Raw genomic sequence first — 57,671 nt, forward strand, 5'->3', positions numbered from 1 at the left:
GTTTGGCAAGTTTAGCGGCCATCAATTGCTTCGCTGCTTCGCCTACTTTTTTAACGGCACTTTGTTCTTTAGCATTAATAGCCAGAGTTTTAATTCCCTGATTTTCAAAATAATCTTGCCATTCTTTGGTACGGCTGCCATCTGCCAAATCTGCCTTGTTCAGAATCATGAGCTTAGGCTTATCCCCTACAATTTTAGTCAGCATAGGATTTTGACTGGAAAAAGGCAAACGGGCATCTACTAGAATCGTAACAAAATCAACATGTTTGATATTTTCCTGCACTTGCCGGCGGGCTTTAGACATGTGACCCGGAAACCATTGAATAGTAGCCATAGTGTGTTTTCTCCTTGTTTTATAAGCTTTTTGCAGCCTAGTTCATTATTTTTTTGATGTGTCGAGCAGTTATTGGGTAATATTGGAAGAGTGAAAGTATTTCTCGATGCTGTGTTCTATTTTACCATTTTTCTTGCGATTGTGCTTGCGGCTCACAGTATTCTTTGCACCCTTCCAGCAGAAAAACGATAGTTAATATATTTTAAAATACAAAGCAGTCACGCTATTGCGACTGCTTCCTTCTTGCTTATAAAATGCTGCACCAGAGAGGTCAAGAAACTCATTTTTCTTCTCTGATACTGTATTGGTAAGGAATTTCAAGATTTTCTCGCAGAGTTTCTCCTTCATAGTCTTTATGGAAGATACCTCGTTCTTGAAGAATCGGCACAACCTGTTCGACAAAGGCACGTACGCCATCGTGGGCAAGGTCTGGTACGATAGAGAAGCCATCTGTTGCACCAGCTTCAAACCACTCCTGTAAGAAGTCTGCTACATCTCTTGCCGTTCCAACGACTACAGGGTGATAATTGATGACACCGTGTGCCAGAGTATCAACTGGTGAGTAACCTTCTTTCAAAACCTCTAAGGCACGGAGCGAACGTGGATCATGCCTATTGGCACGCGCCATTTTCAGCCAGCTTTCCGGCAGTGGCTGATAAGGATCAATTTCTTGAAAGTTAAGACCAACCATAGCTCCAAGATAAGCAAGGCGCTGCGTCAATTCTTCCTTATCAAATTCCAGCACTGCCCGGCGGCGGGCAAGTGCCTCCTCCTTGCTGCCTGCAATGGTAAACATAAAGCCTGTAAAAACAGTGATATCATCAGCCGAGCGACCGTGAGCAACGGCACTTTCTCTCAAAATATCTCGATACTCTCGTGCTTCTTCAATAGTGAAAGGATTCGCATAGACACCAGAAGCAAACCGGCCGGCTAAACGCACCCCTTCAGGACTTGGACCAGCTTGGAAAATCGGCGGCTGGCCTTGCTCAGAGGGCGGAATAGGGAGAGGTCCTGCTGTTTGAACGTAGTCCCCCTTGTAGCGGAGAGGTTTGATTTGATTAACGTCTGCAAACTGGCCGGATTTCTTATCATGAAGATAAGCCTTTTCTCCCCAAGATCCCCAGAGTCCCTGGACAGCTTCAATCATCTCATGTGCCCGTCCATAACGCTCACGGATTGATTTCAAATGTGTCCCAAAATTTGCTGCTGTCGCTGGTGTTGATGTTGTAACGGCATTCCATCCCACACGGCCATGACTGATGACATCCAGTGCCTTTAAATGGCGGGCAAGATTGTAAAGCTCATTAAAAGTCGTTGAAAAGGTGCCGACAAGACCAATGTTTTTAGTAGCTCTTGCAACCGACGTCATTGCAACCAAGGAATCCATGGAATGCATAGGCGTGTCGCGGCTGATGTCGTTGGCAAGAGCAGGAGTATCTGCCATAAACAGGGCATGGATTTTACCTGCTTCAGCTAGCTGCGCCATCTCAACATAGAGATCCATATCCGTGTAAGCATCTGCTCTTGCTTCCGGCAAACGCCAGGTTTTAAATTCACCGCCGTAGCCTGACACCATCTGCAAGACAATTTTCATTTGTTTTTGCTTTGTCATACCTATACCAAATCCTCAATCCCAGACATGAGTTTATCCATGATTACCGCTACAGGTTCAATCTTGTCAATCATGGAAATGCCCAAACCAAAGGATGCAAAGCCCTTGCTGAGGTCTCCAAAGAGCATGCCGTCACGCATACCGTTATAGCCGCGCTGTACTTCAAAAATCTCTTCTTCACTGGCTCCTGCTTGGCTCATTTTCAAAAGTTTATCAGGAATTTCTCCCGGCAACGAGCGGTAATAAGCTGGGACTGTACGATAAAGCAAGAGAGCTGCAGCATCCGCTTTTAGCGCCATATCTTTGATATTTTGTGCCAAAATAGATTCTTCTGACATCATGAAAGCTGTACCGACATAGAGACCTTCTGCACCGAGAGCAAAGGCTGCGCGGGCAGTGCGCGCGTCAGCAATCCCACCAGCTGCCATCACCGGCACACGGCTTTTCGCAGCATCTACAATCATTGGAACGATTGAGAAAGTTCCGATAACCTTGGCGGGAACTGTACCGCCTTCGTCAAAGCCGGTCGCTACAATAATGTCTGCGCCGCCTTGAATGGCTTCTTCTGTATTTTCGGCAGTTGGTGTTTCCGCACGGAAAACAACCTTAATGCCTTTTTCTTTAAATTTAGCAGTCCAGTAAGCCGAAAACTCTCCCACCATAATAGCGACTTGGACATTCTCTTCAGTCATGAGGTCAAGCATCGGACCTGTAAACATATCGGTCAGCTCACTGCCCGGTGCTACATTAATGCCTAGCGGTTTGTCAGTAATCTGACGCGCAATGTGGATCTCACGGCGCATGTTTTCAATCGTTTCTTCGACAGTTGTCGCTGCCACTTTCTGACCGGCGCTGATGCCCAGTACCCCAAGGCCTCCTGCTGCACTGACTACACCGGCATAACTACCATTGGTCAGCCAAGCCAACGGTCCTTGAATGATTGGCTTTTCAATCCCCAGAATTTCTGTAATACGATTTGCCATTTGTTTTCTCGCTTTCTTTGTGGTATATTATTTATATTACAATTGTCATTTAAAATCGTCAATAAACAGCTTTAAACATTCTGTCACTTACATGACAGAAAAGAAAGGACTGTCACTTTGAAACAAGACCTACGCTTTGAAAAAACAGAAAAAGCCCTTCAAGAGGCCTTCCTGATCTTATTGCAAAGCAAAGATATCTCTAAGATATCTGTCAAGGAGCTGTGTGAGCTGGCACAGGTCTCTCGCAATGCTTTTTACCAACATTATGAGACAAAGGAGCATCTCTATGAAAGTATGCTTAAAGAGATTCTTCTTTCTATCGAAGAGGCCTGCCGGCCTCTCGTCAAAGACTTGACGACGATCACAGAAGCTGAAAGCCGGTTGTTTTTAGACAACATTCTCCTTGCTGTTGAACAGCACCGTTTTATTATTTACCGATTACTGACCAGCCAGCCTGCCGTTTTTTCAGCGGCTTTTCACGAGATGCTGGTCTCTGCCAATCTGCAGTCCGGTAATAGTATCGGAAGTGTACCTGACAGTTCCTATATACACATTTTCTCTGGAGGAATTGTTGCCTTTGTCAGCTATTGGCTGCTGCAAACCAGCCTCAGCCTTGAAGAAGCTCAGGAAAAGCTCTACGACGTTTTGGGGCAGCTTAAGACTGTTTAACTCTGGCTCACTGCTATATTACAAAAACGACCGCTCAATGACAAGCGGCCGTTTTTAGCAATAGTTAAAGACATCAGCTTTTTTGGCAAGTATTTAGCTGATTAGAAAATACAGCCAAAAACGATTTATCTGCTTTCTTTGACTGCTGCTGTTCGAATAACTTTGACGCCGTTTTGCAAGTTGTCACTTACCGGACAGCGCTGGTCCATAAAGTCAGAAAAAGCATCAATTTTGTCCTGAGGCTCTTCTGTCACAAAATGTGTTGAGTAACGAATTTCCTGAAAACCGTTGCGAGCATCAGACAGTCCCATAAAACCTTCCGGATCAAGATCGCCTTCAACTTCTATCCAAAATTCATCATAGCTGAAATTTTGGGATTCAGCAAACGACGCACAAACAATTGATTGGCAAGCACCAAAAGCACACAATAAAGCTTCGACAGGATTCATTCCTGTATTTGTTCCTCCAAGTTCTTCCGGTTCATCTAAGACAAATTTGAAACCACGTGCATCGGCTTCTACCTGCAAGCCGGATGCTGTTTTTTTAGCTGTAACTTTAAATGTTTCTAACATAGTTTTTGCCCTCCAGACAATTTTATAATTGATGTGCTTACCTAGCTTAATTATAGCGCTTTCAGCAATAATTAGCAATTATTCAGAAGCCGTGTTTTTGCACTATAAAAATCAGCTGTAAGCTCAGGCTTACAGCTGATTAATGATAAAACAAAGTCCTAAAACCAGATATAAGACAAAGCCCTTATTTCGTTTTTCTTTTATCATAAAGCAAAACCTCCTAAAGCCGCTTCACTTTTTTATTATAGCATGGAGCTTCTTTCCATTAGATTTTCTAACCGCATTTTAAATCTAACTTAAATAATATTTTTGTAAAAAAAAAGGACAAAATCAATTTCTTAGAGAATACTGATTTTGTCCTGAACTCTTCTTGTATTATTTGAGCTGTTCAAAATGCAAATGCACATTGATATGGTCGCCATAGCCGTTTCGTTCCAAATCGCGCTGAAGGCGGTAAGAAATATAATGTTCGGCAATATTGATATAACCGGCATCCAGCAAACGATGCTCCACCAAAGACTGAATCATACTGATTGTCGGACGCTCTATGTGAGCTTCTTCCAAATCAACGATAACCTTTTTTGTCACCTGTGCCAAGTCCTGACGCAAAGCATCATCTAATGCGTAAACCGTCTGAGCCGCTTTAAGGATAGCTTGATAAATTTTATCAGGATCAAAGTCAACAACCTGTCCGCTTCGTTTGGTAACTTGCATAGAAACCTCTTTCTAAAATTCGTTCAGCGCTTTTAACGTTTATATTATTATCTAAATTGTTTGACTAATTGTCAAGTCTTTTAACCTGAACAATCCCTTCTTCGGGTCAAAAGACAAAGCATGAAAAAGTTCTGATTCTTACAGCAAATCTATTAAACACTACTCTATCAAAGAACAAAGGGAAAGCAGAACGCTCCCCCTTAACTTTCTAATTTTCAACAATTTCAATAATACGTTTGGCTTCTTCTTCTGTACAAGCTACAAGCGGCAAACGCAGAGGCCCTGTTTCGAAGCCTTGATGATTAAGCACAGCTTTCACAGGAGCCGGACTGGCAACCGAGAAAAGTGCCTTCACTTTTGGCAGGAACCGGCGCTGAATCTGTGCAGCTTTTTTAATGTCACTGTTTCCAATCGCCTCAACCATATCAAACAGCTCATCGCCATTAGTATGCGCAGCCACACTGATAACACCGTCTGCTCCCAGATTAAGGGCATGGAAGGCTTCACCGTCTTCACCGGTATAAATCAAGAAATCATCTGGTTTGTTCTCAACTAAATATGCGATAGTATCAAGATCAGTACATTCTTTCACCCCGATGATATTGGGATGCTGAGCTAAGCGCAGCATGGTATCTGCTTCAAGCTTTGTAACCACACGTCCCGGAATATTATAAATAATAATGGGGAGATCACTGGCATCGGCAAGAGCTGTAAAATGCTGATACAGCCCCTCCTGAGTCGGCTTATTATAATACGGAACAATAGCGAGTCCGGCTGAGAACCCGCCGAATGCCGCAACTTCTTTAGCGAAATTAACAGAATCACGCGTATCGTTTGTTCCGACACCGGCAATCAAAGGCACCCGTCCTTTAACAATCTTTTGGACAGCATCAAACAACTCTAATTCTTCATCATGGGTAAGGGTCGGACTTTCAGCTGTCGTTCCAGCCAGAAGAAGCCCTTGGGTATGATGCGTAAGCAAGTGCTCAATAAGTTTTGGAAGAGCTGCAAAATTGATAGACCCATCTTCGTTAAACGGTGTCACAAGTGCTGTGATAATTTTGGCATCTTTAAAATCGGTAATTGACATAACCTCTCCCTTTCATTTGTGTAGCGATTAGCTTGCGGCTTTATTTGAGTTCAAACTTTAATTCGGCAGTAGGATGTACCACACCGCGGTCATGAAGACTTTCAGCAATCTGAACTGAATTCCAGGCCGCTCCTTTGAGCAGGTTATCCGAAACAACCCACATGTGAATGCCCTTTTCGACATCCAAATCTTTGCGAATACGGCCGACAAAAGTTTCACGCTTGCCGACAGCATTAACTGCCTGAGGATAAACCTGATGGTCAATGTCGTCTTCAAGAACTGCACCAGGAAACGCTGCAATGGCTGCTTTAACTTCTTCAATAGGCGCTGTTTCCTTTGTTTCAATATAGACAGACTCAGAATGCGAGAAAAGAACAGGAATACGAACACAGGTCGCTGAAACAGCAATAGAATCATCTTCCATGATTTTCTTGGTTTCGTTGGTCATCTTCATTTCTTCGTAAGTATAGTCATTGTCGGTAAACACATCGATTTGCGCCAGAGCGTTAAAAGCAATCGGATAGTGCTTTTTATCACCGCCGGACGGTAAAATATCTGCATGAAGATCCCTAGGTTCAACACCGTCATTAACAACTTCTTTGATTTCTCGGACAGTCTCATTGATAGCTGACTGACCTGCTCCCGATACAGCCTGATAAGTTGAAACAATAACCCGTTCAAGTCCCCATTTTTGACGGATAGGTTCCAAAGCCACCATCATCTGGATTGTTGAACAGTTAGGGCAGGCAATGATACCATTGTGTTCATCCATGGCATGAGCATTGACCTCAGGTACAACCAAAGGAACATCAGGATTTTGACGGAAATGGGATGTATTGTCCACAACTACTGCGCCAGCTTTAACTGCATAAGGAGCAAATTTAGCCGAAACAGAACCGCCGGCAGAAAAAAGCGCAATATCAACTCCTTTAAATGATTCTTCGGTTGTCAGCTCAACGGTAATGTCTTGTCCTTTATATTGCAAAACCTTGCCTGCAGAGCGCGATGATGACAAAAGACGCACTTTGTCAATCGGGAGCGTAGACTGCTCCAATTGTTGAATCATGCGAGTTCCAACGGCACCTGTAGCACCAACGACAGCAACTGTGTATCCCATAGTCTGATTTACCTCTTTGTTATTATTCGTTTAATAGGTTTAATTATACTACTTTTCAGTTAAAAATAAAACCCTGTAAAGGCTGAATTTGAAATAAAAGGAGCAAGATCAGCCATCTGAAAATCATAACTGCTGTCTCGATTCTGCATATAAAATTACTCTTTGGGCAAACTGACAGACTTCAACAGCTTTTTGTCTGCAGTTACCGATAACGGGAAATTGCAAACAAAAAGCCGGGATATCAAAATCCCGGCTTTAAAAGGCACCTTATCAAAAGATGTGACAAGCAGGTTCACACAGCTTGCCAAGATCCGCTCCTGCGTTATGATTTCCTTAGCGCGTGTGGCATAGCCACAATCGACTCATCGCATATATTTATTGTAACACAAGAATAGTGATTTGCCAAATTTTACAGAAGCGGAGCTACCAATTTAACAACGACACCAATTATTTTGGTAGAAATTTTCTCTTTTCTAAGAGTTGATCGCGTTACCCGTCTTGATTGCTTAAGTGTCTCCTGAAAATCCTTCTCTACATCAACGATGCAGTCTGTCTGATACATGTAGGTGGCACATTCAAAATGATGGTAGAGACTGCGATAATCAAGATTAATTGTTCCTACCACTGCTTTGATACCATCAGCTACAAAAACTTTGGCGTGCACAAAACCGGGTGTAAATTCGTAAATCTTAACCCCTGCATCCAGCAGAGCGGGAAAATAGCGTTTTGCCAAAGCATAAGGTACCTTTTTATCAGGAATACCCGGCATAATAATTTTGACATCAACACCGCGTTCTGCAGCGAATTTCAGGGCATGCTCTAATTCGCTGTCCAAAATAAGGTAGGGGGTCATAATATGGACGTAGTCTCTGGCTTGATTAAGGATATCAATATAGACATTTTCCCCCACTTTTTCATGATCAAGCGGTGAGTCGCTGTAAGGAATGACATAGCCATTTGCCGCCACCTTATACGAATTCTTCACATAAGGCTCAAAATAATAATCCTTATTGGTCGTGGACCACATCTGCAAAAACATCAAAGTGAAAGAAGCTACTCCCTCTCCTTCCAGCATAACAGCCGTATCTTTCCAATAGCCAAAGCGGTTAATATGATTGATGTATTCGTCTGCAAGATTTATTCCGCCATTAAAGGCAACCTTGTTGTCAATAACTAAAATCTTGCGGTGATCACGATAGTTATAATAGGTAGACACAAAAGGTGAAATAGGAGAAAATACCTTAGCGTTTATTCCGATTTTCTTCAGCCTTTTGACATAGTCAAAAGACAAGGTTGACAGCTCCAGCATGCCGTCATACATGACACGGACCTCCACGCCTTCTTTGGCTTTTTGTTCTAAGATGGAGAGAATCTCTCCCCACATCAGACCTTCAGCGATAATAAAATATTCTAAAAAGATAAATTTCTCTGCTTTTAGGAGCTGTTTTTTCATCTCTTCAAATTTCGACTCTCCATCAGGAAAATAGGTGACCTTGGTATTTTCGTAGACAGGAAAACCGCCGCTTCGGTGAAGATACTGAGCTAGATTATAGGTTCTGGCATGGCTCTCCTTCAGCCGGTCCAGAATTTCCTGATCATGCTGAAAATAAGGTTTAATCGCCTGAGTTGACTTTTTCATAAGCGTTTTCAGCTCTCGATAGCCCCAATCCTGCTTCGTATAAATCAAAAACAGTGTCCCTAGAAACGGAAAAGGCAGAATAACCAAAAGCCAAGTAATGATAGAAAGCGTATCCATCTGACTGTTAACCAGATAAAGCACGGCTCCTGTCATTAAAATGACTTCTAAAATTTCCAAGTGCAGTCTGTAATGACCGAACCAGAGAAATGTGGACAGCAGCAGAAAAATTTGAATCAGAAATAGAATAATAATAATTGTTGCTCGGCTAAAAACCCCTCTTAAAAGTCCTTTTCGGCCCTTTTTCAATAACCTTTTGGCTGTATTGTTACTACTGATAACATAAACCTCCTTAGATGATTATCAAGCTTATTATATCATAAAAACCCCTGTCTTAAAAAAGACAATTCCTGCAAAAATGACTTGTGAACAAAGCCAAAGCTTGAGTTTTCATCAAAAAAAGCAGGAACTATCAGTTCCCGCCTTATTCATATCTTTGATTAACGGCGTGTTCTATAGAAGTAAACTCCTGCTACTATTACAGTAACAATCCCAATAGCAGTCAGCCAAAGACCGGCTTGCTCACCAGTGGATGGCAGGACAAGTCTTACTTTCTGCTTAACTGTTTCTTTAGAAGTCGTTGTTGCGTTTGTCGTCAAAAGACCTTCTGACGTTGTCGCCGTTGCTGAGTTACTTGTTGTTTCTTCTTTTGCAGTCGTTGTTTCTGCCGAAGTTGTAGTTGATGCATTGCCTGTTGTCGTTGCAGCTGCTTCGGTAGTCGTACTGTTTTCCGTTGTTGTTACCTCTGTAGCAGTGCTGCTTTCCGTCGTAGAGGCTTCAGTTGTTGTCTCAGACGAAGCCGAAGTCGTTGTTTCAGAAACAGTTGTTGTCGTTTGCAGCTCTCTTCTTTGTCTTGAGCTGGCTTTGCCATAAGCAGACTCAATGCGGGCATAGCCAACTGTATCAGAATAATTTACATTATTTCCGGAAATTGCAATGGTGTTGGTCATATCATTACCAACCGACTGTGATTTAGTCAAACGTGTATTATAGGAAATAAAGATAGCATTATTGGTCGTACTGCCAAAGGTATAAGTAAATCCAACCGCTGAACCGGTGTTATTTGTTTGATAAGAGAGATTTTTAGAAAAATCTTCTGCATAGGGCCTTGAAGCAGCCTCATCCAAACTGTCTACATCATCACCTTCAATATATTGCAAGCGCGCAGCCAGCAAAGATTCTTTGACAATTTCCTGACCTTCACCAACAACGTCCGTTAAAGTAAGATTATCAATCGCTGCCTGTTTGCTGTTGATCAGTACTTGCCAATGAATAATACTTGGATCGTTAGGATCTTGATAACCCGTTTTATAAACAGCAGGACTTACTGGTACAACCTCTTTTTCTTCAACCGTAGTAGTATAGGCTACCCCGTTGTAGGTGAAATTAAGCGTCCCCGGAGTTGTTATGTTGTCATGATTGACCTGTACGTTGAAATTGAGTGACATCTCCTTATCAAGAGGCAGCTTTTCAAAAATATCTGTAAAGGTCACAGTTACCTCTTGTGTTACCGGATCAGTAACCGCCTTGCCGGCCAGCTGACCGCTGGAATGCAAAACATCAAAGGTCAGAGCTGTAGTAAAGCGCAATTGTTCCGGAAGTTTTAAAGTCAAGGTATCACCAGCTTTAATACTCACCTCATCCGGAAATGTGATGCTGTTACTGACTGCCAACGGTTCCCAGTAGCGAATAGCTGAATCAGCAGAAAGCGGTGTACCGTCTGACTTGGTAACTGAAGACGTATTTGCATAATTGGTAACTTGGTCAGCTTTTACAGTTTTTGTCATCCAAAAAGCTCCTACTAAAATAGTAAGAATTGAAACTAAGCTTAAAAGTTTCCATTTCATTTTCATAATAAAAAGAATTTCTCCTTAAAAATTTTCGTAGAATATTTCAAAATATTATATCTACATCACGTATTTTAACATAAAAACATTGTTTTTAATAGAAGAATTCTAAATGTCGTTAATTTGTTATTTTTAAAAAATTCTAATCTTTTACTAAAGAAATACGAAAACACATTGATACATCTGTCCTTTCAATTTTTCATCTTCTCATTTTCGAAAGCTGTTTTCTAATTTTAGCAACCCCTTTCATGAGAAAAGAACGAACACACTGTTTTCTTTCTCAAAACGATAATTTTGCCTTTTAATATAAAATAATTTACTCATATTTATTATTTTATATTAAAATATAATTGACAGTTTATTATTTAATTTATATAATATAGTATAAAATAATTGACAACAAGGTAATTGTACTATGCCCAAAAGAATTTCGCATTCTAATCAAAACATCAAGCGATTACAGGTTAATCTTTCCTCTCTTCGAAACATCGCCAATTGGACTGCCGAAGATTTAGCAAAAAGGATTGGTGTTACAAAGCAAACCATCAGTAACCTTGAAACTTCTGACGGAAAAACCAATCAAATGAATCCTACTCAATACCTGGCCATTCGTTCAGTCATCGATAATGAGATTATCAGCAGCGAAAATCCTGTTCTGCGCGAAGCAATGAATTATCTCTTCAGTCAGAAACACAGTCTGGAGATAGATAGCGAGACCACAATAATGCAGGATTTAAAAATTGCCCAGCTTGGTGCTGCCTCCAAGGCGGCCTACCTTTCCCAGCCTAAAAACAGTGAGCAGACAGAATTAGAAAGAAAGGCAATGGCTGCTTTTGCCCTGCTTCCTTTAACAACTTCAATTTTGGGTACTTCTTCTGCTGTTTATAAAACTTTTTCATTTTTTAATGATATTATAAGTCAGTAATTAAACACTGTAGATACATCATAAAAATGCCGGGATAAAATCCCGGCATTTTTTAAACTATTTTTACCTGTTTAATCATAGAGACTCGCTCCATTTGTTTCGATGACTTTTTTGTACCAATCGAAAGATTTTTTCTTATAGCGTTCCAAGCTTCCGGATCCGTCATCATTGCGATCTACATAGATAAATCCGTAGCGTTTGCTTAATTCTGCCGTAGAAGCTGAAACCAAATCAATCGGTCCCCAAGTTGTATAGCCAAGCAATTCTACTCCGTCTTGCAGAGCTTCTCCAACCTGCACCAGATGTTTTTGCAAATAATCAATTCGATAGTCATCTTCAACTGTAGGTCCATCCGGACCTTGAACCAGAACATCCTTAGCACCTAAGCCGTTTTCAACAATAAAGAGCGGCAGCTGGTAGCGGTCGTAAAAATCATTGAGCACCAGGCGCAGGCCAACTGGATCAATCTGCCAGCCCCATTCGGAAGCTTCCAAATAAGGGTTGGCAATGCCTCCCATGATATTGCCGCGGCCGCTTTCATAGGCTTCAGGATTGTGTGCTGCTGCCACACTCATGTAATAAGAAAATGAAATAAAGTCAACTGTATTTTCCAGCATTAATTCTTTATCCCCGTCAGCAAACTGTATCTCTATATTATTTTCCTTGAAATAGCGCTTAATATAATTTGGATACTTACCGCGTGCGTGCAAGTCACTGAATAGATAATTTTGGTTTTCAAATTCCCGAACCGCTAATTGATCAAGCGGATTGGCTGTCATTGGATAGGCAGGCATGGCAAGCACCATACAGCCGATTTTAAAATCCGGATTGATTTCATGGCCGACTTTAGTTGCTAAGGCTGATGCTACAAGTTCATGATGAACTGCCTGATAAAGATCTTGTTTGCTTAATTTTTCAGGGTCTGTCATAATGCCGCCAGACATAAAAGGAGCATGCAAAACAGAATTAACCTCATTAAAAGTCAACCAGTACTTAACCTTATCTTTATAACGTGTAAAAACGGTTCGGACATAGCGTTCATAAAAGCCAATCAGGTCCCGATTAGCCCAACCGTTGTATTTGCGAGCTAAGTGCAAAGGGGTTTCGTAGTGAGACAGTGTGACTAAAGGTTCAATGTTGTACTTTGCCAATTCATCAAAGACCTTATCATAAAAAGCAAGTCCGGCCTCATTCGGTTCTTGATCATCGCCGTTTGGAAAAATACGTGTCCAAGCAATCGACAGCCGAAAAACCTTAAAACCCATTTCTGCAAAAAGGGCAATGTCTTCTTTATAGCGGTTATAAAAATCAATTCCTATTAATTTAAGATTGTCCTCTGTCGGTTCATCCGTAATTAAGGGACTTGACGATCCGGGCTGAGCAACACCTCCTTTAGGCGTCACATCTTGTACTGACAAACCCTTGCCGTCTTGATTATAAGCACCTTCAAATTGATTAGCGGCTGTAGCGCCGCCCCATAAGAATCCGTCTGGAAATGTGTAAGGCATAGTGAGTTTCCTTTCAAGTTTTGATACTATTATTATATGATTTTTAGAAGAGAGAAGGCTGACACTATCTTTGGAAATACTGATACTATGCTTTGATATTCAAAAAAACAAGAAAAGCAGTCTCAACTTTAAATTTTGATTCTCTTTTCTTGTTATTCTCTGTCTTTTTTTGCTGCTACAGCAGCTGCTTACTTATAGATAAATAAAAACAGCTTGAACTTGCGGTGTTATACGGCGCCAATTAAGAATTTTAGGCTGTGGCATTTCGCTGATGATGAAACTTCCGTCACTGTTGAGATATTCTACAAAAGCAAGATGATCCTTTTTATTTCCATCTGCATCGTCTCTTAAAAAACAAGCGACAGCTCCGACTCTGGCTGCACTTCCTACGGAGCTGCCTTCTTGCTGAGCCTTGTCAGCCCACTCATCAGCTTCACCCCAAAGGGGACTAATGGCTTTACCTAATTGGGCACAACGATTATAAATATACCAATCCGGCTCACCTTCAGTATAGGGATTGCCTTCACTGCTCATTTTGACTGTATGTTCATTTGGCAAACTATAAATCAATTGTGCTTTCTGCCGGCTGTTTAGCCTGGCATTGTAAAAACCAGTTAAAATAATGTCCTTTTTGTCCACTTTCTTTTATCCCCGTTTGATGCTTTATCATGCAATGTCTTATACTAAAAATTATATCTGCAAATATTACAAAAGGTAACAATTTTATTTCTGTTTTATTACAGAATATTTCTTAATCAAGACATTTCTTCTAAACAGATTTTCTTTTTAGCTTCTTACTGCCCATTATATGCTATAATAATACTATCCTATGATTTAGTAAGAGAGACTAGGGATGAAAGATTTTTTAACAGACGAAAATTTTAAACATACAACAGATTTTGAAAATCAGCTTCTGCCTTATAAAATTTTTGAAACGGCTATTTCTAATGGGCGTCCAGACACACTTTTTCACTGGCATCCCGAATTAGAAATTTCCTATATTTATGAAGGAACCGCTCAATATCATATCGATTATGATTATTTCAACAGCCGGTCAGGTGATATTATCCTCGTACGTCCCAATGGTATGCACTCCATTCACCCTATCGGCGATAAATGTCAAAAAGCTGAAACTTTGCTGTTTCATTTAGATATGGTCGGTTACTCGCTTTTAGACCAGACAAGCCTTCGTTATCTGCAGCCCCTGCAAAATTCCAGCTTTAAACTGGTTCCTTGTATTAAACCCGGCATGTCCGGCTATGAAGCAATCAAAAACTGTCTCTTTACTATTTTTGATATTTACCATAAGCAGGGACGGCACTTTGAGCTGCTTTTAAAAGCTAAACTGCAAGAGCTGGTCTACTTACTCTATTTTCACCAGTATGTTCTGCGCAAGCATTCGGATGATATGTACCGAAAAAATGAAAAAATCCGCGAATTAATTGACTACATTCATCAGCATTATCAAGAAGAGCTTCCGATCGAAATGCTGGCAGACCGCTTCGGTTACAGTAAGACCCATTTTATGACGGTATTTAAGCAGCATACCGGAACATCATGTACCGAATTTATTATTCAATTTCGGCTCAGCAAAGCCTGTGACCTGCTCATTAATTCAATTAAGCCCATTCTTGAAATTTCAACCGAAGTTGGTTTCAATAACCTGTCAAATTTTAACCGCCAGTTCAAGCGGTATTATCAGATAACCCCCAGTCAATACCGAAAAACGACTAAAAAACCCGTTAAGTCCGGCTAAAATAGTATAGCTCCAATATCTATAACTGAAAAACGAACAAGCGTACTTGTTCGTTTTTACGATGCCTATTTTTGCAGGCAATTATGTTATTTCTTTTGATCATTGAGCCAGTCAAAAACATCCGTATAGGTTTTTCCGCCCCATTTAACAGTGGCAGAACCACCCTTTGTCTTATTGCTGGGCTTAAATCCTGATAATTTTGAAGCTTTTTTGACAGCTGATGGGTCTTGAACGCCTGACACCTGATCGTTAAAGAAATATGTCCAAGACCAATGCCCGTTGTAAACAGTATCTTTCATATCAAATCCCTGTACATTTTTATAATACGAGAACCATTTGTTCTTAGCACCGCTGTCAATCAGAGCTTTGTAAATCGGCAGCGAGTAATTTTCAGGATTGACAACTTCATCTGCCGCTGAATGAACAAACCAGATAGGAATACTCTTTAAGGTTTTCACTTTTTTGCTGTCAAACCAGACCTTATCTGTGCGAATAGGTGATTTTCCGGAAACGCTGTTCTTATCTTCTACTGTTTTGTAGCTACCGTCAGCATTTCGTTCGTGTTCATAGTAAGAATAAGCGGTTGCTTGAGGAACTAAAGCAGCAAAATAATCGGGATAGTGTAAAGCCATATTGATGGTCATATAACCCCCATTCGAGCAGCCTGTCAAATAGATACGATCAGGATCAACGTCTTTATTATCAGCTACGTATTGCTTGATTGTATCCATCAGTGCCTGAGTATAGCGTGACACACCTGAGCCTGAACCATTAGTGCCATCCCCTTCATCCATCCAATACGTTGGCGTCTGTACCGTTAAAATGTAAGCTCCGGTTTGCTTTCCTGCTTTAAAATGACTTTGGATGTTCTTTTTAGCAAGAGCAGTCACTTCATTGCCAAGCAGCGTAATATCTTGGTCGGTCCCGCCTTCACCTTGACCGTGCAGCCAGATAATTAAAGGATTTTTCTTACCGGATTTCAGACTTTCAGGCTCATAAGCTGCATATTTTAGAGTGATGCTTTCTTCTTTTTTAGTGAAAGGATTGGTGTAGTTTCCCGAAAAATCACCCCTGTTCTTAAAAACATCTGAATCCGGGGAAAGTCTTTTATCAACAGCATCACTGGTGCTATCTAATCGAGCAGATTTTCCATTTTGGCTGACGTTCAGTCCTTTGATAGATACAGGGTATGTCTTAACCCACTGATTTTGAAATACATCCATGTTGTAAATAAAAGGCGATGCATTTTTATTGGCATCTTCAGCATCATATGTAACAGGCATTTGAATCGTTAAATAACGGCTTTCTTTAACTGTGCTCTTTTGGCCGGTTTTATCAGACAAATAAACCTTTTGAACGCGTCGGCTGACACCTGCAGTCTCAACTTTGAGTCCTTTGGACGATACCTTTGAAACTTTCTGGTCTAATCTCACAAGAAGCTTAGGAACAGCAGGTCCAAACTCATAACCCTTGATAATGATTTTAACATCATTGATATGATTTTTGCTTTCAGACGCCAAAGCAGGATTCGCTGACATAAAAGCAAGACTCAAGGCTCCTAAAGCAAGTAATTTCTTCATTTCTTTTTTCATCAGACTTACCTCACATAATTAAAACGCTTTCATTTTAGCTTGCTAACTGCCTTTTTATCCACTCATAGGAATCCCTCCTTATCAAAAAATCTCTGACTTTATCTTAGCAAAGCCAAGCACCGCCTTCAAGCACTTCTGCTGCTTTCAATAGGATAATATCACTCTTTCGTATTTTAATACCATTGAATCAGAATAGGCATAGAGCTTATAAGAATTTTATAACATAAAAATAAGACCGGAATTGTTTTTTCCGATCTTATAAATAATTGATTGTTATTTGACAGCTGTCAGGAGATAATCGCCCGCTTCAACAGTTCGCTCCTGCGTAGTCAGGACATCTTCGTATTGGTCTGAATTTGTCACGATGACTGGCGTGATAACCGGCAGACCGGCTGCTTTAATCGTATTGACATCAAACTCAAGCAGCTTCTGACCGGCTTCAACCTTATCACCAACCTCAACAAAACCTTTAAAGCCTTTGCCGGCAAGTGAAACAGTATCCATACCGATGTGAATCAGGATTTCAGCGCCATTTTCAGTCTTCAAACCGATCGCATGTTTAGTCGGAAATACTAATGTGACTTCTCCTTTGGCCGGAGCAACAACAGCACCGTCATCAGGGTCGATAGCGATTCCTTTGCCCATAGCTCCTGATGCGAATACTTCATCGGGAACATCTTCCAGTTTAACGACTTTACCAATCAGAGGACTGGCGATGATTTCTTGCTTGATTTCTTTTAGTTCCTGAACAGTTTCTTCTTCTGAAACGCCGTCTGCACTTTCAGCCCCCGGTTGGCCGTAAAGGTAAGGAATTTTAACAAACTGTGTCAAAACAAAACCGAGAACAAAGTTCATGACAATCGCAATCAGGAAGTGAATGAGAGTCATTGAGTCTTTAGGGTTGATGAATGATGGAATGGCAAAGAGTCCTAAACCGCCCATAACCTGCATTTTAACATTGAAAAGAGACAAGTAAGCACCTGAAATAGCTCCGGAAATACAAGTCATGATAAAGGGCAGACGCATTGGCAGGGTAATACCATAGATAGCAGGTTCTGTTACCCCAAACAAAGCAGAAATAAAGGCTGGGATAGATAATTGTCTGACTTTATTTTCTTTGGTACGCATCATGATGTTAAGCAAAGCACCTGCTTGTGCAAAACAGATAGCTACGGTTGCAACGAGGATAAAGCCGGGACCTTTTTGCAGCTCCAAAATAGCCAACGGAACAAGTCCCCAGTGAAGTCCAAACATAACCAGTATTTGCCACATAGCACCCAAAGCAATACCGTAGATAATTGGGCTGAGACTGTAAATACCTGTAAAAATCGCACCAACAAGGTCAGAAGCCCAGCTCATAACAGGACCGATAACAAGGAAAGACAAAGGAACAGTAATCAAGATGGTAAAGAAAGGAACCACGAAGACCTTGACAACATCCGGAATAATCTTTTTAAAGAATCCTTCAATTTTAGATCCTGCCCAAATAGCAACAATAATCGGCAAGACCGTTTGCAGATAGCTGGAAGCCGGGAAAATAATCGGAATACCAAAGAAGGTTGAATAAATTGGTGATTCAATCAAAGTGCCTTGGAATAAGGTATAAAGCGGCTCTTTGGCAGTAAAGCTGGCAGCTATATTTGGATAGACCATGGCAAAACCGATAGCCAGAGCTGTGAATTGTTCCATCTTGAACCGTTTTGCTGCGGTCAATGCCAAGATGAGCGGCAAGAATTGGAAGAACCCATCACCTGCTGCGTTAAGGACAACATAGGCACCATCAGTTTCGGGAACGCCTACCGCTGCCATAATAGCAACCAGCCCTTTAATCATACCTGCTGCTGAAAGGGCACCAAGCATAGGTTGGAAAAGCCCGGATACCAAAGCGATAAAGCGGTCAAACAAATTGCCCTTTGGCACATCGCCCTCATCAATATCAACACTGCCTTCACCAGTGATTCCGCTGACTTTCAGGACAGCAGCGTAGACATCGGGAACATGATTGCCGATGACAACTTGGAACTGTCCTCCTGCTTTCACCACGGTTACAATACCTTCCCGCTGTTTGAGGTATTCTTCGTCGGCTTTACTTTCATCCTTGAGAGTAAAACGCAGGCGGGTGATACAGTGGACTAATTTGACAATATTATCTTTGCCGCCGACATGCTTGACAATATCATTTGCCAATTCAGTATAATCTTTAGCCATTTTAGGCTCCTTTCATAAGATGCTAAGCCGTTAAGCGACTCACAGGAAAATAGGAACCATGACGAAGATGCTTAGCATCTAGGAAATGGTTATCTTTTTCCAAAGAGTCGTAGGCGTGTTCGATTAAACAAGATGCTAAGCCGTGAGTAACTTATCACTATTAAATAACCGAATTCAGCCGATCTGGCTCTAGCGTAGTTATTTTTAGAATAATTACCGTTTCACACGCAAAAAAACCTAAACAAATACCAAATGACCAGACAAAGACACACTCTTTGCAATCACTTCGTATTTATCTAGGTTTTGCCTGCTTAACCAGTAACAATCCTTTATGATTAATATTATAGCACATCGTTTTATTTTTGCAAGCGCTTTTACAAAAATAATTTAAAAAACTAGTCTACTGACTAGCTTTCAGACGCTGAATATGGATGGTGAGATAAACCTGCTCATCCTTGCTCATGGGAAAATCATAAGCAGACACTACATAGGATTTGATCTTTTCGGTACAGGCAAAGGCATGAGGATAATTTTCCTTGACTTGCTCATAAAGGAAGGCGTCATTCTTACCCTGAACAAGACCGTTTGCCACACGCTGAGCAAAATATTGAACATGGGTGACAAAGCGATTGTAGCTGATCGACTCTTCATCTGTTGGGCCGAAATGCAGGCGGACAATTTCCAAAATATCAATCACAATCTTGGAAATCAGCCGATTTTTCTCCAGCAGACCGCCATCTTTTTGAGCGTTGATAAAATGCAGGGCAATCGAAGCTGCCTCATCATCAGCCAGTTCTACGCCCAGTTTTTCCTTGATATATTGAATCGCTTCTCTTCCCAGCTGAAATTCTCTGGGATAAAATTTTCTGACTTCCCAGGACAGCGGATTTTGTATGATCAAACCTTCTTTTGTCCGCTCAATGGTATAGTGCAGGTGATCAGCCAAAGCAATGTACAGCGAAATATCAAAGTTTTGTTCTAAAACTTCCTGTCCTTGATGGATAATATCAAGAACCATCTTGATCTCGTCACTGTCGAGATCAACATAGACACGTGATAATTCACCTGCCATATCCGTATCCTGCAAAACAAAACGTTTTTCGATTAATGCCTGATCAACCTCATCGCCGGGCTTCTTTTGAAAGCCCAAGCCCTTTCCCATGACAATAATCTCTTCATCCTTATCCCCCAGGACCTGAACGACATTATTATTAAATACTTTATCAATTTTCATAGTATTTTCCTCAGCCTTTAATAAATGAGCACTTGTTTATATCATATCAAATAAAATGATAAAAAGTAAAGCTTTCTTTCAGACTTGCCTTTAAAGGGCGGTTCTACTTGCGATACATTTTGAACTGCAGATAGAGATCATTATAAACACCCAGCCACTTTTTGCCGAGATTGTCATAAACTTCCAAGCGGCTGACAGTTTCAGCATCAGGATAAAACGCTTTATTATTTTTAATCCGGACCGGCAGCAGCTCTTTGGCCTTGGCATTTGGTGTCGCATAACCGATATAGCTGGCATTTTGAGCAGCATTCTGCGGTTTCAGCATAAAATTAATAAAGGCATAAGCTTCTTTTTGGTGTTTTACTGTTTTAGGAATCACCAGATTATCAAACCAGAGATTTGACCCTTCACTGGGAACAAGATAGCGTAAATCCTCATTAGCATCCAGCATTTCGCTGGCTTCACCGGAAAAAGTAACGCCCAAAGCAGCATCGCCCCTGATTAGATACCCTTTCATCTCATCACCGACAATAGCCTTGATGTTGGGAGTTAATTGGTTCAGCTTGTTTTCAGCTTTTTTTAGCTCTGCGGAATTTTTAGTGTTTAAACTGTAGCCAAGACTGTTCAGACCAAAGCCGATGACCTCGCGGGCACCGTCAACCAGCATGATACTGTTGGCATAGTCCTTATTCCAAAGGTCACTCCAGTGCTTGGGCGCCTCAGTCAGCATTTTGCTGTTGTAAACAATGCCCACCGTTCCCCAGAAATAGGGAATCGAGTAAGCATTTGACGGATCGAAACTTTTCCCGAGAAATTGCGGGTCAAGATTATTCCAGCCTGTAATTTGCGACCGATCAAGTTTTACCAAAAGCCCTTCAGCTCTCATCTTACTAATCATGTAATCGCTGGGAACAGCGATATCATAGGTTGTACCGCCTTGTTTGATTTTAGTGTACATGGCTTCATTAGAATCAAAGGTCTCGTATTGAACCTGAATGCCGGTTTCCTTGGTGAACTTGGTTAAAAGCTCGGGATCAATATAGTCCCCCCAATTATAAATGACCAGCTTATCAGACTTGCCGCCGCTTGCCTGCTTATTCATGTAAAAAACCAAACCGGCCAAAATGAGGACAATGGCTAGGACACTCCCCATAAAAGAGTAAAGTTTATGCATGCCTGTCCTCCTTATCCTGAGAAATAAAATAATAGCCGATGACAAGCAGAATGCTGAAAAGAAAGACTACAGCAGACAGAGCGTTGATTTCCAATGAAATGCCCTGCCGTGCTCTGGAGTAGATTTCCACCGAAAGGGTCGAAAAGCCGTTACCGGTGACAAAAAAGGTAACGGCAAAATCATCCAAAGAATAGGTGAAAGCCATAAAATAACCGGCAATGATACTGGGTGTTAAGTAAGGCAGCATGACTTCTTTGAGCATCTGAAAATGGCTGGCGCCTAAATCATAAGCAGCATTGATCATATCATCGTTCATTTCTTTTAAGCGCGGCAGTATCATCAGGACAACAATAGGAATAGAAAAAGCAATATGACTGAGAAGCACCGACAGCATTCCTAATTTAAAACCAATAAAGGTAAAAAGAATCAAAAAAGAAGCACCAATCATGACATCGGGAGCAACCATCAGGACATTGTTGACGGACAAGACAGCATTCTGAGCCTTCCTTTTGGTTTGATAAATAAAGATAGCACCGAAAGTTCCGATAACCGTTGCCAATAAAGAACTTAAAAAGGCAATAAGAAAGGTCTCAGCTAAAATCAGCATCAGCCGCTTATCACTAAACATGCTCCCATAATGCTCCAGCGTAAAACCGGTAAAACGATTCATATCCCCGGCCTGATTAAAGGAATAAAAAATCAGATAAAAAATGGGGATATAAAGAATCAAAAAGACAAGGATCAAATAAAGATTGGCTATTTTTTTCATTTATGTCTCTCCTTTGTCACCCACATAATAAAGAGCATAGTCATAATCAAAACGACTCCGATGGTTGAACCCATACCCCAGTTCTGCGTTGTCAAAAAATGCTGTTCAATAGCCGTTCCCAGTGTAATCACACGGTTGCCGCCAATCAGACGCGTCAGCATAAACAAGCTGAGACTGGGAATAAAAACAGACTGAACACCGCTTCTGACGCCGTTTAAAGATAAGGGGAAAATAACCTTAGCAAAGGTCTGCAGATCAGTTGCTCCCAAATCGCGGCTGGCATAGATTAAATTGGGATCAATATCATCCAGCGCATTAAAAATCGGCAGAATCATAAAGGGAATTTCAATATAAGAAGCCACAAAAATAAAAGAAAAATCTGTAAAGAGAATCTGCTGAGGAGCAAGCCCCATAAACTGTAGGAAATTATTAACTCCGCCCTCACGACCAAAGATGCCCATAAAGGCATAGGCTTTAAGCAAGAGATTGATCCAAGTCGGCAAAATAACCAGCATCAGCCAGAGCTGCTTTTGCTTAAGACGTGTCAGAATCAAAGCAGCCGGATAGGCAATCAGCAATGTCACCAATGTGATGATAGCAGCATATAAAATCGAATTGAGACTCATCCGCAGATAGGTCCAGCTGGCAAAAAAAGTCTGGTAGTTGCCAAGTGTTAAGTGGCCTTCAATATCAAAAAAAGATTTGTAAAGAATAAGAGCAACCGGTGCTAAAACAAAAAGGCCTATCCAAAGAAGATAGGGGAGAGAAAAGGCATTAAACTTTTTCTTCATGACGCTCCTCCTCTATAGCATTGATCAGGCCATCTTCGTGTTCTTCGGTTTCAGCGTATTCTTCAAGGCGGGCGTCAAACTCTTCTTCAGTTTCATTAAGACGCATAATGTGAATATCTTCGGGCCTGAAATCCAGTCCGATGATCTCACCCTCAATAGCCTTGCGGGTCGAATGGATCATCCACTCATTGCCAAGGTCATCATAGGCAATGATTTCATAGTGAACTCCGCGAAAGAGCTGCGTGTCTACTTTAACCTGCAGCTTGCCTTCTTCCGGCAGTGTGATTTGCAAATCTTCCGGCCGGATAACCACCTCAACAGGCTCGTTGGGGCGCATACCGCCATCAACTGCTTCAAACTGCCGGCCGTTGAATTCTACCAAGTAATCTTCAATCATGGTTGCCGGCAAAATGTTCGATTCCCCAATAAAAGTTGCCACAAAATGATTGATGGGCTCATCGTAGATATCAACCGGGGTTCCGGATTGAACGATTTCACCATCATTCATGACAAAAATCCAGTCACTCATTGCCAAGGCTTCTTCCTGATCATGGGTGACAAATACAAAAGTAATGCCCAGTCTTTGCTGCAATTCCCGCAGTTCATACTGCATTTCGGTTCGCAGCTTTAAATCCAGAGCTGACAGCGGCTCATCCAGCAAAACGACCTTGGGCTGATTGATGATGGCACGGGCGATAGCCACGCGCTGCTTCTGGCCGCCTGATAATTTATGGATAGAGCGATTTTCAAAACCGGCCAAACGGACCATTTTCAGGACTTCTCTTACTCGGTTTTCAATTTCTTTTTTGGCTATTTTTTGCAGTTTGAGCGGAAAAGCGACATTCTCAAAAACAGTCATATGAGGAAAAAGCGCATAGGACTGAAAGACTGTATGGACATCACGTTTGTTGATCGGCAGATCGTTGATTCTCTTGCCATCAAGAAAGATATCGCCGCTGCTTACGTCCAACAGGCCTGCAATAAGGTTCAGTATGGTTGATTTTCCAGAACCCGAGGCACCAAGCAGCGTATAAAATTTTCCTTCTTCCAGCTCAAAATTAATATCTTTTAAAACAACTGTACCGTTATCGTCAAAAACTTTCGAAACATTTTTAAAGGCAATGATAGGATTAGTCAATGCTTATGCGTCCTCCGCTTGTACTTCTTTTTCGCCAATAATGCGAACTTCCGGCTCCAAAGTAACTCCGGAATTTTCTTTAACCCTGCGGATCACATCCGCAATTAAATCCTCGTAATTTTTGGCAGATCCATTGTCAATATTGACCATAAATCCGGCATGCTTTTTGCTGACTTCCACACCGCCGATGCGATGCCCCATGAGCTGAGCTTCCATGATGAGCTGGCCCGCAAAATGCCCTCTGGGACGTTTAAAAACAGAGCCGCAGGACGGATGTTCCAAGGGCTGTTTCAAAGCCCGCAGGTGGTTGAGGCGCTGCATTTCCTGGCTGATAACTGTATAATCGCCTGGTTTGAGCGAAAACTTAGCCGAAATTACGACTTCTTTATTGTCCTGCAAGGCTGAGTGACGGTAGCCAAAACGCATATCCCGTGCTTCAATCGTTTTAATCTCACCGTCTCTGGTCAAAACCTGCGCAGAAATCAAGATATGAGAAATCTCGCCGCCATAGGCACCCGCATTCATAAAGACAGCGCCTCCGACACTGCCCGGAATACCGCAGGCAAATTCAAAACCGGTCAGGCTGTGGTACTGAGCAACCTTGGTCGTCTCAATTAGATTGGAACCTGCCTCTGCTTCAATAACATAACCGTCAACTGTAACGCTATTAAGCTTGTCAAACATGATGACAAACCCTCGAATTCCGCCGTCACGGACAATCAGATTGCTGGCGTTGCCTAAAACCATCCAGGGCAGATTGTGCTTGTTGGCAAATTTAACAATTCTTGCCAATTCATAGCGGTTGCGCGGAAAGGCAAGAAAATCAGCCGGCCCGCCAACTCTGGTATAGGTATACTTCTTCAAAGGTTCATTAAAACGAATGTCAATACCTTCTAAACTTGTTTTCATTTCTTCTAACATGATAATCTCAATTCTATACTTTTCGATACTAAAAAATCGGTAATTAAAACCGATTTTATTATATCAAATTTTAGTTACTTTGACGACAGAAGACATGATTTTTAATACATCATTCTCTGCCCAAAGCCATGCCTGATAAAAAGCCCGCCAGCAGCAGATCAGTCCTTGAGACGTTTAACCCCGGACTTATCTACTGCTTTCAGCAACTCCGCTGCCGATTTCTTCAGCAGCGGGTGGATAAAGCTAGCGGCAATTTCAGTTAAAGGTACCAAAACAAAAGCACGCTCCTGCAGATAAGGGTGAGGCACTTGCAAGTTTTCGTCGTCAATAATCTCAGAGCCGTAAAAGAGGATATCAATATCAATGGTTCTTGGACCCCAGTGCTCATGGCGGACACGGCCCAGCCGGCTTTCAATGTTTTGGCAGCTACGCAGCAGCTCTTGCGGTGACAAATCAGTTTCCAGCTGACAGACCAGATTTAAAAAATCGGCCTGATCTGTTTTGCCCCAAGCGGTGGTCTCATAAACTGCTGACTGAGCTAGCAGGCGTGTTCGAGGAAGTTCAGCCAGACCGGCCAAAGCTTTTTGTAAGTAAGCTTTCCTATTTTCAATATTGCTGCCCAGGCTCAGATAAACACCGGTCATGGGCGTTCTCTCTTCAACTCAACGCCGACAGCGTCGTAATGGCCGGCAATAGGCGGGTTTTCTTTGCTGATTCGGACGGTAACAGCCAAAATAGCAGGAAAATGTTCAAAAATATCTTGGCAGACAGCACCCGCGAGCCTTTCAATCAAGGCATAGCGGCTGTTTTCAACACGGTGTTTGATCACCTCAAACACTTTGCCGTAGTGGACTGTATCTTCCAGATTGTCTGTTTCGGATGCAGCCTTTAAATCGGCTGTTAATTCAGCGTCCACGACAAAAATCTGCCCCAGAGTCTGCTCTTCAGAAAAGGCCCCGTGATAAGCGTAAAACCGACAGCCTTTTAAAATAATCTTATCCATAATTCCTCACATTAACTGGCTGGCCACCTTGACAATATCTTTATTGACCGGCACATTGTGCACTCGGACAATCTGACAGCCCTTACCAATGGCATAAGCAGATAAGGCAGCTGTTGCCATGTCGCGTTCCTGCGGTTTTGTATTGCCGCCAAGCATACTGTCAACAACACGTTTTCTGGAAATACCAAACAAAACAGGGTAGCCAAGACTTGTAATCTGATCCAGCTCTTTTAATAATTTTAAATTTTGTTCAATATTTTTAGCAAAACCAAAGCCGGGATCAAGCCAGATATTTTCTTTTTTGACGCCGGCTTTTGCTGCTAATTCTGCACGTTCCAGCAAAAAGCGGCTGACATCCTGAGTAATATCACTGTAGACCTCATCATTTTGATTGTGCATGAGAATGATGGGCACATCCTTTCTTGCTGCCAAGTCAAACATGCAGCCGTCGTAGAGCCCCGACCAGACATCATTAAGAATATCGGCGCCTGCTTCAAGCGCTGACTGAGCTGTTTCGGTCTTATAGGTGTCAATGCTGATGAGACAGCCAAAACGCTCTTTAATCGCTTTGATAACCGGCACAACCCGCTTTATTTCATCCTCGGCGGAAACAAAAACAGCTCCCGGACGGGTTGACTCTCCGCCAACATCAATAATCTTCGCCCCTGCATCCAGCATTTCTTCTGTTTGTTTTAAAGCCTGCTCAACAGAAAGGTACTGCCCGCCGTCTGAAAAAGAATCCGGGGTCACGTTGAGAATCCCCATAATGACTGCCTGTTCTGTCAATTCATGTTTGCCGATCTTCATGCTAACTCCTTAATTGTGAATCATGGAAATAATTTCCTGCCGGACTTCTTTGTCAGACCGACAAGTGCCTTTAGCTGCGCTGGTTACTGTTTTACTGCCGGGCTTTTTAATCCCCCGCATGGTCATGCACATGTGCTCCGCCTCAATCATCACAAAAACACCTTTGGGTTTTAGCGCCTCTTCAAGTGCATCAGCCACTTGAGCAGTCAAACGCTCCTGCAGCTGCGGACGTTTGCTGGCCACTTCAACAGCACGCGCCAGTTTACTGAGTCCCGTTACACGGCCGTCACTTGGGATATAAGCCACATGAACCACTCCGTAAAAAGGAACCAAGTGGTGTTCACACATGGAGTAAAAGGGAATATCTTTAACTAAAACAACTTCTTCATGATTTTCAGAAAAAACTGCTGTAAATTGATCCTTAGGATCCTCATGTAATCCGGAAAACATTTCCTGATACATTCTGGCAACACGCTTTGGTGTATCTAACAGCCCTTCGCGCTCTGGATTTTCACCAAGTGCCTCTAAAAGCTGATAAACAGCCTCTTCAATCTTTTTTTGGTCTGACATTTACTTTCTCACCCATTTTTTCTTAATACAATCTATTATAGCCTATTTCTTTATTTTTCAAAAGGTCTTTTCTGACCTGCGAAATAAAATAGAGCGATCCCGTGATAACAAAGAGATCCTCTTGCCGAGCATTCCTAAGCCTTTGCAGCCAAGCCGAAAAATCAGGAACCTGTTCATATTTCGAGGGATAATCTTCCAAAGCAAGGGCTCTGGGATAAGGAAATGTTGTCACTGTCACATCCGCAAACTGACTCAGCTGCACAAGCATACTGTCAACTGGTTTGCCTGCAATAGCCGCAAAAAGAATATGAACGTTTTTGTCAGCGTACTGCTCTTTTAAGAGATCCGTTAATACAGCGACACTTTCATTGTTGTGAGCCCCGTCAATCATGAGATTTTCTTCGACAAACTCCATTCTGCCTGCCCAGCGGCTGACTGCCAAAGCACTTTTAATAACGGTTTTGGTCACATTTGGGAATTTTTTTTGCAGCAAAAGACATGCCATAACAGCCAAGGCAGCATTGGCTCTCTGATGCCGTCCTTTCATCGCAAGACGAATATCAGAGATGACTTCATAACCATAATTGAAATCAAATACGTCTCCCTTATCTGAAATCTTAAAATCTTCTCCCAGCTGATACAGAGGACTTCTGGTTTCCTGTGCTTTCTGATAAAAAACAGCCTTAACATCGCTGCGCTTTTCAGCAAAAACAAAGGGCACGCCTTCCTTTAAAACGCCGACCTTTTGCTGAGCGATTTCAGCATGGGTATTTCCCAAAACAGTCTGATGATCCAGCCCGATTGAGGTACAGATGACTGCCTGTGCTTTAAAAACATTGGTTGAATCATACAGGCCGCCCATGCCCGCTTCAATAATCACCAGATCAACCGGATGAATCTGACCAAAATAAACAAACATCAACAGTGTGATGATTTCAAATTCGGTTGCCGCTTCAAGACTGGTTTCAAGCGGGAGGCGTTCGACCACGGGCTTAACCAGCTGAACCAGATTGATAAGTTCTTCTTGGCTGATCATTTGGCCGTTCAAAGAGATACGTTCCCTGAAATCAATTATATAAGGGGAGGTAAAGGTCCCGACATCATAACCCGCTTTGCTAAAAATAGTCTGCAGGTAATTGACTGTCGACCCTTTGCCGTTAGTACCTACAACATGGATACCGCAAATATTTTGCTGGGGATTTCCCATTTCCTCAAGCATCCAGGCCATCCGTTCCAAGCCCGGTTTGATACCAAATTTTAAATTGTCATTTATCCAGGCTAAGGCTTCCTGATAGTTCATTGTTTCTCCAATTCACAGGCTAAGGATTAAAAATCTGCCTGCTTTGCTTTCTTTTTAGAATTTATGAAATGGTCTTTGCGATGCGCTTACCTGCTTCTTTTCATCATTATGAGCTGCCCCAAAATAAAAATGAAAACCGCCAGCCAAATGAAAATAAAACCGCGCAGTTCACCGACAGTGATGGTTTCGCCAAAAACCACAAGAGCAATCAAGAACTGTATGGTAGGGTTAATATACTGAATAAATCCGATTAGGTTAAGGGGCGCTCTTTTAACTCCTTCTGCAAACAGCAAGAGCGGAACAGCAGTTACAAATCCGGAAACCATGAGCAGAACATTCTCCCAAAGACTGTAATCAAACAGGCTTTCACGGCTGAAAAAGAGAAGATAAATCAGTGCCAAAGGTGCTATAACAGCGGCTTCCACCATCATAGCGACATCACTGGAAAGTTTGACGTTTTTCTTAATCAATCCGTAAAAAGCAAAAGAAAAGGCCAGCAAAAAAGTAATCACAGGGATGTCTCCCGTATGAAAGATAAGAGCACCAACACCTAAAGCAGCTAAACTCACTGAAAAAGCTGTCCATCTGTCCAAGTGCTCACCCAAAAAAATCAGCGATAACAAAACAGAAACCAAAGGCATGACATAATAACCAAGACTTGCTTGAGTAGCTTGCTGGTGAGTAACTGCATAGATGTAAGACAGCCAATTAACAGCAATTAAAAAACTAGCCAGGATTGCGGCAGCTCCTGCTTTTTTATCTGTTACTAAGCCTTTTACCTGCTGCTTATAAATGCTCTGACGTTTAGATAAAACCATATAAAGCAGCATAGTCAGCAGGGTCCAAAGAATACGGTAGGAAAAAACAGCATAGGCATTGACCCCTGACAGCTCCTTCCAAAAAAGGGAGATAACTCCCCATAGTACATATGCTTCTAAACCGAATAAAAGTCCCCGTCTAGTCTCTTTCAACCCTCACTCCTTCAGTATCGACAGACAAAAGATAGGTTCTGCCATCCAATTCCAAAGAATCAATCGCTTCTTTGATTGCTTCTTCCTTGTTTTGATCAGTTAAAACGATGACAGTAGGCCCGGCTCCTGAAAGATAGGTCGCATAGGCGCCGTTTTTTTCACCAACTGCTTTAATCGCCGGAAATTCTTTAATAAGGGATCTGCGGAAACGTTCATGAAAAAGATCGCCTTCAATCGCTTTACCGGCAGTCTTTAAATCACCTGTCAGAAGTCCTGCAACAGCTACATTGGCAATAGAACTGGCTGCAACGGCTTCTTTGTAATTCAGCTGATCTGGCAGAACATTGCGACTGTCGCTGGTTTTAAGCTCATAGTTAGGAATAAAGGCCACAAAAGAACACTGAGGGAAATCAGCGGCAACATAGTTGACCTTCTCATCGACATAGCTGGATACCACAAGATTGCCCAAAATCGCCGGCGCCACATTGTCAGGGTGGCCTTCGATAGCTGTAGCAATATTCAGCTTTTCACCGGCTGTCAGCTGTAAGTCTGCCAATTGATTCGCCAGCTCGATTCCGGCAACAATAACAGAACTTGACGAGCCAAGCCCTCTTGCCAGAGGAATATTACTGGTCATCCGCAGCCGGTGAGGCTGCAGGTTAGGGGCAACCTTCAAGGCTGTCACAATCAATAAATTACGGTCATCACTCGGGATGTTCTCCAAATCATGGATAATTTCCCAGGAGTCGGCTGCTTCTAAAACTTCGATAGAAAGATATTTGGAAAGAGCGACACCGACAGAATCAAAACCCGGTCCGACATTAGCCGATGTTGCAGGTACTGTAATTTTCATCCTATTCCCCCAGCACTTTGAAGGTGTTGACCAATTCAAAATCGGCAACGGCCTTCAGTTTCTCAGTCACATTGGCTAACTGCGTTTTGCTCAGAGAGTGCGTGATAATGACCACACGCGCTGTTTCGCCATTAGCTTTCTGCTGCAGAACTTGTTCAAACGAAATATCTTCTGAATTAAAAATTTCAGCTAAGCGCAGCATCTTGCCTTTTTCATCTGCAGTATTGATGGCAAAGTAATAGTGGCTCTTCACATCGTCAGGATGCGCAATCTTGGTATCGCGGACAAATTCGTTAAAAGGCTTGCCGACATTACCGTCTTTAATGCGGCGGGCAATGCGAACAATATCTGCCGTCACAGAGGTTGCTGTCGGTTTCTGGCCGGCACCCGGTCCGTAATACATGGATTCACCAATGCCGATAGACTCCACAAAAACGGCATTCATCACATCGTTAACGCTGGCAAGCGGATGCGATTTGGGCAGGAAGGTCGGTGAAACTTCGGCAAAGATACCTGATTCGGTCTCTTCGACAGAACCTACCAGTTTAATCACATAGCCCAGCTGCTGAGCCACACTGACATCATCAGGCGTAATGCTTGAAATACCCTGATGGGCTACCTGATCAAAATCAATGGTCATCCCAAAGCCGAACTGACTTAAGATAACCGCTTTATAGGCGGCGTCAATCCCTTCGACATCATTAGTCGGGTCGCTTTCGGCATAACCCAGAGCCTGCGCTTCTGCCAAAGCAGCTTCATAGGTCCATCCTTCATCAACCATCTTGGTCATCATAAAATTAGATGTTCCGTTAAGCACACCTAAAATGCGTGTTACCTTGTCAGAAGTCAAAGAATTAGCCAAGGTCCGCAAAATAGGAATACCGCCGGCAACAGCCGCTTCATAGTAAAAAGCAACGCCCTGATCCTTTGCCAATTTAATCAGTTCCCTGCCGTGTGTGGCAATCAGATCCTTATTCGCAGAAACAACATGTTTGCCGGCTTCAAGCGCCTTTGTAATAAAGGTTTTGGCAGGCTCGATGCGTCCCATCAGTTCAACAACAATCTCAATCGTCTCATCGGATAAAATGTCATCAACATCAGTTACAAAGTTATACTCATTGCCCTCAGCCAAAAGACGGTCTTTTTCTTCATCATCTTTAACCAAGACCTTAGCAATTTCCAACTGGTCTCTTGAAGCAGCCGTGATTTTCTCATGATTTTCCTTTAACAAAAACGGAATACCGCTTGCCACTGTCCCGAAACCAAGCAAACCAATTTTTATAGACATTTCTTTCTCCTTGCAAAAAACATTTTTTTCATTATATCAAATTTTCAGCAGAATTTACAGCTAATTACCTCTGCCTTTATGCTATAATTAGCTGAAGGGAACATTTATGATTAAGAAAACTAAAAAGCTGACCATTATCAATATTATCTTGATGCTTGCCTGCCTTGCAGCTTTGGGAAGTCTTGTGATTGTACTCATGCGGCAAAACAGCAAAACCAGCACTAAAACCGCTGTTCCTGTCACCCATATCAGTCAGGACAAGGCTCAAAAAGCCCAAAAAAAGATTAAGTGGATAAAGCAAAAACAGCCTGTTCACCTTCCTATTTTGATGTATCATGCCATTCATGATATGGCGCCAAGTGAGGCAGGCAATGCCAATCTCATTGTGTCACCTGCTGTTTTTGAAAGCCATATCAGGCGCTTGAGCGAGGAAGGCTATTATTTTTTAAGCCCCGAAGAGGCTTATCGGGTTCTCAGTCAAAATACTCTGCCTGCTAAAAAAGTTATTTGGCTGACTTTCGATGATAGTTTGCTTGATTTTTACACTGTCGCCTACCCTATTTTAAAAAAATATCAGGCCAAGGCAACCAATAATGTCATTACCGCTTTTACAGACGAAGGCAGATTCAGCAATCTGACTATTAAACAAATGAAAGAAATGAAAGCAAAAGGCATGTCCTTTCAGTCGCATACCGTTAATCACCCCGACTTAGCAGTTTCTGATCAAGAAACGCAAGCTAAGGAATTATCAGCATCAAAAACTTATTTGGACAAAGAACTTGATCAAACCACGACAGCCATTGCCTATCCGGCAGGACGCTACAGCGATGCTACGCTCAGTTTTGCCAGTCTATACAAATTGGGTCTAACAACCAATGAAGGCTTGGCCAGTGCTGAAAACGGACTGCTGTCTTTGAACCGCATACGAATTCTCCCGGATACCAGTGCGGATATTCTGATGAGCACTATTGCTCCTGCTTTGCCATAATTTTTTAAAAGAAAACAAGACCGAGACAAACTTGATATCCCTCTGCACAGCGGACAGTGAAAAACAAAAATTCACTGGAAACTATGACAAAGCTATACCGCATTTGTCTCAGCCTTGTTTTTTTATTGGCCTGATTAGGCTCTTGCTAAAATATGCCGAAGCTGCACAGCACTTGGAGAAACAATGGGCAAAAAAGCTCCTTCATTCCAGCGGCGGATAAAACCAGAAGCTGACCCTTTCAGGTAACCTCTGCCGCCGCTTGCCTGCAATTCTAACAGTAGGCTGGCAGCGACAATATCAACAATATCTATACGCAGCTGAAAGAGCTGACGAGGATTGTCAATAAAGCCCTCTTCTGCTTCCAGACCTTTAAACAGGCTCTGCCGAAGAGCAGTCAGCTTGTCCTTTGTTTTATCGTACTCCTGCTTAAGTACCGAGCGATTGCTGTCTAAGCTCTTCGCCACCTCATCCAGTGAGCGCTCTGCTAAGCCAAAAGCCAGACCAAATTGATAACCTAAAAATTCCGGCAGCGTTTGAGCCAAAAAACTTCTGGCATCATCAGACAGTATCCAGGCATCATCTAAAGGCACATTATCAAAGCTTAAGGCTGCCGTGTTAGAACCTTGCAGGGCTGCAAATTCTAAATCAGCTGAACGCGACAAGCCGGCTGCTTCGGAAGGAATGGCCAAAACGATGGGTTCCTTGCTGCTGTCTTCAAATTGAGCTGCAAAAACAGCCGCAAAACGATCCGAACGCAGATTGGTTACCCAAGGAAGCCTTCCTGTTAGATAGTATTTCCCGTCTTGTTCCGCCAAGGTAACATTCAGCTCTTCAATCTTTGATAGATATTTGGTAGCATTTGACAGAGCCGTTCCAGCCGCCAGCTTCCCTGTCAATAAATCCGGAAGCCAAGACTTCTTTAGGACGTCGTTGCTGCTAGCAAGAATCGTTTCAATAAAGGTCCTGTGCCCCCATGATATAAAAGAGGCCGTCAGTGAATGCCGGGCCAGCTCTGACAAAAATTCGACTACTTCTGTCTTACTGCCGCCTTGGCCGCCATAGATTTCAGGTACCGCAATACCAAAAACACCTTCTGCTGCAATGCGCTCCAAAAGCTGATCAGCCAAATCTCCGGACTCTTTGTCAATCTGATCGGCATGAGCATCCAGCCAAGTTATAAAATTTTCTGAAAAGTAAGCCATTGTCATCCCCCCTTTTTTCTCATGCAGAACTATTTTGCATATTGCTGCAATTCCGGATTAATCGGTGTATCCGCCATATTATTGGCATAATTGCAGAGCGACGCCAGGCTGACACCTAAGACAACATCAAGAGCATTTTCCCGAGTATAGCCTGCCTCCAAAAAATCGGCAAAGGCTTCATCTCCGACACGTCCCTTGGTATTGATCACAGCAATGGTGAATTTAGCCAGTGTATCAAGCTTAGGGTCATCATCAATAGGCGTACTGTTGCGCAGGGCTTCCAAAAGATCGGGTGCCATCTGAATCTGCTTAATCGAAAAGGCCGTGTGGCCGGCGACACAAAAGGCACAGCCATTGGTTACAGCCGCAGTAATCTGAACAACCTCCCTTTCTGTCGGTGTCAGGGAATTGCGGCGGTTAATGGCTCCAACGGTGCGGTAAGTTTCCAGCGCTGTCGGCGCATTAGCCAACAGTCCGATAAGATTAGGAATATAGCCGCCGTTGTCCTTTTCAACTGTGCGCAGCGTTTCTTTGACTTCCTCAGGTGCAGTGTCAATAGTATGTATAGTAAATTTAGACATAAAATAACCTCAATTCTTTTGATATTGCTGATAGGATACCATCTCTTGCGTGTCCTGCATAGGCTAAATTTTTTATGGCCGGCTATAAGCATTAATTATGGGAAAAATGAGCAGTATTTTTGAAAAGATAAGCTTTCTGTGCTTATCTTGCATCAAAAAATAAGCGACCATGCAAAAAAGACTGGGCAAAAATGCCTGCAGTCTTTCTTACTTATACTTGATTTATCCTGATTTATCGATACATCAATCCATGACAATCATTGCTTTGATTGTTTTTCTTGCTTCCATATCTTTGTAAGCCTGATCGATGTCATCTAATTTATAACTTTGAGTGAAGACCTTACCGGGATTGATCTCACCATCAAGGACAGCCTTCAGCAAGACACTCTTATCATAAGTTGTCACCGAAGCAGGTCCCCCCGCAAAAACAGTATTTCTCATGAAATAATCTCCCGGATTGATGTCATCCGTATGCGGAACTCCGACACGCCCGACAACAGCACCCGGACGGGCAATCTTAATAGCCGTTTCGGTTGAGAGCTGTGTGCCGACACATTCAAGCGCAGCGTCAACACCAGCTCCGTTTGTCAATTCCAGAACTTTGGCAACACCGTCTTCGCCGCGTTCTGCCACAATGTCAGTCGCACCAAATTCTACAGCCAACTCTTGACGGTCTTTGTGGCGGCTCATGATGATAATTCGCTTAGCACCGCGCATTTTAGCTGCAATAACTGCACAAAGCCCCACAGCACCGTCACCGACGACCGCAACCGTATCACCCTTTTGCACATTGGCAACCCGAGCTGCATGATAGCCTGTCGGCATCACATCAGCAAGCGACAAGAAAGAGGCAATCATTCCTTCGCTGTAATCGCTCGGCTGACCAGGAACTTTCACCAAGGACCAGTCGGCATGGGCATAGCGAACATATTCGGCCTGATAGCCGGAGCTAAAGTTAGTGCTGGCATCGTGTCCCTGACAGCCGCCCTCAAAACCGGCACGGCAGGCCGCACAGTGACCGCAGCCATGTGTGAAAGGTGCAATGACAAAGTCGCCTTTGGTGACCGTATTGACATCAGAGCCCACCTCTTCAACAATCCCGATAATCTCATGACCGGTGTTGTCTGAGCCACTTTCTTTTTGGTCGTCACCGCGGTAGGACCAAAGATCCGAACCGCAGACACAAGAACGCACCACACGGATAAGAGCATCATCAGCTTCAATAATCGCTGGTTTATCTACAGTTTTAACAGCCATTTGGCCTGCTTTAACAAATACAGTTGTTTTCATAATATCCTCCTTAACAATATTAGTCATACTTTAACATATCATATCAGGATAATCAAATCTGAGCATTGATTAGACAATCAAAATTTTACAGTTTGAAGAAAAGTCTCTTTTCTTTGCTACTTCCTTTTTAAGAACTGGCACGATTCATTAAGACCTTAGCCGCAAGAAAATAAATCACGATGCCAGATAAGGCAAAATCCCCACCAAGAATAAATCTTAGTGGGGATTTAAAATATTAAGCTAATTTTCTTATCGCCTTGACATTAGCAAAAAGGCTTTAAAACTCGGCTTCCTGTTTTAAGCAATCAATAAATGATTATTTAAGCGTAACAGTTACACAGTGCCTATAAACGCTGATATAATTAGGTTTTTCTTGCTCTTATTCAGTTTAATGGGGTTCAATGATACTCCAAACTTATGTAGTGCTTGAGTTATCTCTCTTCCACCACTAGCTTTTTGACTATCATACAAATGAGAATATGTGTTCAATGTTGTTGCCTTGTCAACTCGTCCAGAACGTTTAGAAACATACAGAACATCTTTTCCAAGTACGTTTATCAAAAAACTGTCGTGAGAGTGTCGCAACCCTTTTCCAGTGATTACTTCTACTCCCGCTTTTTTAGCATGCCTTTTTGAGAATACGACTCAAAGTACATTTACTTAATGGTTTTCCAAATCGTGCTAGAACGTAATCATCATCATTGTTTTCTACCTGTACGATTCTCCATTGTTGTAGCACTTCTACCGTTTCATCATCAAGCTCAATCCATCTAAGCCCTGCCTCTGTTTTGGTCTGATTTTTCCGTGTGAAAATGCCATTTCCCTCATACTCAAGTGTACTTTGAACATGAAGCAACTTTCTCTCAAAATCAATATCAGACCAAATCAAACTTAACCCCTCAGATACTCTAAGTCCAGTAAAGAAGTATAGCCAAATAGCAGTAAATCTATGCTGTTCTTCATAGTCTTTTAAGTCAAAGATTGCAATAACCTTTCTAAAGTCGTCCAGTGTCCAAAATTTTGTATCTGGTCGTTTCCCTTTCGGATTATCAAGAGATTTGCAAGGGAATTCTTCAATATATCCCAGCCTCTCTGCGTACCCTATGCAATGCTTAAATCGAATCTAAACACCTTTAGCATAATTAGGTGAATACTTTTCAATCAAATATACCCTGAATTTTTCGCACTCTCGAACACCAATTTCAGAAAGTCTTTTGCTACCAAAGATTTTAACAAACATTTTGTGATGAGTTAAAGCTGTTTGATAAGTGACAGCTTGAACCGTTTGTTTGTAATAAGGTAGATATACTTCATTTACTTTAATTTGAAATAATTTAGAAGCTTGACTATTTGTAGTCAACAGACTAGGAATCTTCCTTTCTTTTGAATTTAGGTCATGGAATCTATCAAAAATTTCAGGAGTCATAAGAATACTATCCAAAAGAGACTTTGCACTTATTCTACGAGTCTCATCTACAAAGGGCATACTTTCATCAGTTACAAAATCAAATTCCGTAAAAAATTTTTCTTCGTTTATTCTTTTAATATCATCCAAACTTTTTGTTGTAGTATCACGCGTTAGCATCTCGGCAATTTCAGCCGACAATTTCATCATTTCTTCACCTGAAATACCATCTTTGAAATTAATGCGATAGTTTTTCATTGGTAAGAACAATTCTTCCAATGGTACATCTTCTAGATAAGATTTTGGTAGATCTACTTCTATGAAATTATCAATTAAATTTTTGACCATAAATCCCATTTTAAAAATACTATCGGTTCGTAACTTGCCCAATGCCTCAGGTATAATGCTATTCACAAAATACTTATCGTACCATAAATTAAACTTTTCACTTAAATGTATTTGAAATGACACTAACTAATCTATCAATTCCATTCTCAACTCCCCAACTTACAGTAGCACTGAGAGCCATTGCTAGTATCGGGTGCTTTTCAAAGAAAGTTTGATGATTACCAACTTTTCCGACTTCCTGTATCTCATTTAAAATTGTCACTAATTCTGTCTGTTCTTCTTCATCTAATGTCCTAGAGTACTCTCTGATATTCTCAAATACTCTCTCAACTTCCATCTCAGTATAGGTAATATTTAACGTATTATTTTGTCCACCAATCTGTGAGTTCATCAAATCTCCATTAACTGAAACATGAGTACTATTATCCTGATGATATTCGTTAAAATTGAGAGCTGACCTAGAGGAGTCTAGTTGTGTTGGAAGGACTACAGGATCAAGCTTCTTATTAGCCTTTTTTACCATCTTGTTCGTTTCTCTAACTAAATCTCTCTCAATACTTTTAAGTTGACTTTTAAAACTTTTTGCCATTTAAACCTACCTTCTATACTTCAAAATTTCTTACTATTTGTTTTTCCGCCTCAGTCAAATCAAACAAATCCATAACTAAGTCATCTATCGCCAGATTAAGCTGATTTACTTTTTCAATGTCAGGAGATTCTTTTTTCATCTCCTCCATCAGTTGCTTAACAATCTGTGCTACTTCTTCTTGCTGAAAGTCAGTGACATCTGGAATTGGAAAATCTCCAAGTTCATTGACTTTGAACTGTGGAAAAATACGACGTTGAAATTTATCAAATTTCATGAAGAACCAAAGGGAAATAATACGAGAGTTCAAAACACCCAACAGATAAAAAGGATTAACCTGAATATCTGTGATTACCATGGAGTTTAAGTCGTTAATAACATCACTATCAGTATAAACAGCTTCAACAGCATAAGTTGATTTACTTGGAATCTGACGAACTAAAATTCGTGGTTTTTCAAAAATTTCTTTATCTCTTGGTGCAGCTAAATTTTCACCATACTTGACATATTCGCCATTCCAAGTCAGTTTATAGCGTGACACATTCTCGCCATCAAGATAGGGACGGTATGAATCGTCTAACCTTTCTCTTGCATGATAAATTCGATTATCCTTATCTTGAGCGGTCATTTTAGGATTCCCTTTTCCAGTTTCATAAGCTTTGATTCCAGATTTTACAGTCGAAATTTCTGGTCGTCCTAGTATTGGAAAATGGTTGACTTTCCAAAAGATATCAATCGCCTGACGGTACTTGACCATCGAGATTGAAAAAGTAGGGATTTCTCCAAAGAAATCTGGCTCAACTCGTCCGACAGTGTTATACTCGCCATGGTGTAGTTCTGCTACTTCAATCCAGTTTGGAGCATTCTTCTTGAAGAAAATGATACAGTTATCTACGCTAGCGTCCGCAAAAATTTTGTCCAGAGAATTTATCAGGACAACATCACTTGTCTGCTCTGTGATAAACTGACGAACCCTTGAATTAGTCTGAATGGTCAAAAAGTTATTAGGAATGATATAGGAGAATGTCCCACCTTTACGCAAGAGTTGATAAGTCAATTCCATAAAAATAGTATAGGTATTGGCTTGGTACTCACTTACTTGATAAGTCCTTGAGTAGTAGGCTTTCATCTCATCAGTGAAAGATTGGTTACGTGCAAAGATATAAGGCGGATTCCCAATTACAAGGTCAAATCCGATAAATTCTCCAGCTTCTCCCAAGATTTCAGGGAATTCCATTCGCCATTCCATACCTTTAGCGAATAATGGATTTTTCAGTCTGTATTCCAATTCCTTTTCAGCTTTTGCAAGCTGCTTATTTAATTCCACTACTTCTTTAGAGTTTTTATTTTCTTCCTCAAATAAGCTAATGGCACCAGCCTTGTTTCGTTCGGATAGGAGACGGGATAATTTCTTTAATTCAGGACTTGAGGCTGTATCATCAAAGGAACGCTTGAGATTCTCTATTTTCTCCCAAATTTCAGCTTTAATCCGTTTATTATTTGTATCCTTATAGTCTTTAACTAGAGATAGATAGTCCTTGAAATCTGTTTTTCTCATATCAAATTCATAGTCAAAATTAAACTTATGTAGAAGACTATCCCCCACTTTGATATTGATATCAATATTTGGTAAGGTCGTTAAAACAGGTTGGTTGGTATCAGTATCCTGATAATAATAAGAGGACTTTAAGAGTTCAATCCAGAGACGCAAACGGCAAATATTGACCGAACTTGGGTTAATATCCACTGCAAAGAGCGAATTTTCCAGAATATGCCTTTTCTGGCTGAAAATTGCTTTTTGAACTTGTTCAGATTGCTGATTACCTGTCTGATAAACAAAGTTATTTCCTGACATATCTTGGATAACTAACTCATCATTGATGACGTAGCATTGAATTAAATTTCCAATATGATTACCGTCAGCGTCAAAGAGAACATTTAAATCGCTTTTTAGAGCAATAATTTCATTCAAGATTGAGACAAGAAAGTGTCCTGACCCCACAGCGGGGTCACATACCTTCAAGCTATCAATCGCATCTGATACCTTTTTAGCAATCTGAGCATTACGTATATTAAACTTAATATCTTCGATTGTTTCACATTGCCAGTCAAGTGCGCTATTGATTTTATCTACTACTGCTGTTCTTATAGCTTTACGAGACATATACATGGTGATATTTCCAGGTGTGTAGAAAGAACCGTCACGATAGCCATTGATTTTTTCAAAAATCAGTCCAAGAACTGAAGCATTGATAAGGTCATTTTTTGATTTCTCATGATGAGTGATAGTAGTTGAGAAATCATAAGCATCTAAAAACTCAAAAAGGTATTCAATAAAATTGATGTTTCCCTTTTTACGTTTTTTATTTGCACCTTTAAGGGCGGTTTTTGAAAAGATTTCAATATATCCCTCTGGTAGTCTATCAATGCCAATTCCATCACGCGAAACTTCCAATTCAGTCTCTTCAAAAAGTGATGAATTCAGATAAGGAATATAACCAAATTTCTTTTGAACTCTCTCGTTTCGTTCGGAGATTTTTCTAGCTAGAACTGCAAAAAAGAGATTGTAAACTTCCTCAAAGCTAGATAGTTTCTCATAAGTCAAGAAGCGATATGACTCATCCTTATTAAAAAGAACAAGCTGAGACTCTAATAGCTTCAAAAAAAGAATTCTGTTTATCCATACAACTGTCAACTGAATGGCAATTTCTTCTTGTTTATCTTTTGGAACATCGTTTGTATCCAACTTTTCGATAATGTTCTCTACAAAAGAATAACGTTGTCGATTAGCTGGTTTTAATCGAGAAATAATTTTTGAAGTCCCTGATTTAGTTTCTTCAAGTCCCATTAAATAAAGTAATTCATCATAGAAATTTTTGTTAAGTTTGTTAGAATCTGTAAAAATTTCTTTATTAAGAAGATTTTCAGCTGTAAAAAATCGATATAGTTGAGTTAGATTAGTTTTCTTAATTTCAATAGACTTGCTGGACTTAACTAGAGCTTGACTAAGGTCAAAGTGTGCGATTACAATTCCTTTTTCAATCGCTTTGTCAATTTCAGGTGCAATTACTTGTAAGTAGAGAAAATCAGTTCTATTGCTGGACAGTTGATTATTCCTAAATTTAGTTACCAGATCAACTAATTTTTTATTCTTAAAGAAATGTTTTTCAAACTCTTTAGCTTCTACTATAAACCAAGATAGACCATTTGTGATAATACACTTCTTAACTTCAAGATTTTTTTCAAAAAGTCGTTCATATAGATAATAAGCAATTATTTCTTGAAAAGCTTTAGCATTGATTCTATCCGTTGTCATCATCTCTGCTTTATTAGACAAACTTTTACATTCAAAAAGAACACCCAGAGAAGAATTAGCATCTTTACCATTATAAATCGCTAAATCAATTCTACTGGAAGTATTAATGAAATTATGAGGCATAATTCCTTCCAAAAATACTTTAAGAAGATTTTTTTGGTACTCCTCAGATTCATCTTTCTTATCATATAAATGCGTTAAATAGCTGATTAGTTTCTTTGCAAATACATCTTTCTCTTCATCAAGTGGCATAATTGCTTGAACAGAGCGATTCATACTCTCTTTTAATGTAATTCTCTTTATTGCCATGAAATAGACTCCTAAACAGATTTCTCTAAGAGCTGATAGTATTAGTCTATTGTGTAAGCAATAGACTAAGGGTACCCTTAGTCTATTGTGTAAGCAATAGACTAAGGGTACCCTTAGCGATATTTATACATATTATACCATGAATTTTTACAAAAAATAAAACCCCACCAAGATTAAATCTTGGTGGGGTTTTGGTGGGGAATGATATCATTCCCCACCGATTTTTAATCGCTCTAAGCAATTCTAAAGCCTTGATTTACTAGGCTTCCGCAATCAAATTGCGATACTCTATTATTTAAGCGTAACAGTTGCTCCAGCTTCTTCAAGTTTAGCTTTAAGTTCTTCAGCTTCTGCTGCTGCAACACCTTCTTTAAGAACTGATGGTGCGTTATCAACAAGACCTTTAGCTTCTTTAAGACCTTCGCCTGTGATTTCACGAACAACTTTGATAACAGCAACTTTCTTGTCACCGCCGGCAGTCAATTCAACGTCAAATGAATCTTTAGCTGCAGCTTCTTCTCCGCCGGCTGCACCAGCAACAGCTACAGGGGCAGCTGCAGTTACGCCAAATTCTTCTTCGATAGCTTTTACAAGGTCGTTCAATTCAAGAATTGAAGCTTCTTTAATTTCAGCAATAATGTTTTCAATGTTTAATGCCATTGTTAATTTCCTCCAAATGTGTTTTTTTATAAAATAGTTTGCAGCTTCAGGCTGCTGTTTGAAGACTTAAGCAGCGTCTTCTTTGCTTTCTGCAACAGCTTTGACAGCATATGCAACGTTGCGGACCGGCGCTTGAAGTACAGACAAGAGCATAGACAAAAGTCCTTCTCTGTTTGGAAGTGTTGCGAGAGCCATGATTTCTTCTTTAGAAGAAACAGCGCCTTCGATTGCACCGCCTTTGATTTCAAGTGCTTCAGCATTTTTAGCAAAATCGTTGATAATTTTAGCCGGTGCAACAACATCTTCATTTGAAAATGCTACAGCAGACGGTCCGGTAAAGACATCATCAAGTCCTTCGAGACCGGCTTTTTCAGCTGCACGGCGCAGGATTGAGTTTTTGATTACTTTAAATTCAATATCGCTTTCGCGAAGTGAACGGCGAAGAACAGTATCTTGTTCTACAGTAAGACCGCGTGAATCAACAACAACGATACTTGCAGCTGCTTTCATTTTCTCAGCAACAGCATCAACTAATTCTGCTTTTTTAGCAATACTTGCTTCACTCATCAGTGTTTAACCTCCGTTTTTATTTTTGGCTGGATACAATAAAAAAATCGTACCCAAACCCAGACACGAAAGTACAATACGTTTTTTAAGTTTACGTTTTGTGCCTCGGCAGGAATATTATGAGCACGGCTCCCCTGCTGTCTTAGGTCAGTTTTTTTCAAAACCTCTAATATCATATCATATTCTGAAAATAAGTCAACCCATATATATTTTTTTAAGACTGGCAGAAAATATTTTTATTATATAATATATATTCCTTGATATATAACAACACAGGTGTTATAATATAGACAAATAGCTGATAAAGGCTGTAACAGCAAGGCTTTACTTTGAGAAAGGCTTTGTAACTGTTATAGTATAATTAGCTCAGCTATTATTTTAACAAAAAGAGGTAATAATTATGGCAAATGACTTTTACGGACGTGATCCATTTGGAAACATGGATGACATTTTCAATCAACTAATGGGAAATATGGGAGGCTACAACTCAGAACGACGCCGCTACCTGATTAACGGCCGCGAGGTAAGCCCCGAAGAGTTTGCACAATACCGGCAAACAGGCAAACTCCCTGCTAATGCTGACGCTCAGCAATATCAAGAAGCTGCTCCTAATGCACCAAAGAAAGATGGTATTTTAGCCAAACTGGGCCGCAATCTGACAGACGAAGCACGCGCCGGTAAGCTGGATCCGGTCATCGGACGCAATAAGGAAATTCAAGAAACAGCCGAAATCCTTTCCCGCCGTACAAAGAACAATCCTGTTCTCGTTGGCGACGCGGGTGTTGGTAAAACGGCTGTTGTGGAAGGTCTGGCTCAGGCTATTGTCAACGGTGATGTCCCTGCTGCTATTAAAAACAAGGAAATCATTTCTATTGATATTTCCGGTTTGGAAGCAGGCACACAGTATCGCGGATCCTTTGAAGAAAATATTCAAAATTTGGTCAGCGAAGTCAAAGAAGCCGGCAATATCATCCTATTCTTCGATGAAATTCACCAAGTTCTCGGTGCAGGAAGCACGGGCGGCGACAGTGGCTCCAAAGGTTTGGCAGATATTCTCAAACCGGCTCTTTCCCGCGGTGAATTGACTGTTATCGGTGCAACGACTCAGGACGAATACCGCAACACCATCATGAAGAACGCTGCTCTGGCTCGCCGCTTTAATGAAGTTAAGGTCAATGCTCCTTCTGCTGAAGATACCTATAAGATTTTACAGGGAATCTCAGCTCTCTATGAAAAACACCACAATGTTGTTTTGCCTAAGGAGGTTTTAAAGGCTGCGGTTGATTTGTCAGTCCAATATATTCCGCAGCGCAGCCTGCCGGATAAGGCTATTGACCTTATAGACATGACTGCTGCTCACTTGGCTGCTCAGCATCCGGTGACAGATGTTAAGACACTTGAAAAAGAAATTCAGGCAGAAAAGGACAGACAGCAAACAGCGGTTGACAAAGAAGATTATGAAGAAGCTTTGAAAGCTAAAACTAAGATTGATAAGCTGCAAGCTCAAATTGATAATCATACGGAAGGCAACAAGGTAACAGCAACCATAAATGACGTAGCCGAAGCTGTCGAAAGACTGACTGGTATTCCGGTTTCACAGATGGGCACCAGCGATATTGAACGGCTGAAAGAAATGACTTCCCGTCTCAAGGGCAAAGTTATCGGACAGGATGATGCGGTTGAAGCTGTTTCCCGTGCTATCCGCCGCAATCGTGCCGGTTTTGATGAGGGCAACCGCCCTATCGGCAGCTTCCTTTTTGTGGGACCTACCGGTGTCGGCAAGACTGAGCTGGCTAAGCAGCTGGCCTTTGACATGTTCGGCTCAAAAGATGCTATTATTCGTCTTGATATGTCCGAATACAGTGATCGCACAGCTGTTTCTAAATTGATTGGGACAACCGCCGGTTATGTGGGCTATGATGATAACAGCAACACCCTTACCGAACGTGTACGCCGCAATCCTTATTCTATCGTCCTGCTTGATGAAATCGAAAAAGCAGATCCGCAAGTCATCACCCTGCTTTTGCAAGTCTTGGACGACGGCCGCTTAACTGACGGTCAGGGCAATACCATCAATTTCAAAAACACTGTTATCATTGCAACATCAAATGCCGGTTTTGGCAATGAAGCCTTTAGCGGAAAAGACGAGGATGTCAAAATTATGGACCGTATCGCTCCTTACTTCCGTCCGGAATTCCTCAACCGCTTCAACGCTGTCATTGAATTTTCACATCTGACCAAGGAAGATTTGGACGAAATCGTTGAGCTGATGCTTTCTGAAGTAAATATCACGCTCGCTAAAAAAGGAATTGATCTGACTGTCAGCGACAGTGCTAAGGCGCATCTGATTGAAGAAGGCTACGATGAAGCCATGGGCGTTCGGCCGCTTCGCCGCGTTATCGAACAGGAAATCCGTGACAAAGTTACTGACTTCTACTTAGATCATACCGATGTCAAGCACCTCAAAGCTGACATGAAAGACGGCAAACTGGTTATTGAAGAAAACTAATTTTTCCATAAGTACATAAAGCTCAGCTCCTTTAGGGGCTGGGCTTATTGTCTATTTGAAAATGCTTGGATAATTTGTTAAAGTAAGGTTATTCTAAGAGAAAGCCTGCTATCTATCCTATGGAACTTACTTTATACGACCTATATCAAAAAATGCTTCAACACATGGGGCCTACTAACTGGTGGCCGGCTGACAGCAAACAGCAGATTATCATCGAAGCCATTCTCGTTCAAAATACGACCGAAAAAAATGCCACACGCGCCACACAGCTGATCAAAGCTGAGACAGCTTACGATTTTCGCAGGATACAGGAGCTGTCCTCAGAGCAATTAGAACTGTTAGTTCGCCCGGCCGGCTTTATGAAAAATAAAAGCAAGGCGATTCGGACAGTCTCACAGTGGTATCTTGAGCATCAGGAAGATGCTCATTCTGCTCTGAAACAATACGGGCAAGACCTGCGCCAAACCCTGCTGAAACTCCACGGTGTCGGTCCCGAAACGGCCGACGTTCTTCTGACCTATATCTTTGATCAAGCACAGTTCATTGCTGATAAATACGCCAGAACGCTCTTTAGCCATCTGGGTCTTTCCGGCTTAACCGATTATCAGAGTTTGAGCCGTCAGCTGAATCGGCTGCCGGCTCCTTTTACTTATCAGGATGCTCAGGAATTTCATGGTTTGATTGATGAATTCGGCAAAGACTATTTTCATCCGCCGAAAAGTTTTGAAAACAGCTTTTTAGCTGGCGATAAACTCGTTTTATAAAACAAGGCTGTTTATCTGAAAGGTTTGCCTGCTGTTTAAAACACTACCAGTGTGCACCTGCCATTTTTGAATAATAAAAAAGAGCGGAATCATAGTTGTTTCCCTCTTTTTTACTTCATTCGACTATTGTCTTTTGCCCTGGACAATACGTTTGAAAACAGGATAAAACAAGGGCACCGCAAGAGCTGTTACTATTGAAGTTCCAAAAGTTCCGGCAATTTTAACAAGAGCTCCTGTCATAGCTGCAAACAAAGGCAGATTTCCCACTAAGCTGTTAATAATTGTATACTTGATTAAATTGAGAACAATTTTTGTCAGGGCGGCAATGATGCCAACAGCAAGGATATTGCTTGTCTTGTCGTCTGATTTCATGACTTTCTCATAAACCAAATGCAAGACATAGCAGACGACCAAGGATTCTAAAATCGTTAGCCAAACTTCTGCTGCATAACCATTTAAAATATCAAATAAGCCTAGTCCCAGCGCCGCCGCTAGAGCGCCAAATTTAGAACCAAAAACAAGGACAGCCACAACGACCAAAGCATTCCCCAAGTGAATAAACTGCGGTCCCACTTGTATCCGTAAAAATTGAACACTGACCAAGATTAAGGCAGCAAAAAGACTGACTTCTATTATCCGACGCAATTCTTCTTTTTTCATTCTATCTCCTCCAGTAACAGTTGGTGCTGTTTGATTAACTCAAACAAGTGCGGCTCATAGCAGAGACCATATTTTAAATCACGCTTTAACGCTAAAGTAGTCTGGATGGCCCTATCCAAAAACGCTAAGGCTAAGCCGGCGGATTTTTCCAAAGCAATTCCCTGGAAATAGCCGCTTGCCAAGATAGCGGTGAGCATATCGCCGGTTCCGTAAAACAGCTGAGGGTAGCGTTTAGCCATGACATAAATAGTTTTACCGGTCTTCTTTTGATACAGAGCTAGGCCAATCTTATCGTTTTCAAAAGACACTCCTGTCAAAATAACCGTTTCAGGACCGATGTCAGCCAATCGCCGCAAAAGATTCTCAATATCAGCTGAGTTATAATCGTCTCCAAGATAAGCCGTATCAGCCAAGAACGCTGCTTCTGTCAGATTAGGCGTAATGACATCTGCCTTTTGACAGAGACGGCGGATATTTTGCGCATAAGCTTGATCAAATCCTTGATAAAACTGTCCATTATCCCCCATGATAGGATCTACAAAAAGAGGAACTTCCTTTTTTTCAGCAAAATCAATCAGCAGAGCAATCTGCTCCTTATTTTTTAAATATCCTGTCACCAAACCATCAAAAACAAGATCCAATTCCTGCCACTGTGACAGAAAGCCAGCCATTCCGTCGGTATAATCATCTATTTGAATATTTTTAAAACCGCCTGTATGTGAAGACAAAAGAACGGTCGGTAAAATAGCTGTTTCTGCCTGACAGGCTGCCATAATGGGCAGACTGCCGGCCAGAGCAACCTTGCCCAGTCCGGGCAGATCACTGGCCACTAGTAAACGCGGTATCATAAAAATTCCTCAATTTCTTTTCAAAACTTAAAATCATTGTAAGAAATTTTAGAATGAGGTACAATAGGGACAAAATCAAACTGTATGGGGACAAAATGACTAGTAAGTATCAAGAAATTTTATCTGCTGTTGTTCAGCAAATTGAAAGCGGCAAACTCAAACGAGGGGATAAACTTCCTTCTATCCGCCAGCTGAGTTCTGAATTTAGCTGCAGCAAGGACACCGTCCAAAAGGCCTTATCAGAATTAAAATATCAAAAATATATTTACCCTGTTCCGAAAAGCGGTTACTATGTTTTTGAAGACAGTCACGAGGAAGAACCGCTCCCCAAGGTTTCGTCCAGCGATTACAACAATATGGCCTATGAAGATTTCAGAACCTGTATGAACGAAACCTTAGTCGGCCGGGAAAACTACCTTTTCAATTATTACCACCGGCAGGAAGGTCTGGAAGAATTGACCCAGTCTTTGCAAAACCTTTTTTTAGACCAGGCTGTCTACAGCAAAAAAGAAAATATTGCTGTCACGTCCGGAACTCAGCAGGCGCTCTACATCTTGTCCCAAATGGACTTTCCCAACAAAAAACAGACCATTCTTTTGGAACAGCCTACCTATCATCGCATGAATGCTTTGGTGAAGTCACAAAATCTTCCTTATCTGACTATTGAGCGCAGTTTTGAAGGCCTTGATTTTAATCTCTTGGAAGATTTTTTCCGCCGGGAAGATATTAAATTTTTCTACACCATTCCGCGGCTCTCCAATCCTTTGGGTCTCTCATACAGCCTCAGAGAAAAACAGCTTTTGGTAGAGCTGGCGCAAAAATATGATGTTTACATTGTAGAAGATGACTATATGGCAGATCTTGATAAAACAGCCAATGTTTCCCTGCATTATTTGGATACCAATGACAAGGTTATCTACCTCAAATCTTTTTCGGCAACACTCTTTCCGGCTCTGCGTTTGGGAAGCTTAGTCCTGCCGAAAAAACTTCTGAAAAGTTTTCTGGCCTACAAAAGTTTAATTGACTATGATACCAACCTCATCATGCAAAAAGCGCTGTCGCTTTACATTGATAACGGCATGTTTGCCAAAAACAAGAAACATCTCAAACAAATTCGCAGCCAAGAGCGAAATGAACTAGAAAAAGAAATTCCGGCTGCTCTTCTTAAACTGCCCCATCATCTCTTTCATGATTCGCTGGTTCTTGAGCTGCCTCCTGAAACAAAACCCTCACTTTTAAGGCACAGACTGAATACACCCGATTTTCTGGAAAAAAATTATATCAAAGACTGTCCTTACCAGTTTGTTCACCTGCAAAAAGGCAGCAATTGGCAGGATGTGGTAAGCCTTTTAAATAGCTAAAATCAAAGGGACTGAAAATTTTTACTCAGCCCCTTTATTTTTGATAATGTTTAAAGTACAGTTTTAGCGGCGCAGTTTTAGTCCCTTGCTTAAGCTTTCAATATCACTGGGTCTCGTCCGGCAGCAGCCTCCTACAATTTTAGCTCCCAGATTTTGCCAAGAAAGGGTATTTTCTAAAAGCGTGTGCGATTTGTCAGCTGTCTGAGTCCATGTCTGGTGCTGACCGTCATAGACCTCACCTGAATTGGGATAGGTTACCAGCGGTTTAGAGGTAACGGCGTTGATTTTCTTTAAAAGCTCAGCATAAACCAAGGGTGAGCTGCAGTTAATTCCCAAGGCCAAAATCTGCGGTACCCCGTCCAGCAAAGCTGCGACGTCTTCTATAGCAGTACCGTCAGAAATACTGCTGCTGTTTTGAGCAGTGAAGCTCATATAAGCTTCGGCATCAGGGAACTCCTCCTGCAGCAGTTCGGCCAAAGCCTGGGCTTCCAGAAAACTGGGAATAGTTTCTAATGCCAACAGATCACTGCCTTTTTCCAGCAGGACAGCAATGCGCGGTCTGTGAAAATCTTTGAGCGCTTTTTTATCTATATCACCGTAATCGCCGGTGTATTCGGAACCATCAGCCAAATACGCGGCATAAGGCCCGACATCGCCGCTGATCAAAGGATAAGGACGCGCTTCTTTTTCTTCCTCGCTTAATTCCCGCCAGACGTTTTCCCTAGCTTTTTTAGCCAAATCAACAGTCAAGGCAATAATCTTTTCAGCCTCTTTTTCACTAAGTCCATAATCACGCAGCCCCTGCAGGCTGGCTTGGTAGCTGGAAGTTGTTACAATATCAGAACCTGCACGCAAATAGGTCTCGTGAACAGACCTAATTAAGTCAGGATCTTCTAACAAGTATTTGGCTGACCACAGTTTCCCCGACACGTCATGCCCTAAAAATTCCAGCTCCGTGCCCAGAGCACCGTGCAAAATCAAATAATCTTCCTGTTCTAACAATGTTTTAAAACGTCCCATAAAACCTCCTCAAAATTTACCATAGCGCCAATAATAATAAAGATAGCACAAGGCTATAAAGGGTACACCAAAATAAAGCCCTGCTCTTTGTGAAGCATCCCAAGCAATACCAATAATGGAAATCAGCAATAAAACAATAGTCACATAAGGCAATACCGGCGTAAAAGGCGTTCTGTATGACAATTCTTTCTCGCTGTGATCTTTTAACCATTCCTTACGGAAATTGATCTGCGCCATAGGAATGGACAGCCATACGACCACTACTGCAAAACCGGCGATAGATACAAGCGCCAAATAAACCGTATCTGCAGCATAAATACTTGAAAACAGAGCCAAAACAGCACCGGCCATAGACAAAAGCAAGGCCCGCATGGGAACACCGTATTCATTGATTTTGACAACCTTTTGGCTGATCATACCCTCATTGGCCAAAGACCAAAGCATGCGGCTGGAAGCGTAAAGTCCTGAATTTCCTGCTGACAAAATAGCCGTTAAAATAACAAAATTCATGATATCGGCAGCAAAAGGAACGCCCATCTTATCAAAGACATCAACAAAAGGAGCGCTTGACACACCTGCTTCTTTCATCGGTAAAAGTGAAGCCAAAACCACTATAGTCAGCACAAAGAAAATCACCAAGCGCCCGATTGTTGTCTTAATGGCCTTGGGCACTGCTTCTTTAGGATTATCTGTTTCACCCGCGGCAATACCGATCAACTCAGTTCCGCTAAAGGCATAGTTAACTGCCAGCATAACCGAAACGAGAGCCGCAAAACCTTTGGGCATAGCTCCGTGAGCCAGCAAATGCTTGAAAAGAATAGCCTCATGCCTGCCATCAAAGGAAACAACTCCAACCATAGCTCCAATTCCCAAAACAATAAAAACGAGAATGGCAAGCACTTTAATGCTTGAAAAGAAGGATTCAGCCTCGGCAAAAGAGCGGACACTGAGGGCATTGATGCCAAAAATAATCAGGGCAAAAAGCGTCGCAAATACCCAGGTCGGAACATGAGGAAACCACCGTCCCATAAGCATGCCTGCCCCCAGAAATTCCGTTCCCAGAGCGACAGTCCAGCAGATCCAATAGAGCCAGGCGACGGTAAAACCGGTTCCCGGGCTGATAAATTTAGTCGCATACGTATGAAAAGAGCCGGTGACAGGCATGGCGACCGCCAGCTCTCCCAGCGACAGCATGACCAGATAAACCACCACTGCGCCAATCAAATAGGAAATCACCGCTCCCAAAGGTCCTGCCTGTGCAATCGTATAGCCGGAACTCAAGAAAAGACCTGTTCCGATAACACCGCCCAAAGACAGCATAAACAAATGACGGCTGGTCATTTTTCGCTTGAACTGGCCTTCATTTTCAAAATTATGATTTTCCATAAACCCTCCTAATGTTTAATACCTCTATCATACCACAGAAAAACAGGAATTTAGACATAGTTTTTATCTATCATCCGATATAGAAAAACTATATGCGCAAGCAGCCACCTTTGCTCAAATTGGCATACAAAAACGATAGAAGTATTGCTTTCTATCGTTTTGAGACTTATTCTGATTAAAAGCGTGCCAAATCCAGGGCATGCTGAGCGGCTAAATTAAGCAAACTCCACTGACGGTCAAAGCCGGGCTGGAAGAAGAAATCAGCCTGCGCTAAATCTTCTAAGGTCATCTTATGACCAATAGCTAATGATAAGACGTTGCCCTGCGCTGTTACATCATATTTAGATAGGACAGCACCGCCCAGAATTTGATGTGTCAACGGATTAAATGTCAGACTGACATAAACTTTGGGATTGCTGTCATCAGGAATGTAAGCCGGACGCAGGCGATCTTCATAAAAACTGGTTTTAAAGGCTAGTTCACATTTTTCAGCTGAAAAAGCATTCAAACCGCTGGCTGCGAAATGATAATCAAACAGACTCAAGGCTGAAGAACCAACGACACCGGCAAAGTCCTCATGCGGCTTGGCTTCAAAAATATGTTGGACCAAATATTGCGCTTCACGGCGGGCAGTGGTTGCTAAAGCAATCGGCATAGGTTTGCCGGCCGGAATAGACAGAGGTAAAACAGCATCGCCGATAGCATAAACATCCGGAAGATTTGTTCTAAAATACTCATCTACCTTGATAAAGCCGCCATCTTCTAAATCTAGCGTGCCCTGCAGCCAGTCTGTATTAGGTTTGACACCTGCAGCAACAATAACGAGGTCGGTCTCAATAGTGCCCTTATCCGTTACTACCCTTTCAACCTTGTCGCTTCCCTGAAAACTTTCAATTTTAGCACCCATGCATAAGTTAACACCATTTTTTTCAAGTTCCGGTTCTAAAATAGCAACCAATTCCGGATTTAAATAAGTTCCCAGAGGACGGTCAATAATATCTATCAAGGTGACATTCTTACCGGCACTAGCAAAAACGTCTACTGCTTCCAGACCGATATAACCGGCTCCAACAACGACCACATTCTGAACGGTATCTGATTCCAAAGCAGACTTAATCTTGGTTGCCCAATCATAGCCGCGCATCAAGAAAATATTATCAAGATCGTTTCCTTCAACAGGAAGCATGGCAGGCTTAACACCGGAGCTTAAAATCAGCTTATCGTAAGCTGCTTCTTTTTCCTGCCCGGTTTTTGTGTCAGTGACAGTAACTGTTTTTTTATCGCCGTGAATAGCAGTAACTCGGTGGTTGTTAAAAATTTTCCCGCCTCGTTTTTCCAAATCGGCCGGCGCAAAATTACGCACATCATCTTTGGCTGTTACCTCACCTTTTAGATAAAGCTCCATCCCGCAGGACATAAAGGAAACAAAATCCCCCGCTTCGTAGATAGTAACCTCAATATCAGAGTACCGATCTAATAATTCTATAGCAGATTCGTGCCCGCCATGTGAAGCTCCGACAATAATAACTTTTTGGCTGTCCATAGGTTTTACCTCCTTAGTTACCTTTATGGTACGCTTTCATTCTATCTTAGACAACCTAGGAGGTCAAATGATTGAACTATGAATTGCTAAGCGCTTTCAAACATTGTTTAAACACTTTAAAGACAAACAAAAGACAGCTCAGAAGAAAGCAATTCTGCTTTTTTGAACTGTCTTTGACAAAAATTTATAAGTGTCCCAAAATACTGTCCCAAGATGCATCCAGACCGGTACGGTCAACGGATGAAAACACAATGAACTGATCAAGCGCATCAAAGTTCAGCTTCTTTTTGATGGCTGCTTCATGCTTATTCCACTTGCTGCGGGGCACCTTATCAGCCTTTGTAGCAACCAGTATAACCGGAATGTCATAATATTTCAGAAAATCGTACATTTGAACATCATCTGCACTGGGATCATGACGAAAATCAACCAGACTGACCACTGCTCGCAAGTTATTGCGGCTAATCAGGTATTCTTCAATCATTTTTCCCCATTTGGCACGCTCAGCCTTAGAAACCTTGGCGTAACCATAGCCCGGAACATCGACAAAACGCAGTTTATCATCAATATTATAAAAGTTCAGCAGCTGGGTTTTGCCGGGCTTGCCGGAAGTTCTGGCAAGATTTTTCCGCCCTAAAAGCGTATTAATAAAACTTGATTTGCCGACATTTGAACGTCCGGCAAGAGCCACCTCCGGCAGATCATCCTGCGGATAATGAGACTTGTTTACGGCACTTAACAAAAGAGAAGCGTTATGGGTATTTAAAATCTCGCTCATACGGTCTCCTTATTAGGAAGCTGTCTCAAGAATCGGTTTATCTGTTCCCTCAACTGCCTCTTTGGTAATGCGAACACAGGTCACATCTTCCTGACTTGGAATTTCAAACATCAAATCCAGCATGGTTTCTTCAATAATAGACCGAAGTCCCCGTGCGCCAGTTTTACGCTCAATTGCTTTTTGAGCAATAGCTTCCAGAGCATCCTGATCAAATTCAAGCTCAACGCCGTCATAAGACAAAAGCGTCTTATACTGCTTAACCAGAGCATTTTTAGGTTCGGTCAGAATCTTGACCAGATCATCAACAGTCAGCTGTTCAAGAGCTGCCAAGACCGGCAGGCGGCCGATGAATTCCGGAATCAAACCGAATTTCTGAATGTCTTCAGAAATGATTTCCTGCATATAGGATGCTTTATCATCAACCTTCTTATTGTTTTGCCCGAAGCCGATAATCTTTTCTCCCAAGCGCTGCTTGACAATATCTTCAATACCATCAAAGGCACCGCCAACAATAAAGAGAATATTTTTAGTGTTGATTTGAATCATTTCCTGCTGCGGGTGCTTGCGGCCGCCTTGCGGCGGAACACTGGCAACCGTTCCTTCAATGATTTTCAGCAGCGCCTGCTGAACCCCTTCACCTGAAACATCGCGGGTAATTGAAACATTCTCACCCTTTTTGGCAATCTTATCAATCTCATCGACATAGATAATCCCGCGCTCTGCGCGCTCCACATTATAATCAGCTGCCTGAATCAGTTTCAGCAGAATATTTTCAACATCCTCGCCTACATAGCCTGCCTCAGTCAAGGCAGTGGCATCTGCAATAGCAAAGGGAACGTTGAGACTTTTAGCCAAAGTTTGAGCCAAGAAGGTCTTCCCCGAACCTGTCGGGCCGATCATGAGAATGTTGGACTTTTGCAGATCAACATCCTGGTCTTCCTGACTTTCTGTGAAACTGATGCGCTTATAGTGATTGTAAACAGCAACAGCCAAGGCACGTTTGGCACGATCCTGCCCGATTACATAGCTGTCCAAAATTTCCAAGAGTTCCTTAGGTTTTGGCACTTCGGTCAGATCGGCAAGAACTTCTTCTGCTAATTCTTCGCGGATAATCTCTTGCGATAATTCAACACATTCATTACAGATAAAGACGCCGTTGCCTGCAATGATTTTTTTGACTTCATCTTGATTTTTGCCACAGAACGAACAGTGAACCGTGACATCAGTAGTTCTATTTCCAGCCATTTTTTCCTCTAATTTCTAATCTCGTTTAAAATAAGGTTCCATAAAAAGCATGAATGGTATTTACAATATTTGTAAAAGCATTCAATAAGAAAAACACTCCTAAACCGTAGCGATTTTTCCTAAACGCAGGGATTGCGCATAAGATACAAATCACAAACAAAAAGGCAGTAAACACCCCAAAAATACTTCTTTGCATAATCTTAGGCAAATCTCCTTGCTACTTCTTTTCCCAAACAGTAATGGTAAAAGGATAAGCATTTTTATCATCACTGTCAAAATCTGTGCTTGCTGTTTCTTTAAAATCAGACCAATCGAGGTCCGGGAAATAGGTGTCTCCCGAAAATGTCCCATGAACTTTGGTTCTGACAAGCTCATCATAATGATCTTCAAAGACTTTATAAATACCAGCACCGCCGACAACATAAAGATTTTTGTCCTGATTGTCAAACCAAGCAAGCACTTCTTCCGGACTGTGCAGAGCCTTGACACCATCTGCCTGAAAATCCTGATCCCTTGTCAAAATTAAGGTTTCCCGACCAGGAAGTACTCGGCGCTTCATCCCATCAAAAGTGACACGCCCCATTAAAAGTGCATGCCCTGTTGTTGTCTCTTTAAAATGCTTCAGCTCTTTGGGAAGATGCCAGGGAAGCCTGCCGTCTCCACCAATCAAACCATTTTCATCTTCTGCCCAAATGGCAATAATTTTCTTTGTCATTTTTACAGATTACCTTTTATTCTCATTTCTTTTATTTTAACAAAATTTATTAAAAAAAGCTCAGAAAAAATTTGTCTGCCGCCTCAGATGGCCAAATCAAACTTCAGCTGCGGTTTAACCGGACTGTAGTCTGTCAGCTCAAAATTCTCAGGTTTAATAGCAAAGAAATCGGTTTTATCAGGAACGTTCAGCACTAAGCGGGGCTGACAGACCGACGGCTCACGTCTCAAAAGCTCCTTGGCTTGTTCAAACTGATTATCGTAAATATGGAGGTTGTTGATAAAATAGAAAAATTTACCGACCTTCCAGCCAAAATGTTTAGCAACCATCATTTGCAGGGCAACATATTGCATAGCATTGATATGATGAGCCACCAGCATGTCATTGGAGCGCTGAGTCAGTGTTGCATCCAGATAAATGTCCTCACCCACACGGCGGACATCAAACATGGTCTGAAAGGCACAAGGAAGCAGGCCATCTGTTTTTTCAAAGGCTTCATAATCCCAAAGGCTGATAACATTGCGGCGGTTCCAGGGGTTTTCTTCGAGCTGCTTGAGAATTTTGTTCATGATATCGTGCTTTTTGACAATAGCACCGTAGCGCTCACCAATGGTTCCGGTCTGTCCGACTTCCCAGTCATTCCAATACTTGACGCCGTATTTCTCATTCAAAACAGACAAGTCATTGGTCTGATCCTGATATATCCAAAAGACTTCTTTGATGGCTGACTTAATAGCAATCGGGCGCAAAGTCGTAATGGGAAATTCATCCTTTGCCAAATCATACTCAGCAAAGGAGCCTGTGATATATTTAGAATTGGCTGTCTGGCCATTCTTATACTTGGGCCGTGCCTGTTCGCTCCAAGCACCTGTTTCTAAAATTTTATGAATGTTTTCCTTAAAAATAAGATCTGCCTTGGTCATAGCTTTCCTCTCTGTACGAAAATCAGTATTAATTTTCTTTTATGAAATATTATAGCAAAAAATAACTTTTCCGGGTAATATCAAGCATAGGACGTTTTTTACTGGGAACCTAAAGAGTTTATTCGTTAATTTTATTTTAAATTGTGATAAAATAACTATGACATTTTACAAAAAATATAATTAAAAGGAAAAGAAGGAATACTATGGCAATTGGAATTGATAAAATCGGTTTTGCGACCAGCCAATATGTCTTGAACATGAAAGACTTAGCTGCAGCCCGCGGCGAAGATCCTGAGAAATTTAGCAAGGGTCTTATGCTTGATGCGCTCAGTATCGCTCCTGTTACAGATGACATCATCACTTTAGCGGCCGGGGCTGCTGAGGAAATTTTAACAGATGAAGACAAGGAACTGATTGATATGGTCATTGTGGCAACCGAGTCAAGTGTTGATCAGAGCAAAGCAGCTGCTGTCTATGTTCATCAGCTGCTGGGAATCCAGCCTTTTGCCCGCAGCATCGAAATGAAAGAAGCTTGTTACAGTGCCACTGCTGCTCTTAATTATGCCAAACTCCATGTTGAAAAGCACCCTCAGTCGCGAGTGCTCGTTCTGGCCAGCGACATTGCCAGATATGGGGCTGCCAGTCCCGGTGAGTCAACTCAAGGGGCAGGCAGTGTGGCCATGCTGATCAAAAAAGATCCTGCTATTTTAATTCTTCATGATGAAACGCTGGCACAAACGCGTGACATTATGGATTTCTGGCGGCCTAATTACTCAGTAACACCTTATGTTAACGGTATTTATTCGACCAAACAGTATCTGGATATGCTGAAAACAACTTGGACTGAATACCAAAAGCGCTTTGAAACTTCTTTAGCTGATTTTGCAGCCTTTTGTTTCCACCTGCCCTTTCCTAAGTTGGCCCTCAAAGGTTTCAATAAAATCATGGACAAAACTCTGCCCGATACCTTGCAGGAAAAGCTGAGAGCAAATTTTGAGGCTTCCATCCTTTACAGCCGGCAGATTGGAAATATTTATACAGGTTCGCTTTTTTTGGGACTGCTCTCCCTGCTTGAAAACAGCCGAAATTTGGCTGCTGGCGACAAAATCGCACTCTTTAGTTACGGCAGCGGCGCTGTTGCAGAAATCTTTACAGGAACCTTGGCCGAAGGTTTTAAAGAACAGCTGCTGAGCAATCGTTTGGAAAGTCTTGCACAGCGCAGCCC

The 57,671-nt window shown here is 41.7% G+C and carries 51 protein-coding genes, 1 pseudogene and 1 other annotated feature (2 of these 53 cut by a window edge); of the genes and pseudogenes, 8 read left to right on the forward strand and 44 right to left on the reverse strand.

Translation table 11 applies throughout. From position 1 onward, the window contains the following. The 3 genes from ylqF to AC4HAN_RS00560 all read right to left on the reverse strand — a co-directional run. Positions 1-334: the beginning of a ribosome biogenesis GTPase YlqF gene (gene ylqF, locus AC4HAN_RS00550; protein WP_491090496.1), read on the reverse strand. 518 nt of this gene lie to the left of the window's left edge; 334 of the gene's 852 nt are visible here — the first part of the coding sequence; the start codon lies at positions 332-334; its stop codon lies beyond the left edge, outside the window. 280 nt (positions 335-614) lie between these two features. Next, positions 615-1,946: an NtaA/DmoA family FMN-dependent monooxygenase gene (locus AC4HAN_RS00555; protein WP_491090498.1), complete on the reverse strand. Its 1,332-nt coding sequence runs from the start codon at positions 1,944-1,946 to the stop codon at positions 615-617. Positions 1,947-1,948: 2 nt separating this feature from the next. Continuing rightward, the gene (locus AC4HAN_RS00560) at positions 1,949-2,929 is read right to left on the reverse strand and encodes an NAD(P)H-dependent flavin oxidoreductase (protein WP_491090499.1); all 981 of its coding nucleotides are present in this window, start codon (positions 2,927-2,929) and stop codon (positions 1,949-1,951) included. A gap of 117 nt (positions 2,930-3,046) precedes the next feature. On the opposite strand from AC4HAN_RS00560, the gene AC4HAN_RS00565 reads away from it, so the two are divergent. Beyond that, on the forward strand, positions 3,047-3,598 hold the full coding sequence (locus AC4HAN_RS00565; protein ID WP_491090500.1) for a TetR/AcrR family transcriptional regulator: 552 nt from the start codon (positions 3,047-3,049) through the stop codon (positions 3,596-3,598). A gap of 125 nt (positions 3,599-3,723) precedes the next feature. Here AC4HAN_RS00565 and AC4HAN_RS00570 read toward each other — a convergent pair whose 3' ends face one another. From AC4HAN_RS00570 to AC4HAN_RS00595, 6 genes are all read right to left on the reverse strand, one after another. Then, entirely contained in the window at positions 3,724-4,170 is a 447-nt protein-coding gene (locus AC4HAN_RS00570) for an OsmC family protein (RefSeq protein ID WP_491090501.1), read from the reverse strand. A 375-nt stretch (positions 4,171-4,545) separates the two neighbouring features. Further along, a complete protein-coding gene (locus AC4HAN_RS00575) occupies positions 4,546-4,884 on the reverse strand; it encodes an ATP cone domain-containing protein (RefSeq protein WP_491090502.1) in 339 nt (112 codons plus the stop codon). 208 nt (positions 4,885-5,092) lie between these two features. Further along, the gene (dapA, locus tag AC4HAN_RS00580) at positions 5,093-5,974 is read right to left on the reverse strand and encodes a 4-hydroxy-tetrahydrodipicolinate synthase (RefSeq protein ID WP_491090503.1); all 882 of its coding nucleotides are present in this window, start codon (positions 5,972-5,974) and stop codon (positions 5,093-5,095) included. Between the two features lie 40 nt (positions 5,975-6,014). Then, positions 6,015-7,091: an aspartate-semialdehyde dehydrogenase gene (locus AC4HAN_RS00585; RefSeq protein WP_491090504.1), complete on the reverse strand. Its 1,077-nt coding sequence runs from the start codon at positions 7,089-7,091 to the stop codon at positions 6,015-6,017. A gap of 409 nt (positions 7,092-7,500) precedes the next feature. Continuing rightward, the gene (cls, locus tag AC4HAN_RS00590) at positions 7,501-9,036 is read right to left on the reverse strand and encodes a cardiolipin synthase (RefSeq protein WP_491090505.1); all 1,536 of its coding nucleotides are present in this window, start codon (positions 9,034-9,036) and stop codon (positions 7,501-7,503) included. 191 nt (positions 9,037-9,227) lie between these two features. Next, a complete protein-coding gene (locus AC4HAN_RS00595) occupies positions 9,228-10,640 on the reverse strand; it encodes a collagen binding domain-containing protein (protein ID WP_491090506.1) in 1,413 nt (470 codons plus the stop codon). Positions 10,641-11,049: 409 nt separating this feature from the next. Here AC4HAN_RS00595 and AC4HAN_RS00600 point away from each other — a divergent pair, with 409 nt between their 5' ends. Continuing rightward, entirely contained in the window at positions 11,050-11,559 is a 510-nt protein-coding gene (locus AC4HAN_RS00600) for a helix-turn-helix transcriptional regulator (protein WP_491090508.1), read from the forward strand. Between the two features lie 71 nt (positions 11,560-11,630). Here AC4HAN_RS00600 and AC4HAN_RS00605 read toward each other — a convergent pair whose 3' ends face one another. Both AC4HAN_RS00605 and AC4HAN_RS00610 read right to left on the reverse strand, forming a co-directional pair. Next, positions 11,631-13,067: a glycoside hydrolase family 1 protein gene (locus AC4HAN_RS00605; protein WP_491090510.1), complete on the reverse strand. Its 1,437-nt coding sequence runs from the start codon at positions 13,065-13,067 to the stop codon at positions 11,631-11,633. A 192-nt stretch (positions 13,068-13,259) separates the two neighbouring features. Then, positions 13,260-13,706 (reverse strand): CHAP domain-containing protein, encoded by a 447-nt coding sequence (locus AC4HAN_RS00610; protein WP_491090511.1) that lies wholly within the window; start codon positions 13,704-13,706, stop codon positions 13,260-13,262. A 214-nt stretch (positions 13,707-13,920) separates the two neighbouring features. On the opposite strand from AC4HAN_RS00610, the gene AC4HAN_RS00615 reads away from it, so the two are divergent. Further along, positions 13,921-14,823: a helix-turn-helix domain-containing protein gene (locus tag AC4HAN_RS00615; RefSeq protein WP_491090512.1), complete on the forward strand. Its 903-nt coding sequence runs from the start codon at positions 13,921-13,923 to the stop codon at positions 14,821-14,823. Between the two features lie 86 nt (positions 14,824-14,909). Here AC4HAN_RS00615 and AC4HAN_RS00620 read toward each other — a convergent pair whose 3' ends face one another. The 16 genes from AC4HAN_RS00620 to AC4HAN_RS00695 form a co-directional block, all read right to left on the reverse strand. Then, positions 14,910-16,415, reverse strand: coding sequence for a prolyl oligopeptidase family serine peptidase (locus tag AC4HAN_RS00620; protein WP_491090513.1), 1,506 nt, complete (start codon positions 16,413-16,415; stop codon positions 14,910-14,912). Positions 16,416-16,688: 273 nt separating this feature from the next. Continuing rightward, entirely contained in the window at positions 16,689-18,623 is a 1,935-nt protein-coding gene (locus AC4HAN_RS00625; protein ID WP_491090515.1) for a beta-glucoside-specific PTS transporter subunit IIABC, read from the reverse strand. Between the two features lie 400 nt (positions 18,624-19,023). Further along, on the reverse strand, positions 19,024-19,857 hold the full coding sequence (licT, locus tag AC4HAN_RS00630; RefSeq protein WP_491090516.1) for a BglG family transcription antiterminator LicT: 834 nt from the start codon (positions 19,855-19,857) through the stop codon (positions 19,024-19,026). A 103-nt stretch (positions 19,858-19,960) separates the two neighbouring features. After that, positions 19,961-21,031, reverse strand: coding sequence for an ABC transporter substrate-binding protein (locus tag AC4HAN_RS00635; protein ID WP_491090517.1), 1,071 nt, complete (start codon positions 21,029-21,031; stop codon positions 19,961-19,963). Next, positions 21,024-21,800 (reverse strand): ABC transporter permease, encoded by a 777-nt coding sequence (locus AC4HAN_RS00640; RefSeq protein WP_491090518.1) that lies wholly within the window; start codon positions 21,798-21,800, stop codon positions 21,024-21,026. The genes AC4HAN_RS00635 and AC4HAN_RS00640 overlap by 8 nt, the downstream gene beginning before the upstream one ends. Next, on the reverse strand, positions 21,797-22,591 hold the full coding sequence (locus AC4HAN_RS00645; RefSeq protein ID WP_491090520.1) for an ABC transporter permease: 795 nt from the start codon (positions 22,589-22,591) through the stop codon (positions 21,797-21,799). Before AC4HAN_RS00645 ends, AC4HAN_RS00640 begins: the two co-directional genes overlap by 4 nt. Continuing rightward, a complete protein-coding gene (locus AC4HAN_RS00650; RefSeq protein ID WP_491090521.1) occupies positions 22,575-23,729 on the reverse strand; it encodes an ABC transporter ATP-binding protein in 1,155 nt (384 codons plus the stop codon). The genes AC4HAN_RS00645 and AC4HAN_RS00650 overlap by 17 nt, the downstream gene beginning before the upstream one ends. 3 nt (positions 23,730-23,732) lie before the next feature. Beyond that, positions 23,733-24,653 (reverse strand): UDP-N-acetylmuramate dehydrogenase, encoded by a 921-nt coding sequence (murB, locus tag AC4HAN_RS00655; RefSeq protein ID WP_491091106.1) that lies wholly within the window; start codon positions 24,651-24,653, stop codon positions 23,733-23,735. Positions 24,654-24,808: 155 nt separating this feature from the next. Then, positions 24,809-25,294, reverse strand: coding sequence for a 2-amino-4-hydroxy-6-hydroxymethyldihydropteridine diphosphokinase (gene folK, locus AC4HAN_RS00660; protein ID WP_491090522.1), 486 nt, complete (start codon positions 25,292-25,294; stop codon positions 24,809-24,811). After that, positions 25,291-25,653: a dihydroneopterin aldolase gene (gene folB, locus AC4HAN_RS00665; RefSeq protein ID WP_491090523.1), complete on the reverse strand. Its 363-nt coding sequence runs from the start codon at positions 25,651-25,653 to the stop codon at positions 25,291-25,293. Before folB ends, folK begins: the two co-directional genes overlap by 4 nt. Positions 25,654-25,659: 6 nt before the next feature. Continuing rightward, a complete protein-coding gene (folP, locus tag AC4HAN_RS00670; RefSeq protein WP_491090525.1) occupies positions 25,660-26,460 on the reverse strand; it encodes a dihydropteroate synthase in 801 nt (266 codons plus the stop codon). Positions 26,461-26,469: 9 nt separating this feature from the next. Continuing rightward, on the reverse strand, positions 26,470-27,030 hold the full coding sequence (folE, locus tag AC4HAN_RS00675) for a GTP cyclohydrolase I FolE (RefSeq protein ID WP_491090526.1): 561 nt from the start codon (positions 27,028-27,030) through the stop codon (positions 26,470-26,472). A 22-nt stretch (positions 27,031-27,052) separates the two neighbouring features. Beyond that, entirely contained in the window at positions 27,053-28,330 is a 1,278-nt protein-coding gene (locus AC4HAN_RS00680; protein WP_491090527.1) for a bifunctional folylpolyglutamate synthase/dihydrofolate synthase, read from the reverse strand. An 86-nt stretch (positions 28,331-28,416) separates the two neighbouring features. Beyond that, positions 28,417-29,301: an EamA family transporter RarD gene (gene rarD / locus AC4HAN_RS00685; RefSeq protein WP_491090529.1), complete on the reverse strand. Its 885-nt coding sequence runs from the start codon at positions 29,299-29,301 to the stop codon at positions 28,417-28,419. Beyond that, positions 29,288-30,154, reverse strand: a complete 867-nt coding sequence (gene thrB, locus AC4HAN_RS00690) for a homoserine kinase (protein WP_491090530.1) — start codon at positions 30,152-30,154, stop codon at positions 29,288-29,290. Before thrB ends, rarD begins: the two co-directional genes overlap by 14 nt. Position 30,155: 1 nt before the next feature. Further along, a complete protein-coding gene (locus AC4HAN_RS00695; protein WP_491090532.1) occupies positions 30,156-31,442 on the reverse strand; it encodes a homoserine dehydrogenase in 1,287 nt (428 codons plus the stop codon). A 106-nt stretch (positions 31,443-31,548) separates the two neighbouring features. Between AC4HAN_RS00695 and AC4HAN_RS00700 the strand changes: the two genes are divergently transcribed. Next, on the forward strand, positions 31,549-32,430 hold the full coding sequence (locus AC4HAN_RS00700) for a polysaccharide deacetylase family protein (protein ID WP_491090534.1): 882 nt from the start codon (positions 31,549-31,551) through the stop codon (positions 32,428-32,430). A gap of 134 nt (positions 32,431-32,564) precedes the next feature. Here the strand turns inward: AC4HAN_RS00700 and AC4HAN_RS00705 are convergent, their stop codons facing one another. The 8 genes and pseudogenes from AC4HAN_RS00705 to rplJ form a co-directional block, all read right to left on the reverse strand. After that, positions 32,565-33,632 carry an acyl-CoA dehydrogenase family protein gene (locus AC4HAN_RS00705; protein WP_491090535.1) on the reverse strand — a complete coding sequence of 356 codons (1,068 nt, stop codon included), beginning with the start codon at positions 33,630-33,632 and terminating at the stop codon, positions 32,565-32,567. 29 nt (positions 33,633-33,661) lie between these two features. Further along, the gene (locus AC4HAN_RS00710; protein WP_027976151.1) at positions 33,662-34,213 is read right to left on the reverse strand and encodes a carboxymuconolactone decarboxylase family protein; all 552 of its coding nucleotides are present in this window, start codon (positions 34,211-34,213) and stop codon (positions 33,662-33,664) included. Between the two features lie 243 nt (positions 34,214-34,456). Next, on the reverse strand, positions 34,457-35,503 hold the full coding sequence (locus tag AC4HAN_RS00715) for a zinc-dependent alcohol dehydrogenase family protein (protein ID WP_491090536.1): 1,047 nt from the start codon (positions 35,501-35,503) through the stop codon (positions 34,457-34,459). A 333-nt stretch (positions 35,504-35,836) separates the two neighbouring features. After that, positions 35,837-37,088 (reverse strand): annotated as a pseudogene (locus tag AC4HAN_RS00720) (tyrosine-type recombinase/integrase). A 265-nt stretch (positions 37,089-37,353) separates the two neighbouring features. Further along, entirely contained in the window at positions 37,354-37,845 is a 492-nt protein-coding gene (locus AC4HAN_RS00725) for a hypothetical protein (protein WP_491090538.1), read from the reverse strand. 13 nt (positions 37,846-37,858) lie between these two features. Then, entirely contained in the window at positions 37,859-41,467 is a 3,609-nt protein-coding gene (locus tag AC4HAN_RS00730) for a type IIG restriction enzyme/methyltransferase (protein WP_491090539.1), read from the reverse strand. Positions 41,468-41,758: 291 nt separating this feature from the next. Then, a complete protein-coding gene (gene rplL / locus AC4HAN_RS00735) occupies positions 41,759-42,127 on the reverse strand; it encodes a 50S ribosomal protein L7/L12 (protein WP_027976153.1) in 369 nt (122 codons plus the stop codon). Between the two features lie 66 nt (positions 42,128-42,193). Beyond that, positions 42,194-42,694, reverse strand: coding sequence for a 50S ribosomal protein L10 (rplJ, locus tag AC4HAN_RS00740; protein ID WP_491090541.1), 501 nt, complete (start codon positions 42,692-42,694; stop codon positions 42,194-42,196). 32 nt (positions 42,695-42,726) lie between these two features. Continuing rightward, positions 42,727-42,859 (reverse strand) — a sequence feature (ribosomal protein L10 leader region). Positions 42,860-43,094: 235 nt separating this feature from the next. Between rplJ and AC4HAN_RS00745 the strand changes: the two genes are divergently transcribed. Both AC4HAN_RS00745 and AC4HAN_RS00750 read left to right on the forward strand, forming a co-directional pair. Further along, the gene (locus AC4HAN_RS00745) at positions 43,095-45,203 is read left to right on the forward strand and encodes an AAA family ATPase (protein ID WP_491090543.1); all 2,109 of its coding nucleotides are present in this window, start codon (positions 43,095-43,097) and stop codon (positions 45,201-45,203) included. A 119-nt stretch (positions 45,204-45,322) separates the two neighbouring features. Then, positions 45,323-45,967, forward strand: coding sequence for an endonuclease III domain-containing protein (locus AC4HAN_RS00750; RefSeq protein ID WP_491090545.1), 645 nt, complete (start codon positions 45,323-45,325; stop codon positions 45,965-45,967). 123 nt (positions 45,968-46,090) lie between these two features. Here the strand turns inward: AC4HAN_RS00750 and AC4HAN_RS00755 are convergent, their stop codons facing one another. Next, positions 46,091-46,627 carry an ECF transporter S component gene (locus AC4HAN_RS00755; RefSeq protein ID WP_491090547.1) on the reverse strand — a complete coding sequence of 179 codons (537 nt, stop codon included), beginning with the start codon at positions 46,625-46,627 and terminating at the stop codon, positions 46,091-46,093. Continuing rightward, positions 46,624-47,475, reverse strand: coding sequence for a pyridoxamine kinase (locus AC4HAN_RS00760; RefSeq protein WP_491090548.1), 852 nt, complete (start codon positions 47,473-47,475; stop codon positions 46,624-46,626). The genes AC4HAN_RS00755 and AC4HAN_RS00760 overlap by 4 nt, the downstream gene beginning before the upstream one ends. A gap of 95 nt (positions 47,476-47,570) precedes the next feature. Between AC4HAN_RS00760 and AC4HAN_RS00765 the strand changes: the two genes are divergently transcribed. After that, positions 47,571-48,836 carry an aminotransferase-like domain-containing protein gene (locus tag AC4HAN_RS00765; RefSeq protein WP_491090550.1) on the forward strand — a complete coding sequence of 422 codons (1,266 nt, stop codon included), beginning with the start codon at positions 47,571-47,573 and terminating at the stop codon, positions 48,834-48,836. 63 nt (positions 48,837-48,899) lie between these two features. On the opposite strand, the gene mmuM is transcribed toward AC4HAN_RS00765, so the two are convergent. The 7 genes from mmuM to AC4HAN_RS00800 all read right to left on the reverse strand — a co-directional run bounded on the left by mmuM (position 48,900) and on the right by AC4HAN_RS00800 (position 56,446). Next, complete coding sequence (gene mmuM, locus AC4HAN_RS00770; RefSeq protein WP_491090551.1) at positions 48,900-49,856, reverse strand: homocysteine S-methyltransferase; 957 nt, start codon at positions 49,854-49,856, stop codon at positions 48,900-48,902. 9 nt (positions 49,857-49,865) lie between these two features. After that, positions 49,866-51,242, reverse strand: coding sequence for an amino acid permease (locus tag AC4HAN_RS00775; protein WP_491090552.1), 1,377 nt, complete (start codon positions 51,240-51,242; stop codon positions 49,866-49,868). Positions 51,243-51,417: 175 nt separating this feature from the next. Beyond that, a complete protein-coding gene (locus tag AC4HAN_RS00780) occupies positions 51,418-52,785 on the reverse strand; it encodes an FAD-dependent oxidoreductase (RefSeq protein WP_491090553.1) in 1,368 nt (455 codons plus the stop codon). Positions 52,786-52,969: 184 nt separating this feature from the next. Continuing rightward, on the reverse strand, positions 52,970-53,563 hold the full coding sequence (gene yihA, locus AC4HAN_RS00785; RefSeq protein ID WP_491090554.1) for a ribosome biogenesis GTP-binding protein YihA/YsxC: 594 nt from the start codon (positions 53,561-53,563) through the stop codon (positions 52,970-52,972). Positions 53,564-53,575: 12 nt separating this feature from the next. Next, positions 53,576-54,808, reverse strand: coding sequence for an ATP-dependent Clp protease ATP-binding subunit ClpX (gene clpX, locus AC4HAN_RS00790; protein WP_491090555.1), 1,233 nt, complete (start codon positions 54,806-54,808; stop codon positions 53,576-53,578). Between the two features lie 217 nt (positions 54,809-55,025). Further along, entirely contained in the window at positions 55,026-55,523 is a 498-nt protein-coding gene (locus tag AC4HAN_RS00795) for a dihydrofolate reductase (protein WP_491090556.1), read from the reverse strand. Positions 55,524-55,606: 83 nt separating this feature from the next. After that, positions 55,607-56,446, reverse strand: a complete 840-nt coding sequence (locus tag AC4HAN_RS00800) for a thymidylate synthase (protein ID WP_491090557.1) — start codon at positions 56,444-56,446, stop codon at positions 55,607-55,609. 203 nt (positions 56,447-56,649) lie between these two features. On the opposite strand from AC4HAN_RS00800, the gene AC4HAN_RS00805 reads away from it, so the two are divergent. Further along, positions 56,650-57,671, forward strand: the 5' portion of a protein-coding gene (locus AC4HAN_RS00805) for a hydroxymethylglutaryl-CoA synthase (RefSeq protein WP_491090559.1). Its footprint extends 151 nt past the window's final position; only the first 1,022 of its 1,173 coding nucleotides appear in the window; the start codon lies at positions 56,650-56,652; its stop codon lies off the right edge, out of view.

This window comes from Streptococcus sp. ELY_86, from assembly GCF_058314495.1.

Excerpts from the sequence above, each read along its gene's own strand:
- AC4HAN_RS00555 (WP_491090498.1), bottom strand. The coding sequence starts at position 1,946 with ATGACAAAGCAAAAACAAATGAAAATTGTCTTGCAGATGGTGTCAGGC.
- AC4HAN_RS00560 (WP_491090499.1), bottom strand. The coding sequence starts at position 2,929 with ATGGCAAATCGTATTACAGAAATTCTGGGGATTGAAAAGCCAATCATT.
- AC4HAN_RS00570 (WP_491090501.1), bottom strand. The coding sequence starts at position 4,170 with ATGTTAGAAACATTTAAAGTTACAGCTAAAAAAACAGCATCCGGCTTG.
- AC4HAN_RS00575 (WP_491090502.1), bottom strand. The coding sequence starts at position 4,884 with ATGCAAGTTACCAAACGAAGCGGACAGGTTGTTGACTTTGATCCTGAT.
- dapA (WP_491090503.1), bottom strand. The coding sequence starts at position 5,974 with ATGTCAATTACCGATTTTAAAGATGCCAAAATTATCACAGCACTTGTG.
- AC4HAN_RS00585 (WP_491090504.1), bottom strand. The coding sequence starts at position 7,091 with ATGGGATACACAGTTGCTGTCGTTGGTGCTACAGGTGCCGTTGGAACT.
- AC4HAN_RS00595 (WP_491090506.1), bottom strand. The coding sequence starts at position 10,640 with ATGAAAATGAAATGGAAACTTTTAAGCTTAGTTTCAATTCTTACTATT.
- AC4HAN_RS00600 (WP_491090508.1), top strand. The coding sequence starts at position 11,050 with ATGCCCAAAAGAATTTCGCATTCTAATCAAAACATCAAGCGATTACAG.
- AC4HAN_RS00605 (WP_491090510.1), bottom strand. The coding sequence starts at position 13,067 with ATGCCTTACACATTTCCAGACGGATTCTTATGGGGCGGCGCTACAGCC.
- AC4HAN_RS00615 (WP_491090512.1), top strand. The coding sequence starts at position 13,921 with ATGAAAGATTTTTTAACAGACGAAAATTTTAAACATACAACAGATTTT.
- AC4HAN_RS00620 (WP_491090513.1), bottom strand. The coding sequence starts at position 16,415 with ATGAAAAAAGAAATGAAGAAATTACTTGCTTTAGGAGCCTTGAGTCTT.
- AC4HAN_RS00625 (WP_491090515.1), bottom strand. The coding sequence starts at position 18,623 with ATGGCTAAAGATTATACTGAATTGGCAAATGATATTGTCAAGCATGTC.
- licT (WP_491090516.1), bottom strand. The coding sequence starts at position 19,857 with ATGAAAATTGATAAAGTATTTAATAATAATGTCGTTCAGGTCCTGGGG.
- AC4HAN_RS00635 (WP_491090517.1), bottom strand. The coding sequence starts at position 21,031 with ATGCATAAACTTTACTCTTTTATGGGGAGTGTCCTAGCCATTGTCCTC.
- AC4HAN_RS00640 (WP_491090518.1), bottom strand. The coding sequence starts at position 21,800 with ATGAAAAAAATAGCCAATCTTTATTTGATCCTTGTCTTTTTGATTCTT.
- AC4HAN_RS00645 (WP_491090520.1), bottom strand. The coding sequence starts at position 22,591 with ATGAAGAAAAAGTTTAATGCCTTTTCTCTCCCCTATCTTCTTTGGATA.
- folK (WP_491090522.1), bottom strand. The coding sequence starts at position 25,294 with ATGACCGGTGTTTATCTGAGCCTGGGCAGCAATATTGAAAATAGGAAA.
- folB (WP_491090523.1), bottom strand. The coding sequence starts at position 25,653 with ATGGATAAGATTATTTTAAAAGGCTGTCGGTTTTACGCTTATCACGGG.
- folP (WP_491090525.1), bottom strand. The coding sequence starts at position 26,460 with ATGAAGATCGGCAAACATGAATTGACAGAACAGGCAGTCATTATGGGG.
- folE (WP_491090526.1), bottom strand. The coding sequence starts at position 27,030 with ATGTCAGACCAAAAAAAGATTGAAGAGGCTGTTTATCAGCTTTTAGAG.
- AC4HAN_RS00680 (WP_491090527.1), bottom strand. The coding sequence starts at position 28,330 with ATGAACTATCAGGAAGCCTTAGCCTGGATAAATGACAATTTAAAATTT.
- thrB (WP_491090530.1), bottom strand. The coding sequence starts at position 30,154 with ATGAAAATTACAGTACCTGCAACATCGGCTAATGTCGGACCGGGTTTT.
- AC4HAN_RS00695 (WP_491090532.1), bottom strand. The coding sequence starts at position 31,442 with ATGTCTATAAAAATTGGTTTGCTTGGTTTCGGGACAGTGGCAAGCGGT.
- AC4HAN_RS00700 (WP_491090534.1), top strand. The coding sequence starts at position 31,549 with ATGATTAAGAAAACTAAAAAGCTGACCATTATCAATATTATCTTGATG.
- AC4HAN_RS00705 (WP_491090535.1), bottom strand. The coding sequence starts at position 33,632 with ATGGCTTACTTTTCAGAAAATTTTATAACTTGGCTGGATGCTCATGCC.
- AC4HAN_RS00710 (WP_027976151.1), bottom strand. The coding sequence starts at position 34,213 with ATGTCTAAATTTACTATACATACTATTGACACTGCACCTGAGGAAGTC.
- AC4HAN_RS00715 (WP_491090536.1), bottom strand. The coding sequence starts at position 35,503 with ATGAAAACAACTGTATTTGTTAAAGCAGGCCAAATGGCTGTTAAAACT.
- AC4HAN_RS00725 (WP_491090538.1), bottom strand. The coding sequence starts at position 37,845 with ATGGCAAAAAGTTTTAAAAGTCAACTTAAAAGTATTGAGAGAGATTTA.
- AC4HAN_RS00730 (WP_491090539.1), bottom strand. The coding sequence starts at position 41,467 with ATGGCAATAAAGAGAATTACATTAAAAGAGAGTATGAATCGCTCTGTT.
- rplL (WP_027976153.1), bottom strand. The coding sequence starts at position 42,127 with ATGGCATTAAACATTGAAAACATTATTGCTGAAATTAAAGAAGCTTCA.
- rplJ (WP_491090541.1), bottom strand. The coding sequence starts at position 42,694 with ATGAGTGAAGCAAGTATTGCTAAAAAAGCAGAATTAGTTGATGCTGTT.
- AC4HAN_RS00745 (WP_491090543.1), top strand. The coding sequence starts at position 43,095 with ATGGCAAATGACTTTTACGGACGTGATCCATTTGGAAACATGGATGAC.
- AC4HAN_RS00750 (WP_491090545.1), top strand. The coding sequence starts at position 45,323 with ATGGAACTTACTTTATACGACCTATATCAAAAAATGCTTCAACACATG.
- AC4HAN_RS00755 (WP_491090547.1), bottom strand. The coding sequence starts at position 46,627 with ATGAAAAAAGAAGAATTGCGTCGGATAATAGAAGTCAGTCTTTTTGCT.
- AC4HAN_RS00760 (WP_491090548.1), bottom strand. The coding sequence starts at position 47,475 with ATGATACCGCGTTTACTAGTGGCCAGTGATCTGCCCGGACTGGGCAAG.
- AC4HAN_RS00765 (WP_491090550.1), top strand. The coding sequence starts at position 47,571 with ATGACTAGTAAGTATCAAGAAATTTTATCTGCTGTTGTTCAGCAAATT.
- mmuM (WP_491090551.1), bottom strand. The coding sequence starts at position 49,856 with ATGGGACGTTTTAAAACATTGTTAGAACAGGAAGATTATTTGATTTTG.
- AC4HAN_RS00775 (WP_491090552.1), bottom strand. The coding sequence starts at position 51,242 with ATGGAAAATCATAATTTTGAAAATGAAGGCCAGTTCAAGCGAAAAATG.
- AC4HAN_RS00780 (WP_491090553.1), bottom strand. The coding sequence starts at position 52,785 with ATGGACAGCCAAAAAGTTATTATTGTCGGAGCTTCACATGGCGGGCAC.
- yihA (WP_491090554.1), bottom strand. The coding sequence starts at position 53,563 with ATGAGCGAGATTTTAAATACCCATAACGCTTCTCTTTTGTTAAGTGCC.
- clpX (WP_491090555.1), bottom strand. The coding sequence starts at position 54,808 with ATGGCTGGAAATAGAACTACTGATGTCACGGTTCACTGTTCGTTCTGT.
- AC4HAN_RS00795 (WP_491090556.1), bottom strand. The coding sequence starts at position 55,523 with ATGACAAAGAAAATTATTGCCATTTGGGCAGAAGATGAAAATGGTTTG.
- AC4HAN_RS00800 (WP_491090557.1), bottom strand. The coding sequence starts at position 56,446 with ATGACCAAGGCAGATCTTATTTTTAAGGAAAACATTCATAAAATTTTA.